The sequence below is a fragment of the Sphaerospermopsis torques-reginae ITEP-024 genome (assembly GCF_019598945.1).
Classification (GTDB): Bacteria; Cyanobacteriota; Cyanobacteriia; order Cyanobacteriales; family Nostocaceae; genus Sphaerospermopsis.
In genome coordinates this window covers 57,672-115,342 of sequence record NZ_CP080598.1, presented here as the reverse complement: position 1 = coordinate 115,342, position 57,671 = coordinate 57,672, and the positions used below count along the sequence as shown (strand labels likewise).

At 36.5% G+C, this 57,671-nt stretch carries 23 protein-coding genes and 2 pseudogenes (2 of these 25 cut by a window edge); 5 read left to right on the top strand and 20 right to left on the bottom strand.

Going from position 1 to position 57,671, the window contains the following annotated elements:
• Positions 1-1,011, top strand: the 3' portion of a protein-coding gene (gor, locus tag K2F26_RS00330) for a glutathione-disulfide reductase (RefSeq protein WP_220609914.1). 342 nt of this gene lie to the left of the window's left edge; 1,011 of the gene's 1,353 nt are visible here — the last part of the coding sequence; its start codon lies beyond the left edge, outside the window; the stop codon is at positions 1,009-1,011.
• A gap of 76 nt (positions 1,012-1,087) precedes the next feature.
• Positions 1,088-2,968, top strand: coding sequence for an ABC transporter ATP-binding protein (locus tag K2F26_RS00325; protein WP_220609913.1), 1,881 nt, complete (start codon positions 1,088-1,090; stop codon positions 2,966-2,968).
• A gap of 83 nt (positions 2,969-3,051) precedes the next feature.
• Here the strand turns inward: K2F26_RS00325 and K2F26_RS00320 are convergent, their stop codons facing one another.
• The 19 genes and pseudogenes from K2F26_RS00320 to K2F26_RS00235 form a co-directional block, all read right to left on the bottom strand.
• The gene (locus tag K2F26_RS00320) at positions 3,052-3,561 is read right to left on the bottom strand and encodes an ureidoglycolate lyase (protein WP_220609912.1); all 510 of its coding nucleotides are present in this window, start codon (positions 3,559-3,561) and stop codon (positions 3,052-3,054) included.
• A 188-nt stretch (positions 3,562-3,749) separates the two neighbouring features.
• A complete protein-coding gene (locus tag K2F26_RS00315; RefSeq protein WP_220609911.1) occupies positions 3,750-5,414 on the bottom strand; it encodes a GUN4 domain-containing protein in 1,665 nt (554 codons plus the stop codon).
• 111 nt (positions 5,415-5,525) lie between these two features.
• Complete coding sequence (locus K2F26_RS00310; RefSeq protein WP_096571772.1) at positions 5,526-7,325, bottom strand: ABC transporter ATP-binding protein/permease; 1,800 nt, start codon at positions 7,323-7,325, stop codon at positions 5,526-5,528.
• Between the two features lie 24 nt (positions 7,326-7,349).
• Positions 7,350-8,342, bottom strand: a complete 993-nt coding sequence (locus tag K2F26_RS00305; RefSeq protein ID WP_220609910.1) for an MvdD family ATP-grasp ribosomal peptide maturase — start codon at positions 8,340-8,342, stop codon at positions 7,350-7,352.
• A gap of 154 nt (positions 8,343-8,496) precedes the next feature.
• Positions 8,497-9,474, bottom strand: coding sequence for an MvdC family ATP-grasp ribosomal peptide maturase (locus tag K2F26_RS00300; RefSeq protein ID WP_220609909.1), 978 nt, complete (start codon positions 9,472-9,474; stop codon positions 8,497-8,499).
• Between the two features lie 339 nt (positions 9,475-9,813).
• The gene (locus K2F26_RS00295; RefSeq protein WP_220609908.1) at positions 9,814-9,981 is read right to left on the bottom strand and encodes a microviridin/marinostatin family tricyclic proteinase inhibitor; all 168 of its coding nucleotides are present in this window, start codon (positions 9,979-9,981) and stop codon (positions 9,814-9,816) included.
• Positions 9,982-10,870: 889 nt separating this feature from the next.
• Positions 10,871-12,739: pseudogene (locus K2F26_RS00290) on the bottom strand (ABC transporter ATP-binding protein/permease); the annotation flags it as partial.
• Between the two features lie 201 nt (positions 12,740-12,940).
• On the bottom strand, positions 12,941-14,119 hold the full coding sequence (locus K2F26_RS00285) for a hydroxymethylglutaryl-CoA lyase-like TIM-barrel protein (RefSeq protein WP_220609906.1): 1,179 nt from the start codon (positions 14,117-14,119) through the stop codon (positions 12,941-12,943).
• Positions 14,120-14,185: 66 nt separating this feature from the next.
• The gene (locus K2F26_RS00280; protein ID WP_220609905.1) at positions 14,186-18,433 is read right to left on the bottom strand and encodes a non-ribosomal peptide synthetase; all 4,248 of its coding nucleotides are present in this window, start codon (positions 18,431-18,433) and stop codon (positions 14,186-14,188) included.
• Positions 18,430-26,160: a non-ribosomal peptide synthetase gene (locus tag K2F26_RS00275; RefSeq protein ID WP_220609904.1), complete on the bottom strand. Its 7,731-nt coding sequence runs from the start codon at positions 26,158-26,160 to the stop codon at positions 18,430-18,432. The genes K2F26_RS00280 and K2F26_RS00275 overlap by 4 nt, the downstream gene beginning before the upstream one ends.
• A gap of 121 nt (positions 26,161-26,281) precedes the next feature.
• On the bottom strand, positions 26,282-26,662 hold the full coding sequence (locus K2F26_RS00270; protein WP_220609903.1) for a nuclear transport factor 2 family protein: 381 nt from the start codon (positions 26,660-26,662) through the stop codon (positions 26,282-26,284).
• A 79-nt stretch (positions 26,663-26,741) separates the two neighbouring features.
• On the bottom strand, positions 26,742-29,951 hold the full coding sequence (locus tag K2F26_RS00265; protein WP_220609902.1) for a non-ribosomal peptide synthetase: 3,210 nt from the start codon (positions 29,949-29,951) through the stop codon (positions 26,742-26,744).
• Between the two features lie 129 nt (positions 29,952-30,080).
• Complete coding sequence (locus K2F26_RS00260) at positions 30,081-36,719, bottom strand: non-ribosomal peptide synthetase (RefSeq protein ID WP_220609901.1); 6,639 nt, start codon at positions 36,717-36,719, stop codon at positions 30,081-30,083.
• 448 nt (positions 36,720-37,167) lie between these two features.
• A complete protein-coding gene (locus tag K2F26_RS00255) occupies positions 37,168-37,590 on the bottom strand; it encodes a hypothetical protein (RefSeq protein WP_220611717.1) in 423 nt (140 codons plus the stop codon).
• A 336-nt stretch (positions 37,591-37,926) separates the two neighbouring features.
• A complete protein-coding gene (locus K2F26_RS00250) occupies positions 37,927-38,337 on the bottom strand; it encodes a hypothetical protein (protein WP_246605481.1) in 411 nt (136 codons plus the stop codon).
• 183 nt (positions 38,338-38,520) lie between these two features.
• The gene (locus tag K2F26_RS00245) at positions 38,521-39,798 is read right to left on the bottom strand and encodes a 3-isopropylmalate dehydratase large subunit (RefSeq protein WP_246605630.1); all 1,278 of its coding nucleotides are present in this window, start codon (positions 39,796-39,798) and stop codon (positions 38,521-38,523) included.
• Positions 39,799-39,930: 132 nt separating this feature from the next.
• A pseudogene (locus K2F26_RS24495) lies at positions 39,931-40,080 on the bottom strand (3-isopropylmalate dehydratase); the annotation flags it as partial.
• Positions 40,081-40,261: 181 nt separating this feature from the next.
• The gene (locus tag K2F26_RS00240; RefSeq protein WP_220609898.1) at positions 40,262-41,332 is read right to left on the bottom strand and encodes an isocitrate/isopropylmalate dehydrogenase family protein; all 1,071 of its coding nucleotides are present in this window, start codon (positions 41,330-41,332) and stop codon (positions 40,262-40,264) included.
• A gap of 316 nt (positions 41,333-41,648) precedes the next feature.
• Positions 41,649-44,096: a hypothetical protein gene (locus K2F26_RS00235; RefSeq protein ID WP_220609897.1), complete on the bottom strand. Its 2,448-nt coding sequence runs from the start codon at positions 44,094-44,096 to the stop codon at positions 41,649-41,651.
• 562 nt (positions 44,097-44,658) lie between these two features.
• On the opposite strand from K2F26_RS00235, the gene K2F26_RS00230 reads away from it, so the two are divergent.
• Entirely contained in the window at positions 44,659-46,029 is a 1,371-nt protein-coding gene (locus K2F26_RS00230) for an AAA-like domain-containing protein (protein WP_220609896.1), read from the top strand.
• 152 nt (positions 46,030-46,181) lie between these two features.
• Here K2F26_RS00230 and K2F26_RS00225 read toward each other — a convergent pair whose 3' ends face one another.
• Entirely contained in the window at positions 46,182-48,053 is a 1,872-nt protein-coding gene (locus tag K2F26_RS00225) for a patatin-like phospholipase family protein (protein WP_220609895.1), read from the bottom strand.
• A 679-nt stretch (positions 48,054-48,732) separates the two neighbouring features.
• Here K2F26_RS00225 and K2F26_RS00220 point away from each other — a divergent pair.
• On the top strand, positions 48,733-52,962 hold the full coding sequence (locus K2F26_RS00220) for an SDR family NAD(P)-dependent oxidoreductase (RefSeq protein WP_220609894.1): 4,230 nt from the start codon (positions 48,733-48,735) through the stop codon (positions 52,960-52,962).
• Between the two features lies 1 nt (position 52,963).
• Positions 52,964-57,671, top strand: partial view of a non-ribosomal peptide synthetase gene (locus tag K2F26_RS00215; protein ID WP_220609893.1) — the start only. Its footprint extends 7,778 nt past the window's final position; only the first 4,708 of its 12,486 coding nucleotides appear in the window; the start codon lies at positions 52,964-52,966; its stop codon lies off the right edge, out of view.

The following is a 57,671-nucleotide window of genomic DNA, read 5'->3' as shown; positions in this document are numbered from 1 at the left end:
AAATTAGTTGATAATCATACAATTGTAGTAGGTGAAAGAACAGTTACAGCAGATAAAATATTAATTGCTGTGGGTGGAAAGCCAACAAAACCGGATATTCCTGGAATTGAAAATGCTATTACATCTGATGAGATTTTTCACCTGAAAACACAACCAAAAAGAATGGTAATTTTAGGTGGTGGTTATATTGGTTCAGAATTTGCTTGTATCATGAATGGACTGGGAACAGAAGTTACTCAGATCACTCGTGCGGATATGATTTTGCGTGGGTTTGATGATGATTTGCGAAGTGAAATTCAACAAGGAATGATCAACCACGGGGTAAAAATTCTCAATCATACTCAAATAATTGGCTTTGAAAAAGACGCAGAAGGAATCAAAGTCAAAGTTCGCAAAGATGGCGAGTCTGAGGATACTGTTGTTGTGGATGCGGTGAGTTTAGCAGCGTTAGGAAGAAAACCAAATACTCAAAACTTGGGTTTAGAAAATACTAAGATTCAACTGAAAAATGGGGCAATTGTAGTTGATAAATATAGCCGCACAGATGAAGAAAATATTTATGCGGTGGGAGATTGTACGGATAATATTAATTTAACACCTGTGGCAATTAATGAAGGTAGAGCTTTTGCTGATACGGTGTTTCGTGGTAAGTCTCGCACCATGAGTTATGAAAATGTGCCTACTGCTATTTTTACCACACCAGAAGCGGCTACAGTGGGTTTAACTGAAGCCGAAGCGCGAGAAAAATATGGTGATACAGTAAAAATTTATCGCTCTCGTTTCCGTCCCATGTACTATACTTTAGCGGGTAAAGAAGAAAAAACTATGATGAAATTAGTGGTTGATCAAAATACTGATAAGGTATTAGGGGCGCACATGGTAGGTACAAATGCGGCGGAAATTATTCAAGGAGTGGCGATCGCCATTAAAATGGGTGCAACCAAAGCTAACTTTGATGCTACAGTCGGTATTCATCCGAGTTCAGCAGAAGAGTTTGTTACCATGAGATAATGTCAGTTGTCAGTTATCACTGATAACTGATAATTGATAATTGATAATTGATAGCTGATAGCTGATAATTGATAACATGAGCATCTATCCAAATAAAAAGAAATCTCCAGAAAAATCCCGCCAAAATCAAAATGACTGGCGGTTATTTTTGCGTTTATTACCTTATGGTCGCCGTAGCGTGGGTTTATTAGCAGTATCAATGTTTTTGCTCATACCTCTTGGTATTGCTAACTCTGTTCAACCGTTATTAATTGGACAAGCAATATCTTTAATTCGTCAAGAACCCAGTGTTTATGAATTTATCAAAAATCGTTCTTTATATGAAGGTTTAACTATCATTCAAGGATTATTCTTGATTACAATTATTATCAAGTTATTGCTTACAGGATATCAGGGTTATTTAGTACAGAAATTAGGACAGAAAATAACAGCAGAAATTCGTAAAGACTTATTTCATCATGTGACATCATTAGCAGTTAAATATTTTGATCGCACACCTGTAGGTAAACTAATTACTAGAATAACCAGCGATGTTGAAAGTTTAGGAGATGTCTTTGCTACTGGTGCTGTCGGCATTTTTGCTGATTTATTTTCTATGTTGCTAATTATTGGTTTTATGTTTTCTATCCAATGGCAACTAGCGATTCTATTACTACTAATATTGTTACCAATTTCCTGGTTAATTATTTACTTTCAAAAACAATATCGTCAAGCCAACTATAAAACTAGAGAAGAACTATCAAAACTCAATTCCCAACTGCAAGAAAATATTGTTGGTGTAAATGTAGTACAGTTATTTCGCAGAGAAAAATTTAACGCAGAATTATTTAGAGAGACTAATAAAAAATATGTCGCAGAAGTTGATACTAGCATTTGGTATGATTCTTCTGTTTCCGCTACTTTAGAATGGGTTAGTTTAATTGCTATTGCTGGTGTATTGTGGGTAGGTAGTTTATTAATTTTACGGGATAATCTAAGCTTTGGTATTTTATCTGCATTTGTTTTATATGGGCAAAAATTATTTTTTCCTCTGCAAAACTTTGCTGAGAAATTTACAACTATTCAATCTGGTTTTACTGCTATTGAAAGAGTTGTTAATTTGTTAGATGAACCCATAGAAATCAAAGATAAAAGCAATCCCCGATTCTCAATTTTAGATAATCAATTTGGTTATATAGATGAGATAATTAGAGATTTAGAATTACAGAATTTTACCAAATCACCTGAACTGGGAGAAATTAGATTTGAAAATGTTTGGTTTGCTTATAAAGATGATGATTATGTCATTAAAAATTTAGATTTTATCATTCATCCAGGGGAAAAAATCGCTTTAGTCGGACCCACAGGGGCGGGTAAAAGTTCAATTATCCGGCTGTTATGTCGGCTTTATGAACCCACAAAAGGACGTATTTTGATTGATGGTATTGATATTCGGGAAATACCACAAGCAGAACTGCGGCGTTATATGGCGGTAATTTTGCAAGAGGCTTTTTTGTTTGCTGGTGATGTAAAAAGTAATATTACTTTAGGGGATAGTTACACCTTTGAAGAAATTGAACAAGCAGCACAAAAAACGAATGTTGCTGATTTTATTCACCAATTACCTCAAGGATATGATACCCAATTAAGAGAAAGAGGAACAAATATTTCTAGTGGAGAAAAACAGCTTTTAGCCTTTGCGCGGGCTGCTATTCGTAACCCGCAAATTTTGGTATTAGATGAAGCTACAGCTAATTTAGATGTGGGAACAGAAGCGTTAATTCAACAAGCATTAAATCAACTTTTAATCAAACGCACGGCAATTATTATTGCTCACCGTTTGTCAACTATTAGGAATGTAGACCGAATTTTTGTATTGAAGCGGGGAGAATTAATTGAACAAGGAAATCATGAACAATTAATAGCCCAAGGTGGACTTTATTCAACTTTGCATAATTTACAAATGTTGGGAACATAGATGGTAATTGATAATTGATAATTGACAATTTAAGAAGAAAAGAGAAAATTTTTTCTACTGAGGAAATTGTCAATTATCCATTGTTAATTGTCCATTGTTGAAACAATTTCAAATTCTAACTGATGACTTTTGAGAAAATCATGGGTGAAATGATCTACTACATTCGTATCACTTAATTCTAAATTATAAAAGTCTACAAACTGATGCTCAAAATATGGTCCAGCGTGCCAAGTTCCTACTTCTAATTTAATAAAACAATTTCCCGGAATCCGAAAAGCGGCGAGTTTTTCTAATATAGGTTCATTAATTTCATTCTTGGGTGGACAAACTGCCATAAACCAGTCTTTTCCTTCTAAAGAACCTAAACATTGAGTACATTGGGCATGACGGGTAATTTTATGAAACTTTGTTCCTTTATTATGCAAACGCATGATATAAAAACGCGGAATACCGTTTTGTAAGTTTAATTGTGCGTCTTCGGAATCGAAACTTTTACCATCTTTACTTGCACATATTACCTGTCCATAGGGTTGGAAGTTTTCTGGTGTGATCAATTCTGCTTTTAATTGTTTTAATGTTGAAGATGTAGTCATAAAAAATCCTGCAAAAATCCTATTTATGCTATATAAATTCTAGTTTATTTTATGTGAGTGAAGTACACTATGGGCGGGCAGGATACCCACCCCACAAGATTGATAATATATTGGTAAATAATATTAACAGTTACCAGTCTAGTTGATGAGGAATTATTGATTTAGGAATAATCGAACCTTGTTTTTATTTAACAAATTTTGACACGAGAAAAGAATAAGTGCATCTGCCAAATTAACCAAGATTTTACCCGCCAAGCTGCCATTGACTGGTTTTCTGTAGATGATGATGAGGATAATTTGAGGTTGTTTGGTTCATAGTGTAACCATTTAGCTGGTAGGTGTCCCATCGGTGTCATTGGAGATAATTGAAAAGTTAAATCTTCATAATCTAACCATTTTCCATCTTTGCGCCAACCCAGGCGATCGCCTAATTTCTTTTCTGTTTCATAGTCTATTTGACCACCCATTTCACTCCAGATTGTTTGTTGAATTTTAAACCCAAAATAACCATAACTGTATTGTTCCCAAAGTCGGTCAATAATATGCAGGTCTTGACAAGGAAAGTTCTCAATATCTTCTTGATAAACTTCATTCCAGTAATTTTTTTGCATAACTTTAAGCATTAATTTAGCAGTTTCAATATCTGCTTCTTGCCATTTATTTTCTGCCAGCAGATCCCGCAATTTTGTATAGTCAATATTTTGATTTATCAAAAATTCTGGTTGGGAACTAATCTGATTATTAGCTACTTCCATTAATTCTGTCTTTTGAGTCGTAACTAGAGATGATGTAGAGACAAGATTTACTTCTGCTTTGTCTAGAGTTTGGATTTGTTGAGATATTTGTTGAGATATATAATTTGAGATTAAATCAATACCTTGACCCAAGAATAAGCCATTTTCACTGGTATCAAAATTTGGGCTTTGCCAATTTAATAATTGAGATTGAATTAAGACATCTTTTAATCGAGAATTTTTCTCATAACTTTTTACCATAAAATCAAGAAAAGTTTGAGAAAAGGCTTCATTGTCTTCGGTTGTAAATAAATTGGACTGATAATTTAAAATATTTTCCCCTAGATTTTTAATATCTCCCACAGTTGCATAAAAATATTCATCTACTTTCATCACTTCATCTATTAAAGATTGAAAAGGACTAAAATAATCTTGAATAGAATCTTCAAAATTAATGGCATTATGGGCAAGTTTAGCTATTTCTTGACGAATTTTATAAGCTTTTTGTTGATACTCGTAGATTTCTTGATATACTGCTAAATCTTTAACTATTTGTTGTACAATTTGTCTTTGATTCTTAGTGTCTTCTGCCAGTTTACTAATACCTTCACTAATTAATTTAATTTTCTCTAAAGTTAATAAATAAGCATTACTCAAGATGATAACAGCTTTAAAATTTTCTTTTTTCTCCCATCTGAGTTCATTTAAGATCCGCGGATTTTGTTGATTTTTTAGTTCTAATTTACTTCTGGCATCTTCGAGATTTCTGATTTCTAAATATTTTGCTTGAAATAATTTCTTTAAATTATCCATCAACGTTAACAAAAAACCCTGATAACTTTCCTGATAATTTTCCAGAAAATCAATAATCTGATTATAATCTATGATAAATAATTGAATTTCTGCTAAAATTTCCCCTTGAGTAATTGCTGTTTTACGTTTAATTATTCCAGCAATATAATGATAACGAACACCTTCTTTAATTAATTTTTGACGTTCACGAATTTTCTTTTGTAGTGTTTTTACAGCAGGATTTTTTAGAACTGGTAATTGATAGGTTCTTTCATAAATTTTGATGCTTTTATAATTAATAAATTGTTTTGGCTTTTGGGTGAGCATAAGTTTTATTTTCAGTTATTTTCCAAATTTACAGCAGTTTCCAAAGAGATAAATTAGACATTTAGCGGGCAAGATGCCTGTTCCACTTATACAAATTAAATGCACAACAGCTTATCTTGATGAAGTAGTTAGAGAAATTGATTTTTGGCGCTTATAATCTGCAATTGATAAGAGTTGCCAATGATTATTTTCTGTAAGTTCTAGTACCCATTGATGATAAGCAAATAAACTTTCTCGATGTCCCACACTAATAAAAGTTGTGTTTGTAGCTTGTAATTGAGAATATAAATTTTCTTCGTTTTTTAAATCTAAAGCACTGGTCGCTTCATCTAAAATAGTAAAGCTAGGCAAAGAAATTAATAATCTAGCAAAAGCTAAACGTTGCTGTTCTCCTAATGATAAAATATTCTCCCAAGCCACTTCTGTATCAAAACTCTTGACGCGGGTGAGCAGGTTTTGTAAATTCACTTGATGCAGAATTTCTTCTAGTTGGTGATCGCTCATTTCCCGATCTGAATGCGGATAAAGTAGTTGTTGACGTAGAGTTCCTAAAATTATATAAGGACGTTGGGGAAGAAATAACATTTCCTTTAATGCAGGTCTAACTAACCTACCACTTCCTGCATTCCATAAACCTGCGATCGCTCTCAACAAAGAACTTTTACCCCTACCACTAGCACCAACTATTAATAACCCTTCTCCTGGGGGAACAGATAATGATAAATCTTCAACTATCACTTGTTCATAATTGGGTGTTTTTAAAGTAAAATCCTCAAACCCTAGACGGGGTTCTTCTAGGACTTTAATAGTACCAAAAGTACCCAAGTTCTCAGGTTTTTTGCTTACCGATGCTAACGCATCTGAAAATTCCGCTAACCTTTGGACATAACTAGAAAATCTGCCTGAGTTACCAAATTCAGCTATTAATACACCTAAAGCATTGGAAAACATAAAACTACAAAATGTAGCTTGGCTAATTTCTCCATAATTAATCTGATCTTGAATAAATAAAGGTGTCAGAGTAAACATAGAAAATAAACTAATTGCTGACTGATAAGCACTGTTAAAAATATCTTGCCCTCTTTCCCAATTTAGCCTCCGTTCTGAATTTTTCAGCACATTCTCAAATCTACGTTTAATAATATTTAATTCTTCGGTTTCTCCTTGGAAAAAAGCAATTGATTCTGCATGATTTCTCACATGAGTTAGACAATAATTAAAATCGGCTTTAAATGCTAGTTCTTCTCGATTAATTTTCGCTAATTCTTGACTTAAAAAAATCGCCAATATATTACCGACAATTGTATAAACGATGAGATAAATTGCCACTTGTGAAGAAATAGTCCAAAGAATGATTACAGCAGCAATCATATCCATGAATTTTTCTATAAAAGTAGTGGAAAATCTCAACGCATTGATGGTAATAGGTTCAATTTCTTGGGCTATGCGTTGATCTGGATTAGTAATTTTAGACTTAAAATTGATTTTATAATAGGCTTGATTGCTCAAATATTTAGTTAAAATATGATTATTCAACCACTTGTACCAATCCATAGCTATTTTCTTTCTAATATATTTAGAAAATGCTACTAAAAGTACAGTGACAACGATAAATATAACAGATATCCATAATGTACCTAGATACTTTTCTAGGTTTTTCTCTTCAATGACGATATCAAAAACGTAACGATTCCAGAAACTACTAAGACTATTGATACCCACAACGGAAGTGATTAATATCAGCAACAGAATAAACATTCCCCATGAATAAATCACTTCGGAAAATGCTCTTGTTCCTACCTCTGTTGGATACCAATAAGGACCAGCAACTAATTTCAAATCCCGCCAAAGTTGTATAGCAGTGGCAAAAGGATTAAATGGTGTTTGATCAGTAACGCTACGAGTTTGCATAATTTCGATATTTATATCTATTACTTATCTATTACTTTGATTTTTACCAGTTAGAAGAATTTCTGCGATCGCCTGAGAAATGGGGAAATGTGGTGCAAATATTTCTAACCAGAAAAATTCCCCAACTGGATTAATTTCCAGAAAAACATAATCTCCATCAGGTGTAACAATCATATCAATTGCTCCATAGTTTAAACCAAATTCAGCCATCAATTGCAGTAGTTTTTTCTCAACATCTGGCGGTAAATCATAAGCTTGCCAAGCGTCTTTTAATGTTCTTCCTTGTTTACGCCAATCATAAGTAGCTCCTTGAAAACTCTGAGAATTTACTGCTGCTGTAAATACGCGCTGTCCTACAATAGTTATTCGCAACTCTAGCGCCTTGGGTACGTTTTCTTGAAACGTCATCGGACAAAAACGCAGTCCTTCTAGATTCTGCAAATCCTCATCTTTAACTGGACTTGTAAACACAAAATACTGCTCTCCCTGTTCGCCAAAAATAGCAAAGGAAGAAAGCATTTTTGTTACTATACCTTGTTTATGACATTCCGAGGCAAATTGTTTAACTGCTTCTGGATTATTAGTAGTCAGAGTGCGTGGGGTAAGCAGTCCTATTTTTCGTGCTATTTGTAGCTGTAGTTGTTTATGATGAGTTCTTTCTACATTGAACATCAAATCAAAATGAAAGCCAGGAAGACTAGCAATCATAGCTCGAACAGTAGCGCGAGATTCGTTAATTGATGCTTCTCTATATTGCTTGTCCATCGCGTTAGGGATTTTTGCCCCATAGCGCATCCTGCGATACCAAACCGCAGAAACTTCACTCACATCCAGTTGCTTTTCCCCATCAGTGATCATTACCCGTTCTGTATCACCTTGGTAAATATCTAATTTGACTTCTGTAGGATATCTGTCAGTGTCAAACCGAAATGCTGTTTCTCCTTGATCTTCAATTGCTTTGATCACTAAAGGAATACTTTCATTGTCGTTGCTATATGTGACTATTAAAATTGTCATAAATAAAAAATATGTTTTTTATATGTTTTTAATTAAATTAGGAATTATAACCGTAGACAAGGTGTGAGGACATTCACCAAAACTAAAAGTTAGACAATAGAAGGCTGTTAACACTGTCACCTGTCACCTGTTACCTGTCACCTGTCGTTAGTAACTATAAAAGTAGAGTATCAGCGATCGCCTTAGCAATAGGCAAATCCAAATCTTTTTCTAGCATCCCCCATTCACCTATGGGGTTAATTTCTAAAAATACATATTCGCCTGATGGTGTGACGATAAAATCTAACGCTCCAAACAACAGCCCCAATTTATCCATAAAGATTTGCAAAGGACGCAGCACTTGTTCAGGAAGATCATAATGTTGCCATACACCAACATCAACACCAGGTTTACGCCAATCAATTTTAGAATTTTCATAAACGCTGGCATCTAACGCACCGACAAATACCTTACCATTGACATATACTACCCGCAATTCCCACTGTTTAGGAATTTGTTCTTGAAACACCATCGGACAATAACGCAGTGACTCCGCATTTTCCAAGTCTTCCTCCTTAACCACACTGGTATAAAGAAAGAAAGAAGTAGATTCCATAGTCCGGGATAAAGGAGTTAATAGCTTACTCACCATCTTTCCGTTGACTTGATGGAAAAACTCCCTTGCTGACTCAGCTTTGTTAGTAACGAGAGTCTGAGGAATGACAAAACCTACCTCAGTAGCAACCCGCAGTTGGCGCAACTTATCACTGGCAGCATTTATACGTTCTAATTTATCTACCCAATGAGCATTTCGCAAACTATCCCAGAAACCATTCAAGGTTGCTTGTGATTCTCTTATACAAGCTTCTCGAAACTTAGGCGCTAAATCTGCACTTAGTTTTGGTTCCCATATCCGCCGCAGCCACACCGCTTGCACCTGTTTTGTGCTGATAGAATAGCCGCCATAGTCTATAGTGTGATAGCTTTTTTTGTGATCAAAATGTGCTGTTAATTGTACTTCCAGGGGAAACTTATCAGTATCTAAGCGAAATGGTTGCACCCCTTTTTTTAACAATGCTTCAGCCACTCTATCTATTGTGAAAAAATCACCACTGTGGGTAATTAATAAAACAATGTCACGACACAGGTGCATAAAAACTTTTTTAATTGAAATTGGATTAACTATGGTTTGCTAAAAAATTCTTTCCGTTAGGGCTTAGGAGTCAGGATTTAAGAGGTAGAAGGTAAATATTTCTCCTCATCTCTACTGTCACCTGTCACCTGTCACCTGTCACCTGTCACCTGTCACCTGCTATAAATCCCCGATTTCTTGTAGACACCTGTATAGTAGCTGTCCAACGGGTAGAATTCGGGGATATTCAACCAGTAGCGATCGCTTAAATATTCTTGATATCTGGCTATTTATTCAGAAACAAACAGCAGTTTTCAATTTTTTGATGCTGCTATTTCTACAATTTCAGATTTACTATATTTAGCAATCTTCCCAATCAGAAGGCCACTTGAAAGTAAATATTGGAGGAGGTAATGGCTGTTCTTCTGGTTGTGGTGTTGGTGGGTTTTCTGGTGGTTCTTCTTCTGCTGCCAAAAAGCGAGCGAAAAATGGCACTGCTTCAATATTTGTTAATGTTGCTGTTGTCATAATATATTCCTGTTTTCCTGAGAGGAACTTTATGTTAGCCATCAAAGATATATCAGTAAATGATTGTTAAAGCAAGGACATTTAAGATATTTAAGATATTTAAGATATTTAAGTTAAATCTCATGATTAGAAAGCAATGTAAATAAAGCAATGTAAATAAGGTAAAAAGCAAAAGGTTTTGCTCGCGTAGCGTGCCGTAGATAATCCTCCAACTCCCCCATTTTTAAGGGGGATTTAGGGATATCTAAAAGGTCTAAATTTCCTTAACCTAAGATTATTCTGAATATTACGTTTTTTACTTTTAATGTAAGCATTCAGCCGTCAGCTAAGGTTAAGGATTATTTACTTAATTCTCAAAGCGTTCAACTCTTACCCATTTCAAAACTTTTGAATCCTTATTATAGCGGTAGGTAAAACCATTTTTTGCAGTAATAGTTTGACCTTTGCTGGCTTTGCTTCTGACAGTACCCAGTGAATAATCAGTTAGTTCCTGCATTTCTCGATGAGAAATTCCTACAATTTCACCTGTATCTACTGTTGATGTTTCAGGTTGATTTTCAGGTTGATTTTCATGTTCATCATCAGATACAAAATCTATGGTAATTTCTCTATTTTCAGAAGCATCTGTTAATGTTTCTAATTGATTTTCAGGTCGATTTTCAGGTTCATCATCAGATCCAAAATCTATGATAATTTCTGAATTTTCAGAAGCATCTGTTAATATTTCTGCTTGATTTTCAGGTTGATTTTCAGGTTCATCATCAGATCCAAAATCTATGATAATTTCTGAATTTTCAGAAGCATCTGTTAATATTTCTGCTTGATTTTCAGGTTGATTTTCAGGTTCATCATCAGATCCAAAATCTATGGTAATTTCTCTATTTTCAGGAGAAACTGTTAATGTTTCTGGTTGAGTTGCGGGTTTACTATTGGGTACAACTTCTATGGTGATACCAGAATTTTCAGCATAATTATCAGTAGTAAGTTCTTGTGCTTTTTGCTGTCTATAATCCTCAACAGATAGCAGTCGCCAACTAGAATCTTGTGAAAGTTCTAAAACCCATTTATGATAACTAAATAGACTTTCTCGATGTCCTACACTGATATAAGTTGTGTTGCTTTCTTGTAATTGTTGATATAAATTACCTTCATTATTCAAATCTAAAGCACTTGTAGCTTCATCTAAAATAGTAAAGCTAGGACGAGTGACTAATAAACGTGCAAATGCTAAACGTTGTTGTTCTCCCAAAGAAAGGATATTTTCCCAAGGAAGTTCTGTATCAAAATCATCTATTCGACTCGATAAATTTTGCAAATTAACTTGTTTTAAAATTGCTTCCAAGTCGTGATCGCTAATTCCCCGTGTTGTATGGGGATAAAGTAACTGTTCTCGCAAAGTTCCTAAAATAATGTAAGGACGTTGAGGTAAAAATAATACATCTTCTAAAGGAGGTCTGACTACACGACCAGTCCCTGAGTTCCACAAACCAGCGATCGCTCTCAACAGAGAACTTTTACCCCGACCACTTGGACCAACAATTAATAAACCCTCTCCAGGTTGCACACTCAGCGATAATTCCTCAACAATTACCTGTTCATAATTGGGAGTTTGTAAAGTAACATTCTCAAAAGCTAGTCGCTTTTCCTCTTTCGTCTTAATTATACTGACATTTTCCGGTTGTTTTGTAGCAACTGTTAACCCTTCCACAAGTCCAGCTAAACGTTCAATATAACTAGAAAAGCGTCCTGAATTGGCAAATTCTTTGATTAATTCAGCCATTGCTGTGGCGAACAAATTACAAGCTAAAGCAGCTTGGGAAATTTCTCCAAAATCAATTTCTCCTTTAATTTGTAAAGGTCCAAATACTATAAATGGAAATATTTGAATAACAGCTTGATATCCTCGATTAAAAATATCCTGACTTCTTTCCCAATCTATCTTGCGTTTAACACTTTGAACAATCCTATTAAATCTCCGATTAACAATGTTGAACTCCTGTGATTCTCCCTGGAAAAAAGCTATTGATTCCGCATGATTGCGAACATGAGTTAAACTGTAAGTATAATCTGCCGTTGATTCAACTTCTTCTTGTTTAATTTTGTTTAATTCTTGTGCCAAGTAAACAGCAATTAAATTACCAATTACCGTATAACAAACTAAAGCAACTGCTACAAATTCAGATAGCGTCCAGAGAAGTATTAAAAAAGCTGTCATCTCTAGAACTTTCTCTAGCAATGTAGCTGAAAAACTGAGAAAATCTTTAGCTAAAGGCTCAATTTCTTGTGATATTTGTTGATCTGGATTATTAACATCAGATTGAAAATTGAGTTTATAATATGCCCGATTATTGAAATATTTTGATACAATTTGATTATTCAGCCATTGATACCAGTCAAGAGCTATTTTTTTTCTAACAAATTTAGAAATTCCTACTAAAATTGTTACCAAAACCAGGGCAAACCCGTAAAGAAATAATAAATCAGTAAATTTCTTTAAATCTTTTTCTTCAGTAATAACATCCAGTAAATAGCGACTAACAAAGCTATTAAAAACAGTTACACCCACAAGTGCAATAATTAACAAGACTAGGAGAATCAGCATTCCATAAGTGCGAATCACATCTGAAAATGATCTCCCATTTGCATCTGTAGGATACCAGTAAGGTCCGACGACCGTTTGGAAATTTTTCCAAAATTGATTAGTATCTTCGGCAGAATTATTGTTAGCGGATTTATTAATAAAAGTTGTTGCTTGCATCTGGAAAAAATTATTTGAGTTTTTTGAGGCAGATAATAGAGAACAAGAAGGATAATAAATGTATGCGTAATTTGTTGGCGAAAGCCCAGGCTATGCCAGCAAAAATCAAATAACATTCCTGTATTAATACTCAGGATTCAGTTGATCTGATCCTGAGTTTTTAACTATTCGGAAGTCTCAGTTGTCAATTTACAAAATGGACTATTCAAAGATACCATCTTTCCAGAGTTTTAAGACTTCGCTGGCTGTAAAATAGCGTTCTTGTCCTGTAGCCATAGATTTGATGACGGCACGCATTTTCTCATACTTTTGTCTGGATTGAGGGTTTTGCAGTTGTTTTTCAAAGAGATATTGAAAATTACTGACTCCGCTCCATTTACCAAAGACAATATTTACATCGTTGTGGGGAAATATAGCATAGCTCAGGGGATCACGAAACAGAGAGTTGACATGAATACCTGATTGGTGACTTTGTGCAGTTTGAGAATAGGGGTGTGCAGGACTAATCCCCATTTGCTCAATATAATTGGTGACTACCTCAACAGCATCATAGTTTATACCCTCCACTTCAATACCAAAACGGACACGCAACCCATTTAACACTTGCTCTAGAGCAACATTTCCGGCTCGCTCTCCTATACCACAAAATGTTCCTGATACTATAGTCGCCCCTGCTATCACGGACTGGAGAGTATTTTCTAAAGCTAACCCTATGTCATTGTGGTAGTGTACCCCTAATTCTACCCCTGTAGTGGATTGCAATAAATCATTGATCCAGATATAGCTCTTTTCTGGACTCAGAACCCCCACCGTATCACACAGTAGGAAGTGTTCAATATAAGGACCGCATGAACGGATACACTGTACTAAAAAGTCGAAATCTGCTCTAGAAGCATCCTCAGCCGCAAATTCTACTCTTAGTCCTGCAACTTGTGTGGCATAGCGCAGATTTTCCACAATCACATCAAGCGCATCTTGACGAATCTTATTGATGATGTGAGATGGGATATCGTCATCAATGGTTTTGCCTTGGTATTCGCTCATCAAACGGACATGGGGATTGCGTAAAAACAGCAAGCGATCAGAAACAGCATGGAAGAGAATGATCCGCTTAACTCCATAGTTTTTCGCCTGATCAATGAACTCTTTTCCCATCATCGTAGAAGCAGTAATCAGATGAGTTAATCCATCTGATATTAATGTTTTGGCAAGCTCTGATTCTTGCTCACAAACACTCGGCATGATGGCAAATCCACTGACTCCTGTTTGTGCAATCAGATGAGCAAGTTTGTGTTTGGTTGGTAGAGAGAAAAAAATACCAACTTGTTGTTCTCCATCCCGCAGGGTTTCATCAGAAATTTTGATTGGCAGAGTTTTCATTTTTTTATCCCAATTTAAAATGCAAAATTAAAAAAGTCAGGTTGATGATTATGGGTGATTTATTGATTAAATCATCATCAGCCGTAAGTGTGAGGCTAAGGTTTTGACATTCGGTTCATAAAGCATCCGTCCGTGATTTCCAGGTACAGATATTACCTTCACAGGGTTTGTTGTGTAAGCTTGCCATCCCCAGTCCGGTAAATCGTAATTAGAAATAGCTCGGATTTCTTGTAAAACAATGTCATAAACTTCTTCGGCACGGAATAAAACAATGGGCGCAGAAATTTGATGAGAAGGCCGATAATTTGCATAATTAATTGTTAGTTGTTTCATTACCTGCATATTGGTTTTGAGTAAATCAAGGCTGGAGTATTCTGGTAGAACATTCTTTTTATATAAAAACTCTGCTGCTAAATCCCAACGAGCTTGATCATCACTTTGAGCCGCTAAATCAGTGTATTCTAAACCTAAAGAAACTCCCTTGACAGTTTCCGCTCGTTGGAGTAATTGCCAAATCCAATCAATATCTGTTCTCTTAATTAAATATTCAGGGTGAGTAACTAAACCAGCGTCTAAAATAGCCAGTAATTCTACTTTTTTACCTTGTTTTTCCAGTTGACAAGCCATTTCAAAAGCAACGGCACAACCTGATGAATATCCTGCCAGTATATATGGTCCTTGAGGTTGTTTTTGACTTAATAAATCAATTAGTTGACTGCCATGCAGTTCTACTGAATCGGGAACTTTACCAATGCCATTTCTGCCTGGAGTTTCGAGGCTATAAACTGGATGATTTTCTAAGTTGATAGCCAAATCTTGAAAATAGAAACCATGTCCATTTGCTCCTGGTACAACAAACAGAGGATTTGCATTTCCTTGGGGTTGAAATAACAGCACATCAGGATGGGCTTTTTGTACCTCTTTATTACTCTCTTTATTACTAATTTGTTCTGCTAGTTGAGCAATAGTAGGATTTTGAAATAAACTGCTCAAAGTCAATTTTTGCCCAAACATTTCTTGAATATTATTGAGCAATTTTATCACCAATAAAGAATGTCCACCTAAGTCAAAAAAGTTATCATGAATGCCAATTTCTTGATGTTCAAGAACAGTAGACCATAATTGTGCTAATTGTGCTTCAACTTTGTTACGTGGAGCTACATATAAACCAGCAATTCCCACATTAGGAATAGGTAAAGCTTTCTTGTCAATTTTGCCATTGGGAGTTAAAGGTAACTGCTCCAAAACAACAATTTGAGCCGGAATCATGTAATCAGGTAAACTGGATTTGAGATATTTTTTCAAATTACTGCCAAAATCAGGATCAATTCCCGTTACATAAGCAATTAAACTTTGATTACTATCAGTTTGATATAAAGTGACAACAGCTTCTTTAACTAATGGATGCTGTAATAAAAGTGATTCAATTTCACCCAGTTCAATTCTAAAACCCCGTAATTTTACCTGCTCGTCAATGCGCCCCAAATATTCCAAATTGCCATCATCTTTCCATCTTGCTAAATCACCAGTTTTATAAATTCGCTCAACTTCCCCGAATAATTCTACTTCAATAAACTTTTCGGCGGTTAATTCAGGACGATGGAGATAACCCCGCGCTAAACCAACACCAGCAATACACAATTCTCCAGGAATACCAGGAGGTAATGGTTGATTATGTGCATCTAAAATATAGATGCGGAGATTAGATAATGGTTTACCAATAAGTGGTTTTTTACCATTGGGTTGACAAAGAGCGATGCTAGTACAAATTGTAGATTCCGTTGGTCCGTAACCATTAAAAAAACTTCTTCCTTTTGCCCATCGGGTAACTAATTCTTTGGGGCAAACTTCACCACCAGTAATTAAAATTTGCAAATCAGGTAAGGTTGCGTGGGGTAACAAAGATAAAACTGAAGGTGGTAAGGTAACATGAGTAATTTTATATTCAGTTAAAAAGTCAATCAGTTCTTGACTAGGTAACAGATTTTCTTTTTTTGTGAGATATAAACAAGCACCTGCGGAAAGGGTAGGAGCAATTTCCCAAATGGAAGCATCAAAACTGAAATTAGCAAACTGTAGTACACGACTTTGGGGTTGAATTTGCAAAATTTCATCAACTGCCAAAATTAAATTTACCAGTCCACCATGTTCAATCATTACCCCCTTGGGTTTTCCCGTTGAACCAGAAGTATAAATAACATAAGCTAAATTATTGTAATTGACAGTTGATAATTGACAATTGACAATTGGTGATGGGTACTTGTCTAGTTCTTCATCTAAATAAACAAATTCAATAGGATTTGCTAAACTATCTAAAGGTAATTTATCTACTACAAAACTTTGAGTTAATAAAACCGATATTCCCGAATCTTCTAACATCAACTCAATCCGTTCTTGGGGATAATTAGGATCAATCGGTACATAAGCACCACCAGCTTTCATGATACCCAAGAAACCAATGATCATTTCTAAAGAACGTTCCACAGAAATACCAATTAAAGTATCTGGGTGAACTTGATAATTTTCAATTAAATAATCAGCTAATTGCTCGGCTTTTGCATTTAATTGTTGATAAGTTAAAGTGTTTAATTCTTTACTGTTCCCTGTTCCCTGTTCCCTGTTGCCTTGTACATGAGATTCAAAAACTACAGCAATATTATGAGGATTTTTGAGAACTTGTTCTGCAAATAAATCAACAAAAGTTTTATCTTGAAAATAATCGGTTTGAGTTTGATTCGAGCGTTGTAGTTTTAGCAGTTCTTCTCCTGTCATCAAAGGTAGAGTATAAATCGGTTGTTGAGGATGATCAATAATTCCCTTCAGCAGCACTGCAAAATGTTCCGCCATCCGTTGGATAGTACACCGTGCAAATAAGTCTGTAGCATATTCCCAAGAGCAGTTTAATTGGTTGTCAGACTCGGTTATCAACAGCGTTAAATCAAACTTAGCGATCGCACTCTTGACTCCCAACAATTCCATGTCTAACCCAGCTAAATCAAAGTCTGGATTTTGATTATTTTCTAGTGCCAACATTACCTGAAATAAAGGATTATAACTCATACTGCGTTCTGGATGTAATTTTTCTACCAGAACATCAAAGGCAACGTCTTGATGAGCATAAGCATCTAAACAAGTTTGGCGAGTTTGTTGTAAAAACTCAATAAAACTTTGCTCTGGTTTAATTTGCTGACGCATGACCAAAGTATTCACAAAAAAGCCAATTAATCCTTCAGTTTGGCTATGGGTACGGTTAGCAATGGGAGAACCAATACACAAATCATTTTGGCGACTATAACGAGATAGTAAAATACTCAAAGTAGCCAACAAAGTCATATATAAACTTACACCTTGCTGTTGACTAAAAGCATTAACAGCAGTAGTTAATTCTGGTGTAAAAGAATAAATATAGCGATCGCCTTTATAACTTTGTTGTGCTGGACGGGGATAATCTGTTGGTAATTCTAGTAATGGAGAAAAATCACCTAGTTGATTTTTCCAGTAATTAATTTGCTTTTCTAATATCTCCCCTTGTAACCATTGACGTTGCCAAGCTGCATAATCACTGTATTGAATCGGTAAGGGTGCAAGATTTGGGATTTTACCTTGAGAATAAGCAGTATAAGCTTGCTGTAACTCCCGCACAAATACACCCATTGACCAGCCATCACTGATAATGTGGTGCATATTGATCAGCAAAATATATTTCTGATCCTGTAATTGCAGCAGCTTAGTTTTAAACAAAGGTCCAGTATTTAAATCAAATGGTTCTTGTGCATAAGCATCAATTAAATCTTGGATATTTGAGAATTGTAAAAATTTCTCCCCTACTTCTTCCCAGTCCCCAGTCACCAGTCCCCAGTCACCGGTCCCCAGAGCTACTTGCGGTTCTCCTGCCACCGTAGGAAAATACATCCTCAGACTCTCATGGCGATTCAATAAATAAGCCAAACTAGAGCGCAGAGCATCAATATTCAGATCGCCGTTTAATTGGAGAGCGATCGGCATATTATAAGCCGCTGATGACCCTTGGAGTTGCGCCAATAGCCAGAGGCGTTGTTGAGCAAAGGACAGCAGCTTGGGAGAGTCAGGACTTAATTTAGGAATAGACTGTGTAGCAACAACTTGTTTTTTAGCAGCTTTCAAAAATGCGAGAATATCTGCTTTATTGTTTTGAATTTCCTGCTTGAGTTCCGCCGTTAGGGCATTTTTGCTAGTACGAATCCGTAATTTATCATCTTCTGCCCAAATTCGGCAGCCCATATTTTGCAAACGAAGCATTAATGAAACTACTTGTTGATTTTGTGTCATGGTCATAGTTCAATTTCCTCTTCGTCTGAGTTTAAAGGCTGTACATCTGCTGTTGCGGAATTAACCCAAAGGCAGCTATCCAAATAATTTGCTAAGTCAATCAAGGTGGGAGTTTCAAATACTTGACGCAGTGGTAATTCTACTTTGAAAGTGTCGCGGATGCGATAACACAGTTGGGTTGCTAATAATGAATGTCCTCCCAAGTTAAAGAAATTATCTTGTCTGCCTATGACTTCATATTTCAGCAGTTTTGCCCATATTTGTGCCAGGGATTTTTCTGTCTCTGTTACAGGAACTTCAATATCTGTAGATACAACTGTTTTACCTACTTCAGTTAAGGCTTTACGGTTTACTTTGCCATTTGGTGTGAGTGGTAGTTTTTCTAAGACTATAAAATGGCTGGGAATCATATACTCTGGCAAAGTTTGACTTAGAAAATCTCGCCATTCTTCTAATACATTTGGATCAATTTGAGTAATGGTATATTGCAAAGGTTGATTGGCGTAATGTTGCCAAGGTTTCATCCGCCAATTTTCCCATTGGTTAAATCTGGGTATTGTCTCTCTCCCTGGTATATTCCTTTGCAGAACCACATCGTAAAAAGCAAAACCTGTAGAACTATATTGAATAAAAGGTGTATAAGGTAAATCTCTTGTGCAAGTGCGGAAAGCTTCGGGTTCTATACCTGATGAACTTTGAGAAATTATTGCTTTTAAATCTTTAACAGTTCCTGCTAATTGGGGAATTGTTTCTAACAACTTCATTTCTGAAGTTAACCGAGCATTGGGAATATTTTTAATGCTCAATACATCAGGTTGCCCAGTTGTTAAAATTTGTTTGATTCTGTCTAAATTTAGTTGTTGTTCTTGCCAATCTAACAATTGGGGTTTTGTAGTGACAGCAGGATCTAACCCATCCAAATATAAAACCACATCATAACGAAAACGGTTCATTTCCGTCAGATTTTCACCCCGTTTCAGTTCAATTTTTACGTGAGTAATGCGAGGAAATCTTTGTTTGAGAGCGATAAAGAAATCAGGATCAATCAGCAATTCTGCTTCATTGCGAATGCTGGTTTGAATTTGTTGGCGTAATTCCTGAATTGATAAGTTATCAGGGGCGCGATGAAATTGAGTTGCGGTATGGAAAGCTTCTAATAAATGGAGATTTCGCACATCGCCAATAAAGATTTTTCCTTGATAGCTGACAGTGTTGATCGCTCCTTCAATGACTGTTAACAGGTAATCTAAAGAAGGAAAATATTGAATGACAGAGTTGAAAATTACTAAGTCATAAGCATTGGTTTGAGTGCTATCAAATTCGTGAGCCGTTCTATTTTTTAAAGTAACTTTTTTCTCAAGAGACTGTTGTTGTAAATGTTGTTCAATATATTGCAATCCACCTGCTGAAAAATCTGTAGCCAAATAATGTTGACAATGGGGGGCAATTTTAAACAATAACATCCCTGTTCCGCAACCAATTTCCCATACTTTTTGGGGTGCAAATTCGAGAATTTGGTTAACAGTTGTATCTCGCCATTCTTGCATCGCTGATGGGTGAATTGGTTCACCTGTATAGCTATCCTGCCAACCTGCTATATTCAGAGTCGGATCATCGGTTGGGGTTGATGATTGAGAATAGCTATTGTTAAAAACTGATGCCCATAATTCTACTTGTTCGCTTGGGCTGGTGTTGTTTGTGTTTGTGGGAACAATATAAGCTACTAAACGTTGATCAAATTCTTTATCTTCCCGCAATAAAACAACTGCTTCTTGAATTTGAGGATGTTTGACTAAGGCGGTTTCAATTTCACTTAATTCAATTCTAAAACCACGCAGTTTAACTTGATGATCGATCCTGCCTAAATATTGCAGATTACCATCAGATAGCCATCGGGCTAAATCACCAGTTTTATAAATTCGCTCCTGTTTACCGAATAATTCTATTTCTATGAATTTTTCGGCGGTAGTTTCAGGACAATGTAAATAACTTTGTGCTAAACCTGTACCTGCAATGCAAAGTTCTCCAGGAATACCAGGGGGCAGGGGTTGATTATATTGATCTAAAATATAGATGCGAGTATTGGCGATCGCCTTACCTATAGTTGGTTCATTCTCAGCATTTTTGGCAACTTTGGTAAATGTTGAGTAAGTTGTATCCTCAGAAGGTCCGTAGAGATTATAAATTTCTTTGATCAATGTGGTTTGATATAAACCCTGTACCAAACTATTTTTTAATGTTTCTCCAGCTAAATTCATCACCTGCACAGTGGAGGGAATAGCATTCATATTTAGCATTTCCGCCGCCGCACTGGGTACTGTATTAATCAAAGTTATGGGTATAGGACTTTGATGTGCTTGCTCAATGTAGATGGCATTTTCTACTAAAATCACACTACCACCTTGAGTCAAGGGAACAAAAATTTCAAAAATTGAGAGATCAAAACAAATAGAAGTTGATGCTAAGACACCTGCAAGTTGTTCTGCATTAAAGACCGAATGCGCCCATTTAACAAAGGCCACAGCACTAGAATGGGCGATCGCTACTCCTTTCGGTTTTCCTGTAGAACCAGAGGTATAAATAACATAAGCTAAATCATGGCTATTGGTAATTGGTAATTGGTAATTAAAAACCTCCCCACTCCCAACTCCCGACTCCTGACTTCCTTGCTCTAGTTCATCTAAAAATACTAATTGAGTAGTATTTTTCAAGTGTTCTAAAGGAAGTTGTTTTTGTAGAGATTTGGTTGTGAGTAATATAGCAGCATTACTATCTTCTAATATTAAATTAATACGTTCTTGGGGATAACTCGGATCAATTGGGACATAAGCTCCACCTGCTTTGAGGATAGCAAAGATCCCAATCAGCATTTCTAAAGACCGTTCAACACAAATACCAATTAAAGTATTAGGTTGAATTTGGTGATTTTGAATTAAATAATTAGATATTTTTTGGGCTAATTGATTAGCTTTTTGATTCAGTTGTGCATAAGTCAAACTTTGATTTGCAAACACCACTGCAATTTGATCAGGGGTTTTTTCTACCTGTTGTGCAAACAGAGTCATCAGAGTATGATTTTGAGGATAATCTGCGTCTGTTTGATTCCAAATTTGTAGCTGTTGAATTTCTGCTGGAGTGATGATGGGTAGCTGATAAATTGGCTGTTGGGGATTTTCAGTAATTGCTGTCAGCAAAACTTCAAAATGTCCCGCCATGCGTTTAATAGTTTCTTCTGTAAATAAATCGGTAGCATATCCCCACATACAGTCTAATTGACCATCTCTATCCCAAAGATCAAGAGTCAAATCAAATTTAGCAAAGGGATAGTTTTGTTTAAATTCTTGAATCTCTAACCCTGTTAAATTCACATACTTTCCTGCACCTTCCATGTTTTGCAATACTATCATCACTTGGAATAAAGGATTATAACTGAGGGTGCGTTCTGGTTGCAGTTTTTCTACCAGATATTCAAAGGGAATGTCTTGATGGGCATAAGCTTCTAAACAAGTTTGGCGAGTTTGTTGGAGTAGGTGAATAAATCCTTGCTCTGACTGAATTTTGCTCCGCAATACTAAGGTATTGACAAAAAAGCCGATTAATCCTTCTATATCTCGATGGGTGCGGTTAGCAATTACAGTACCCACACATAAATCTTCTGCACGACTGTAACGGGATAGTAAAATATTAAAACTAGCCAACATGGTCATAAACAAACTTACCCCATGTTGTTGACTAAGAACTTTTAATTTGTGTGTTAGTTCCTTGCTCAAACGATGTTTATATCCCTTACCCTGATAACTTTGTTGTGCGGGACGGGGATAATCTGTAGGTAATTCTAGTAAGCTGGGTGCATCAGCTAGTTGTTGTTGCCAGTAATTTTCCTGATTTCTTAAAGTTTCCCCTTGTAACCAATTGCGCTGCCAAGCTGCAAAATCGCTATACTGAATCGGCAACGGTGACAAGTTTGGTATAGAACCCGCAGTATATGCAGCATAAGCTTGTTCCCATTCTCGCTTAAATACACCTATGGACCAGCCATCACTGATAATGTGGTGCATATTAATCAGCAGGACATTTTTTTGCTCGCTCAGTTGCAGTAGTTTAGTTTTAAACAGAGGACCAGTATTTAAATCAAAGGGTTCTTGAGCATGACTATCAGCTAACTTGCGTACATCCTCTGCTTGCGTCTTGGGGTCGAGTGTTTGCAAGTCAGCAATTTCCAGAACTTCTATATCGTTTAATCTGGTGATTAATACTTGCGGTTCTCCCTTGAAGCCAGGAAAATAAGAGCGTAAACTTGTATGCCGTTCTAATAAATAAGTTAAACTTTGCCGCAGAGCATTGACATTGAGATTACCGTCAATTTGGAATGCGATCGGCATATTATAGGTAGAAGAAGTTCCTTGACCTTCCAACTGGGCTAAAAACCAAAGTCGTGATTGGGCAAAAGATAGGGTTTTTGGTTCATGGTCTGGTTGAGGTGCGATCGCAGGTAAAATGACACTCTTAGATGCTTTATCAATTTCCCGCGCTAACTCAGATAAAATACTTTGTTCAAATACCTTACGGACAGGTATTTCTACCTGAAAACCGTCACGAATGCGGGTAATTAATTGTGTTGCTAATAAAGAATTTCCACCCAACTCAAAAAAGTTATCACTACGACTAATAGACTTAACTTTTAACAAACCTTGCCATAAACTAGCTAATATTTCTTCTGTTGGAGTTGCTGGTATTTCCACATCAGCAGCAGTTGTTGTGTTTGGTGCTGGTAATGCACGACGGTTTATTTTCCCATTAGCAGTCAGAGGCAAGTTTTCCAAAACCATAATCTGGCTGGGAACCATATAATTTGGCAAGTTATTTTTGAGGTATTCTCTCACTTCAACCGCCAAATTCGCGGTTTTTTCTGACTCTGTAATATAGGCAATTAACCGGGGATTGTTGTCAGTTTCATATAAAATCACCACAGCTTCTTTAACTGATGGATGTTGTAATAATAGTGATTCTATTTCACCCAGTTCAATTCTAAAACCCCGTAATTTTACTTGTTCATCAATGCGACCCAAATATTCTAAATAGCCTTGATTATTCCATTTAGCTAAATCACCGGTTTTATAAATCCGTTCAGATTTACCAAATAACTTAATATCAATGAATTTTGTAGCTGTTAAATCAGGACGATTAAGATAACCCCGCGCTAAACCTACTCCCGCAATACATAATTCCCCTGGTATTCCTGGGGGCAATGGTTGATGATTAGCATCTAAAATATAAATACGGATATTAGGTAATGGTTTACCAATTGGTGGTTTTTCGCCATTGGGTTGACAAAGATAAATAGCAGCCGTTACTGTAGATTCTGTAGGACCATAGCAATTATATAAATATTGTTCTGTTCCCCATTGACTTACTAATTCAGCCGCACAAGCCTCACCACCAACAGTCAGACATTGTAAATCTGGGAAATTTGTTTTTGGTAAAACAGATAAAGCTGAAGGTGATAAAAACCCATGAGTAATTTTGTGTTCAATTAAAAATTCAACTAAACTTTCACCAGGCAATAAAGTATCTTTATGACCTAAATATAAACAAGCACCTGCTGATAAAGCAGTCGCAATTTCACCAATAGATAAATCAAAACTAAAAGAACCGAATTGTAGTAAACGACTTTCATTTTTAACTTGGAATTTTTCACCCCAAGCTAAAGCTAAATTAACAATTGCTTGATGTTCAATCATTACTCCTTTGGGTTTACCTGTTGAACCAGAGGTATAAATTACATAAGCTAAATTATTGTAATTGACAGTTGACAATTGACAATTGACAATGGGTGATGGGTATTTGTCTCTTTCTTCATCTAAATAAACAACTTTAACAGTATTTTCTAAACTATCTAAAGGTAATTTATCTACTAAACAACTTTGAGTTAATAAAACCGATATTCCAGAATCTGCTAACATCAACTCAATTCGTTCTTGGGGATAGTTGGGATCAATGGGTACATAAGCACCACCAGCTTTCAGAATCCCTAAAATACCAACAATCATTTCCAAAGAACGTTCCACAGAAATACCAATTAAGGTATCTGGTTGAATTTGGTAATTTTCAATTAAATAATTAGCTAGTTGGTTTGCTTTTGCATTTAACTGTTGATAAGTTAGACTTTCAGATGCAAAAACTACAGCTAACTTATCAGGATTTTTGATAACTTGTTCTGCAAATAAGTCAACAAAAGTTTTATCTTGAGGATATTCTGTTTCTGTTTGATTCCATGTTTGTAGTTGCTGAATTTCATCTTGAGTCAGCAAAGATAGAGTATTAATTGATTGATGGGGATTATCAATAATTTGCTTTAGCAGAACCTCAAAATGGCGCACCATCCTTTGAATAGTTGTATCTGCAAACAAATCAGTTGCATATTCCCATTCTCCGGTTAAACCTTGGGGAGTTTCCCGGAAGATTAGTGATAAATCAAAAAATGTTGTGGTGTTTTCCCACTCAAAGCGGGTGAGAGTTAAATCAGGAATTTCTAGTTTCTCTGGAGTTCCAGCTTGCAAACCAAAAGCAACTTGAAAGAGGGGATGATGAGCAAGCGATCGCTCTAATCCTAATTCATCAACTAATTTTTCAAAGGGTAAATCTTGATGATCATAAGCATCTAAAGTTGCTTGTTTTACCCGTTGCAGTAATTCTGAAAAAGTGGGATTTCCTTGTAAGTTGGTACGCAAAGCCAGAGTATTGACAAAAAAGCCAATTAAGGGTTCTATTTCTTTGCGGTTACGATTGGCGATCGCAGAACCAACTACAATATCATCTTGTCTACTATAACGAGACAATAACAGCGTAAATACTGCCAGCAAAGTCATAAACAAAGTCGTTCCTGACTCCTGACTTAACCGCTTTAATTTTTGTGTTAAATCTAGATCAATTTGTATAAATTCACTACGTCCGCGAAAACTTTGGACTGATGGACGGGGATAATCTGTAGGTAGTTCTAATAATGGGTTAATTTTTGCTAATTGTTGTTGCCAGTAATTGAGTTGTTTATTTAAAGTTTCTCCTTGTAAATATGATCTTTGCCAGTGAGCAAAATCAGCATATTGTAAAGATAATGGCGCTAAATAAGAAGATTCCCCACTACAAAAAGCGGTGTAAAGAGTGAATAATTCTCGGCGGAAAATATCCATTGACCAACCATCACAAACTATGTGATGAATCACCAATAATAGCAAATGAGATTGATCAGCTAGTTGCAGTAATTTTACTCGCAATAAAGGAGCTTTTGATAAATCAAATGGTTGTTGTAATTCTGCTGTTGCTAAATGTTTAGCTTTGCTGAATTTGTCTTTTTCTGGTACTTGTCGCCAGTCTAGGACTTCTATTTTTAATTCAGGTTGGGTGTGAATTATCTGTATGGGTGATTCATTAACAATAGAGAAGCTAGTGCGTAATATTTCATGGCGTTGGATAATTTCTAAAATGGCTTTTTCTAAAGCATTAATATTTAAAATACCGCTAATCTGCCAGAAAAATGGCACATTATAAACACCATTTTCTCCTTCTAGTTGGTCAATAAACCACAGTCTTTGTTGAGCAAAGGAGAGGGGAAGGGGTTTTTCCCGTGATACTGGTTTGAGGAGTGGGATTTGTTGTTGCTTTTTGAGTTTTTGTAAAACTAATGCTCGTTTTTCTGGTGATAATTTTTCAAGTTGTTTTAGTAAGTCGCTCATTTTTGTGTTAATTTATTTTTTATAGAACCACAGAGGCACAGAGAACACAGAGAAAGAAGAAATTTTACAATCAGTCAATTATTAGAGGTAGCTATATCAGAGATTTTGTTGATTTTGTTAATTATACTGCTGGTCTAAAGAAGTAGCTGCGTCGAGTTTTAAATTTGCCATTGTCAAAGGAATAAACATCAGCAAAGCCTTCATTAATGGGAGAGCCATTTTTATGGATACCAATAAATTTGCCCCAGCAAGCACCATGATTATTGTCAACCGCAATATGTTCAAGGTAATGTTTACCAGAGGCAATGATTCTCTCATATTGATAAAAATTTAGCAGTTTATCAAGTCCAATAAAAGGCTGATAACCTGGACGTTCATAGATGATATTTTCGTCAAAGCAATTTTTGAGTAAATTCCAATCAGAGGAATCAACAGCAGAAAATAAAGTAACTATCAATTCCTTTTTGGCGGCAATATTTGATAAGGTAATAGTGTTTGACATATTCTTATTCCTGGTAATTTTGCATTTGCTTAAATCAAATCGCCACAATTGTTTATTAAAACTGATTATTAAAACATTATTAAAACATTAGTTGCTGTGTCACCTCCTCTTCTGATAGTTGATCTACTTCTGCTAAAATCCTTGCCAGTTCATCATTTTCTGCTTGCTCAATTTGTTGTTCAGTAACTTTTTGGGCAAGTTCGGCAATGGTGGGATTTTCAAATAAATAACGCAGAGGAAAATCTAAAGAAAAAACTTCTCTTAAACGAGAAATTGCTTGAGTAGCAAGTAGGGAATGTCCTCCTAATTCAAAAAAGTTATCATGGATTCCTACTTGTTTTAAGTTCAAAACTTCTGTCCAAATAGCTGCTAATTCTTGTTCTGTATCGGTGCTAGGTGGAACAAAATTAACTTCTAAATTTCTTTGCGTATGATCGGGAATTGGCAAAGCACGGCGATTGATTTTACCATTAGGAGTTAATGGTAAATTATCTAAAAATACAAAAGCAGCAGGAATCATGTAATCTGGCAGTTTTGATTTAAGGAAGTTTCTCAAACTGCTGGGAGTTGCTACATTATCCTGTGCTACTAAATAAGCTACTAATAATTTCTTTCCTGGTTCATCTTCTCGCGCAATTACTACAACTTGTTGAATATCAGGATGTTGATTTAAAACTGCTTCTATTTCTGCTAATTCAATTCTAAAACCACGCAGTTTTACTTGTGTGTCAATTCTTCCAATAAATTCTATATTTCCATTAGGTAAACTCCGAACTAAATCTCCTGTTTTGTAAAGGGTATCTCCCTCCATAAAGGGATTAGAAATAAATCTTTCTCTAGTTAATTTTGGTTGATTTAAGTAACCTCTAGCAACACTCGCACCACCTATATATAATTCACCTGCGACACCAATAGGAACTCTATGTAAATGAGTATCTAATATATAAACTGTTCTGTCTCCAATGGGTTTACCAATGGGAAGGGAATTAATATTTTCCGCTAGTTTTTCAGGAATGGGATAACAACAGGTAAATACTGTACATTCTGAAGGTCCATAACCATTGATGATTTTGGTTTCTGGTAATAGTGCTAAAGCACGACGTACATGATTTATAGACAAAGATTCTCCGCCAATAAGCAGTTGTTTAATGCCTAATAAACCTTGTGGCATTGTATCAATTATGAGATTGAATAAAGCAGAAGTTAACCAAAGAGTATTAACTTTTTGTTCTTGAATTATTTGGGTTAATTGTTCTGCTGTAGGAATTTTTTCTGGATAAAGTACACAACGTCCACCATAAAGCAATGGTGGCCACATTTCTAAGGTGAGTCCATCCCAAGAAACAGATGAATGTTGTAGCCAAATCTGGTTTTCATCAAGGTGAATATAATCAACCCCAAACATAAAACCTATAAAGCTACGATGGGGAACTTCTGTTCCTTTTGGTGTTCCTGTTGAACCTGATGTATAAATAATATAAGCTAAATTTTCTGGAGTAACTTCACAGGGTAAATTGTCTGTTGAATATTGGGCGATAATTTCCCCATCTGTATCAAGATTCACCACCATTTGCTGATTTCGTGGGAGTCTATTTTGTAGATGAGTTTGTGTTAGTAAGATGGGTGTTTGTACATCTTCCAACATTAAAGCTAGTCTTTCTGTAGGATAAGCTGGATCTAATGGTACATAAGCCCCTCCAGCTTTGAGAATGGCAAGTATTCCGATTACCATTTCTGGGGAACGTTCAACACAAATTCCTACCCTAGTTTCTGGTTTAACTCCTAATGATTTTAAATAATTTGCTAATTGATTAGCACGGTTATTTAATTCCCGATAAGTTAAGTTTTCTTGTTTATAAACAACTGCAATCTTATCAGGTGTTTTCTGTACTTGTTCTTCAAATAAAACATGAAGACATTGATAATTAATATTTTCTTGATTTTGATGATTCTCTAAAAGTATTAATTCTTGTTCTTCCTCGGCACTGAGTAAAGATATTTGTGAAATATTCTGTTGTAGGTTTTCCGAAAATCTTGTGAGCAATGTTTGGAAACTACCAATCATGCGGACTAATGTTTGTTCATCAAAGCAGCTAGTATCATAAACAAATCTACCTCCTAATTGTGAACCAGGATTAATGACTATTGTTAATGGGTAGTTTGTTCTTTCAAAACAACTGAGATGACTAATTTCTAATGTTTTTTGTGTGTCTTGTTTACTGGAATCTACAGGATAATTTTCAAAGACTAACAGACTTTCAAATAATGGCATTCCGGGAAGAATATCACTTACTTGTTGAATTTCTGCCAGGGGAAAATAACTATATTGTTCTTGTTCTATTGCTTGAGTTTGTAATTCTTGCAGCCAAGATAATATTTGTTTTTGATTATCAATTTTTACACGGGTGGGAATGGTGTTAATTAATAATCCCACCATTGATTCTATATTTTCTATTACAGGTTGACGACCGGATACAGTTGCCCCAAAAACTACATCTTTTTCGCCACTGTAGCGGGAAATTAATAAACTCCATGCTCCCTGGACTAAATTATTTAATGTTAAATGATGTTGTCGTGCCGCATTTTGCAATTTTTCAGTTACCTTTTCCGATAATTGAAAACGTTTTTCTTGATATATTCCTTGTCCTTTCTTACCAGTTAAAATAGTAGGTGTTTGCAAACCTTGTAGTGTTTGTTGCCAAAATTGTTTAGCTTTTTCAATATCCTGTTCTTGTAACCATTCAATATATTCTTTATAAGGTCGAACGGGTGACAATCTTAAATATTCACCCCGTTGATTTGCTTCATATAAAGCTAAAACTTCTTTGAGAACAATTTGCATTGACCAACCATCAAATAATATATGGTGATGACTCCAAATAAATTGATAGGTATTGTCAGTTAATTGAATGATGGTAAAACGCATTAAAGGAGCTTGATTTAAATCAAATCCCTTTTGGCGATCGCTCACCAAAAAATCCTCTAATTGCTGTTTTTGTTCATCACTTTTTAAATGTCGCCAATCCAATTTTTCCCAGGGAAGATCCACTTGCTTACTCACCATTTGCAAGGGTTTTTCTATTTCTTCCCAGAAAAAAGCACTGCGTAATATTGAATGTCTGGCTACAACTTGTTCCCATGCTTTTTGGAATGCAGAAAAATTCAATTCCCCAGAGAGGATGCAAAGTAACTGCTCAAAATAAACTTCTGATTCTGGTGCATAAAGGGTATGAAACAACATCCCTTGTTGCATGGGTGAAAGTTCATAAAGGTCTTCGATACTTTGCATACAATTTCCTCTTGGGGATAGGTGACAGGTTACAGGTTACAGGTGACAGGTGACAGTGAAAGAAGGACAGGTGATGGGTGATAGGTAACAGGATGAGACTTAACCAATTACCAATTACCCATTACCTATTTACTTCTTCTTGTTGAGTTTTGCTAGAAATTTATCTAGCTGTTGCTGATTGAGTTTAGCGGCTGAAAAATCAGATGGTGTATAGCTTTGCTCGTCTTTTGATTGACAGTGATCTATGAGGGTTGTTAATGCTTCCATGAATCCTGAAGCTAACCTTTCAATAGTTTCTACTTTGTGAATTTTATCACTATATGCCCAAGTCATTTCTAGTTTTCCAGCCCGAATAAAACCGCTAATTCCTAATAGGTGACTACGACGATTTAATCCACTTTGTTCTGATTTAAATTCTTTAGCTTCACCTAAAACTGATGATGCTTTCAGAACTTGATCAAATTGTCCCAGGTAGTTAAAACTAACTTGCGCTGATGGGAAGGAAGCTAATTTTTCGCGGATGCTGGTGTCTGTGTTTAAATATCTCAAGACACCATAACCTATACCCCGGTTGGGAATGCTTCTCAGTTGTTCTTTCACTGATTTTAAAGCTTCCCCTGGTTGGTTTTCTTTGATTTCTAAACCCACAGGGAATAATGTGGTAAACCAACCTACAGTTCTTGAAAGGTCTACATCTTCAAATAAGTCTTCCCTTCCATGTCCTTCTAAATCAATTAGTAAATAATTTTCTCCTGTCCATTGGGTAAAACTCTGTACTAAAGCTGTTAATAAAACATCATTAATTTGGGTATTGTAAGCAGCAGGTACATCTTGTAACAGGGCGCGGGTTTGTTCTTCATTTAACGCCAGTGATACAGATGCAGTTGAGGCTAGAGTATTATTTTCTTCAGCCCCAGAATAGTCTACTGGTAAAGGTTTATTGGCAATATTAGATTGATTTACCCAGTAATCTAACTCTTTCACAGCTTGGTTTTGAGCGTATTCTGTTAAGCGATCGCTCCAATATTTCCAAGATGTTGTTTTCTCTGGTAATTTTATCGTCTGACCCCGGCTTATTTGTTGGTAAGCTGTGGCTAAATCTTCCAATAAAATCCGCCAAGAAACTCCATCAACTGCTAAGTGATGAATGACCAAAAGTAAACAACTGGGGCGATCTTTGCCTAATTGAAATAATGCAAATTTGGCAATTTCTCCCTTCGCTAAATCCAAACTAGCTTGCAGTTCTGTATCCTTAGCTTTGATCGCTGTTTCCTGTTCTGCTGCTGACAGAAGCGATAAATCAAAGATGCTTAATGGTACTGTTTCTTTGACATCGGTTTGGATTTGTTGCCAGTTTTCCTCATCCTGGACAAATTGCAATCGCAAAGCATCATGTTGTCCCAAAAGTTTTTGTACCACTTCCTGCAATAATTCAGGTTGCAAATCAGCAGGAACTTCTAACAATGCTGACTGGTTAAAGTAATTGATTTCTGGTAATTTCTGTTCAAAAAACCATTTTTGAATCGGTGTTAAACCAACTTTACCAGTTACTAAACCTTGTTCGGCGTTGATTTGGCGAGTCATACCCGCTACTGTCGCTAACTCAGCAATAGTTTGATACCTAAATAACTGTTTAGCAGCAATTTGAATACCCGCCTGATTCGCTTTAGAAACTAGCTGAATACTCAGAATTGAATCTCCACCCAATTCAAAATAATTATCGTGAATGCCAACATTTTCTATTCTCAGCACTTCTGACCAAATCGCCACTAATTTCTCTTCTATTAATGTGCGTGGTGCTGCAAATTTATCTTCATCACTGCGAGAAAAATCCGGTGTTGGTAAAGCCCGATAATCTACCTTTTGGTTAGAGGTCATGGGTATGCTATCTAACACCATGAACGCGCTCGGAACCATGAAATTTGGTAATTTCTGTTTGAGAAACTGGCGCAGTTCATCCACGCTATGTGGAAAACCTAACCCCCTAGCCCCCTTTCCTACAAGGGAAGGGGGAATTTCTGAAGCCTCTCTCCTTGTAGGGGAGAGGTTTGGAGAGGGGTTTTGGGGTACGAAATAAGCCACCAGTCGCTTTTGTCCGGTAGTTTCTTGATGGGCAATGACAACAGCTTGAGACACTTGGGGATGTTGTCTTAATACTGTCTCAATTTCTCCCAACTCAATGCGGAAACCGCGAATTTTTACCTGATTGTCAACCCGTCCCAGGTATTCTAAACTACCATCTCTGCGTAATTTGACTAAATCCCCGGTTTTATATAGGCGATTCCCTTCTGTGTTCTCAATAAATTTCTCGGCTGTGAGTTCTGGACGTTGCCAATATCCTCTAGCCAGTCCTGCTCCCCCAATGTGTAGTTCTCCGGGAACTCCTATAGGTACAGGTTGCTGATATTGATCTAAAACGTAAACTTGGGCATTACTAATGGGTTTACCAATACTCACAGAAGTATTGCTTGGGGTGAGGCGCTCTAAGGTGGTGACTACTGTGGCTTCTGTGGGTCCGTAGCTGTTAAATAATTGGGGTGCTGGGGAAAGATGCGCTGTGCAATTATGCCAATGTTGCACTTTTTCTAGGTGAACTTCTTCCCCACCAATAATTACAGTTCTCAAACTTCCAGGAATGGGTGAGTTTTGGGGTTGCAGTTCTGTTACTAATTGATGCCAGTATGCTGTGGGTAAGTCCAAAACTGTTAACTGCCATTTTTGACAACACCGCCAAAAATCATCGCTGGAGTTGAGCATTTCTTCAGTGCGTAACACCAAGGTTGCACCAACAGCAAGACAGGGGAAGATTTCTTCTATGGATGTATCAAAACAAACAGAGGCAAATTGTAGAACCTGATCTTGAGCATTGATACCATACTCATCAATGGCAGTGGTGACAAAGTTCAACATTGAACGATGTTCAATCATTACACCCTTGGGTTTACCCGTAGAACCGGAGGTATAAATAATATAAGCTAGGTTATGGAGTTGAACGTCACTAACTGGGTTGGCTGGACTTTGGGTAGCGATTTTTGTCCAATCTGTATCTAAACAAATGGTTTGTCTGCTATAACCTGTTAGTTTTTCCTGGAATCTATTTTGTGTGAGTAAAATACCGAGTTGGGTATCTGCGATAATCTCAGATATACGTTCTTGGGGATAAGCAGGATCAATGGGAACGTAAGCACCACCGGCTTTGAGAATACCCAATAAACCAGCAATCATTTCTAGGGAACGATCAACACAGATACCTACCAAGGTTTCTGGTTTAACTCCTAAACTTTGCAGATAGTGGGCAATTTTGTTAGCGCGATCGCTCAATTCTCGGTAAGTTAATTTTTTACCGTCCTGTTCTACAGCGATCGCATCCGGTGTTAATTCTACTTGCAGTTCAAATACCTTATGGATACACTGACTCTGTGTAGTTTCCCTCTCTGTTTGATTCCATTCCCCTAATAATTTTTGTTGTGATGCGGTAATTAGAGGTATTTGGCCAATTCGTTGATCTGGGTTCGCTACCATCTCAATTAATACCTGTTCATACTGCTCTAGCATCGCTTCCATGCTTTCAGCATCAAACAAGTCGCTGTTATATTCCAAATCCAAGGTAATTCCTTTTGCTCCCGTTTTCGCACCGTGCTGGACGCTTTGTTCAAACCGGGGGATAACTAAGAAATCAAGATCAAACTTGGCAGATTTGTTATTAGCTGGTTCATGCAAAGTGAAGTCAAAGCCAGGGAATTTTAAATAAGGTTTGGCAGAGTTATGGAAACTAAACATCACCTGAAATAGCGGATTATGACTCAGGTTGCGAACTGGTTTCACCGCTTCTACCACTTTATCAAAGGGTACATCTTCGTTAGCATAAGCTTCCATTGTCATTTGACGCACCCGATCAAGTAATTCCCGCACTGTGGGATTTCCTGAAACGTCGGTACGTAAAACCAAATTATTCACAACCATACCCATGATCTTTTCAATCTGGTGCATCCGGCGATTAGCAACCGCAGAACCGATAAAAATATCATCTTGTCCAATGTAGCGGTGCAACTGGATGATGAAAGCTTCCAACATCGTCATAAATAAGGTTGCACCTTGCTGATGACTGAAAGCTCTCAGGGATTCGCATAAATCAACGGGTAATTCCCTCCTGGCGTGTTCGCCATTATAGGTTTGCTCTTTGGGACGTGGGCGATCGTAAGGTAATTCCAACAACGGAGGCATCCCTGCTAACTGTTGTTGCCAATACACTAACTGCGCTTGAGCTTCTGGAGTTTTCGCCCATTCACGCTGCCAAGTAGCAAAGTCAGCAAACTGGTAACTTAATTCCGGTAATGGGGAAGGTTTACCCGCCCAGAAAGCTTCATACAGTGCTACCAACTCACTTAAAAAGACGTTAAATGACCAGCCATCATGGGCCATGTGATGCTCCACATGGGTCAATATATAATCCTGGTCGCTTAACTGAAATACCGCCCATTGCACTATGGGTAGTTGGGTGAGGTCCAGGTGTGTGAGAAGTTCTGCCTCTACTAACTTTTGTGCCTCTATTTGTCGCTCCGGTTCAGGAATGTCACGCAGATCAACGACTCTAAAAGCGGCTCCTGGATTTGGGTGAATTACTTGATACAGTCTACCATTCACCTCTTGATAAGTTGTCCTGAAGATTTCATGCCGTCTGACAATCTCATCTAGAGAACGTTTTAGAGCTTCAAAATCCAGTTTGCCTCTAATGTCCATTGTGGCCTGGAATTGGTAGGCGCTGTTTTCTGGTGCTAATTTATGGACAAAGTAAATGCGCTCTTGGGAAAAGGAAACTGGTACAAGTCCTTCATGGGCAATGTGTTGAATGGTGGGGCGTTCCCATTGGGTTTGTTCACCACCTTGGGCAATGAGTTGAGCTACAGCAGCTATGGTGGGGTTAGCAAATACTTGAGCAAAAGATATATTTACCCCGAACATTTCCCGCGCCCTAGAAATCATTTGCGTCACAATCAGGGAGTGACCACCCAAACAGAAAAAGTTATCATTGACTCCCACTACATCCAGTCCTAATAACTCAGTCCAGAGAGTTGCTAACTGTTCTTCAACAGAGTTACGGGGTGCAACAAAAGCTGCTTCTAAATCAGGGCGTGTCCGAGCAGGGGCTGGCAAACTACGACGATCAACTTTACCATTGGGGGTCAAGGGTAAGGAGTCCAGCACCATCCAAGCGGCTGGAATCATGTAAGCGGGTAGCTTGTCTTCGAGGAAGTTTTTTAAGGTTGTGGCGGTGACAGGGGATTTTTGCTCGGATACAACATAAGCAACTAACCGTTTATCACCAGGAACATCTTCCCGGACAATTACTACTGCTTGTTGTATGTCTGGGTGTTGACTTAAAGCTGCTTCAACTTCTCCTAGTTCAATCCGAAAACCGCGAATTTTGACTTGGTTATCAACTCGCCCCACAAATTCAATATTACCGTCTGGTAAATAACGCGCCAAATCCCCCGTTTTATACAATTTTGGATTTTGGATTTTAGATTTTGGATTAGGAAACGGATGAGAAATAAATCTTTCTGCTGTTAACTCTGGACGGTTGAGATAGCCTCGCGCTAAACCATCTCCACCAATATAAATTTCCCCTGGAGTACCTACGGGAACAGGTTGTAGTTGCTCGTTAAGTATATATATTTGTGTATTAGATATGGGGCGACCAATGGGTAATGTTGTGCTACCTTCTGGTACATCTTCTACTGGATAAAAACAGGAGTATGTTGTACTTTCAGTCGGTCCATAAACGTGCAATAAATTCTGGGGTGCGCCATTTGTCAGAACTGCTCTGACTGTTTTCGGATCTACAGCTTCACCACCAAATAATAAGTATCGCAGGTCTTTAAATGCTTGAGGAACAATGTTAGCTAATTGATTAAATAAGGCAGTGGTTAAAAATAAGATATTAATTCTTTGTTCACTGATGTAGTCGGCAAAGTCTAGGGGTGAAAGGAGAACGTTTTGCGGTACACCGACTAAGGTAGCTCCATGTAATAGAGAACCCCAAATTTCAAAGGTGGCTGCATCAAATGAAGTATTGGAAGCTTGGGCAGTGCGGTCAGTGGTTGTAAACTGTACATAATTGGTATTACATACTAAGCGATTTACTGCCCGATGGGGTACAGCAACTCCTTTTGGTGTGCCTGTAGAACCAGATGTATAAATTACATAAGCGAGGTTTTCTGCTGTGACATTGCTGGTAGGATTTTCCGAATTTTGGCTATCAATTAATTCCCAATCTTGATCCAAACAAACTGTTTTTACACCACTTTCAGCAAAGTTTTCCACATACTTTTGCTGAGTTAATAATACTTGTACTTGGGAATCTGAGAGCATGAAAGATATCCGCTCTTTGGGATAGGTGGGATCTAGTGGTAGGTAAGCTGCACCTGCTTTGAGAATACCCAGTAAACCAACGATCATTTCTAGGGAACGTTCGACAGAAATCCCTACTAAAACTTCTGTTCCTACACCTAAAGATTGTAAATAATGAGCTACTTTATTAGCTTGGTGATTCAACTCTTGATAAGTAAGTTTTTGACCATTAAAAACAGCAGCAATATTATCTGGGGTTTTTTCCACTTGTGCTGCAAATAATTCATGTATGCACAAATGCTGAGGATAATCTACCGTGGTATTATTCCATTCCACCAATATTTGCTGTTTTTCTTGCTCAGTTAAACCGGGCAAATTCTCCAGATTATCAGTTGAGTTAATCACCATTTCCTCCATGATTTCTGTATATAAATTGATAGTTTTATTCAGGTAATAACAAATGATTATTTGTTGTTTTGATGATTTTTATTATCTTCATGATTGGCTATCATGTTGAGATTTTCTCAAAAACATGACTGTTTTGATTGTTAGATTTGGGAGCATCCCAACTTTGGAAAAATAAACGCCGCTACACCAACAACCCTCTGAAACCCTCTTACCTTTGTGTACTTTGCGTCCTTTGCGGTTCAATCAAAAAAAATAAACTTACACATTTGGTATGCTCCCTTAGATTTGATTTTTAGAGAAATGGCCTTTGAGGTATTAATAAGGTATAATCGAACTCAGAGGCCATTTTTATATTATCTCTAATTTTGGTGAGATTGTTTTTACCAAGGTAGAAATTTAAAACACACCTTTATTTAGTGGCATTTATTTAAGAATGTCACCAAATTTCAGGATTAAATTATGCTTCTACTGCTACTTCTTCATCTTCGTCCACAATTTCTACTGTTCTTGGTTCTTCCACGACTTCTGCTTCTGTCGCTGTATTAGGTTCTGATTCTACGTGACTTATCAATTTGGTTTTTAGCTCGTCGGAAATGGGTAAATCATTGATTTCTTTGACGAGCGCTCTGACAGATTCGTTTTTAGTCCGTTCTGAATAAACTGCTTTGAGAATAGCTTCAATTCCATAAGCGCCTACTGTATCTCCTACAACCCCTACGAGACCAAGTAAACCTATACCACCTACGATACCAAATGGTCCTCCTGCTGCTGTGAGTGCTGCAACAATGGCAGCATTACTACCTGCTGATGCAACTGCTAAAACTACAAGAATTATGCCAGGAAGACCTAGTCCAGCTAGTTTTTTTGCGATTTCGTCCATGTTCATCACTTAATATCCTCTAATATTGTTGGTTAATTGTTGGTTAATTGCTAGTGAAAATTTGCTTGGTGGTATGAGATGGAAGTCTCTATAGTTCAAGAAGTTATTGCCGTATCTAGACTAAGAGAAGATAAATTTCTCTTGAGAGCCAATCTAGCTAGTTTTTTAACATTCTCTTTCCTATTCAACCTCAATCTATACAACTCGTCAATTCAATAAATTGATCAGGAAACACTAAAAAACACTAAAAATCATTAATTGTATCATGGCCAACAATTTGCTGATGAATTGAAAGCTAAAATATGATGTTGATATGTAATGATATAACCCTTTATTTTAATTAATAACATGACCGTTTTCTATTTTCACGCATGATATATTTACAGTTCTTAAAGATGGTAAATATTTTTTATTTTCTGATTTTAGATGATTTTGCAACTTTAGTTTTAGTTCTTGGCAAATTGGTAAATCTTGAATTTCGTAGAACAGCGATCGCAAAGTTTCGGTTTTGCTACGTTCTGAATAAACGGCTTTGATCATAGCTTCAATTCCATAATCTGTAACCATATCACCTATAACTTTTACCAAACCCAGTAACCCTATTCCGCCAACTATACCAAAAGGTCCCCCCGCTGCTGTCAGCACAGAAACAATAGCAGCATTACTACCTGCTGATGCGACTGCTAAAATCAAAAGAATGATTCCCGGAAGACCTAAACCGGCAAGTCTTTTAATAATTTCATCCACTGTACTCACCTAATATTTTGATATTGTTGTTTTCAATTTTCTGAGTTTTATGAAATTGGAGTTATTGTAGATACACAAACAGATTTGATACTTGTTCTAATTTTAAGTTAGATACAATTTACCCCCTTTATTCAATCTGTATCCAGCAATTTAATTTTTCATCATATTTTTTTCAATCAAGAATTAATCAAGAACATGACTAATTTTGCCTTTTATCGCGGAAATGGCCACCGTTCTGGGTGAGGCTAAATAATTTTTGCCTGTGGGATCACCACTGCGTCCTTTAAAATTGCGATTGGTTGCATAAACCCCCGTTTCTTCTTTGTTTAAAACGCCCATTCCAGAATTAATACAAGCACCACAACCTGATTTGAGAATCTTTGCTCCTGCTTGGTTAAAAATGTCCATATATCCTAATGCTTCTGCTTTTTCCCGAATTTCTACGGAAGCAGGAACAATAAACAAGTTTACACCATCCGCGACTCGATGATTCTGTAAAACTTCGGCTGCTTGGGCTAAGTCGTATAATTTACCTCCTGTACAAGAACCAATAAAAGCTTTGGTAATAGGGGTTTCTTCTAGCTGACTGATAGGTACTACTTGATCTGGTTTGGGAGGACGGGCTACTTGCGGCTCTAGATTACTGAGGTCAAATTTATACACTTTTTCATATTCAGCATCAGCATCGCCAACAAATTCTTCAAATTCTTGATCAGAGCGACTTCTAACATAGTCGCGGGTTGTGTCATCGGGAACAATTAAGCCACAGATTGCTCCACACTCAATGGCCATATTAGCAAGGGTTAGGCGTTCATCATAAGGCATTTGTTCGAGTATTGATCCTCTAAATTCCATGACCTTGCTTGTACCACCAGCACAGCCGATTTGTCCCAGGATAAACAAGATAATATCCTTAGCACTGATATGGGGGGGTAGAGTTCCAGATAAATCGAATACCAATGTGGGGGGGACGCGAATCCACATATCCCCCATAGCATATATATTTGCCATGTCTGTAGTCCCCACACCAGTAGAAAAAGCTCCTAATGCTCCGTAAGTACAGGTATGGGAGTCTGTACCGGCAATGATCATTCCTGGGCGGACAAATCCTTTTTCTGGGAGTAAAACGTGACAGATACCAGCAGCTTCACCGGGAGAAACAATATCAAATAAATGACATCCTTGCTCTTGGGCAAAGTCTAGCATTTCCTGATACATGACATTGGCTTTTTGATCATTGCGAATGTCATTAACTTGGATAAAATGATCTGCTACTAATACTACCCGTTGAGCATCCCACAGTTTTGCTTCTTGTCCGTAATGTTTATAAAATGTTGTGGCTACAGGTCCTGCTACCGCATCATGGGATAAAGCTAAGTCAACTTGAGCAAAAACCACTTCTCCAGGACGGACATAAGCATTACCCGAAGCTTTAGCAAGAAGTTTTTCTACTAACGTCATGGGTCGTTGGGGAGTGACACTTTTGGGAATGGTAATTTTTCCCTGACGACGCTGATGATTAAATGGTATGAGTCCACCTGCTTGGGCGATCGCATCAACTACAGGATTCTCTTGTTGTTCCTCTAAAATTTCTAAATTTAAGCCAATATTGATACTATTGCGATAAAAAATTTCTGCAAATGATTTGGCCTGAATTTTTTCAATTCCCGCAGCTTTCAAAGCAACAGGGGCAATTTCTCGACTAGAACCACAGCCAAAATTTTGCCCAGCGACAATTACATTATATTTTAATAACTCTCCTACTCCTATCAAATGTTCTAAAGCATATTGTTTTAAAATATCAGGATCATAAGTTGTGGCTCGATTGGCAGGAATAATATCATCTGTATTAATATCATCCCCTAAATATAAAACTTTGTTATTTACTTCTTTATTTATAAGACTCATGCAGCACCTCAATTTCTCAATTTTGTTCTAGCTTGTGTAAATTATAAATTTCTTCTAGTAAAAGCTGTATTAATTGTTCGGTATTGACTAATATTTCTTCTCCTTGAGGAGATAAATCCGCCGTCCGATATCCTTGAGCTAAAACTCGATCTTGTGCTGCCATAATTCTTTGGGCGGCTCTTTTTTCCCCCCACTGCTCTAGCATTAAAACACAAGCTCCAATAGTTCCCAAAGGATTAGCAATTCCTTTCCCTGCTATATCTGGTGCAGTACCGTGAATTGCTTCGTATAGTCCAAATCCATCGGCATTGAGACTGGCTGATCCTAATAAACCTAGAGAACCAACTAATGCTCCGCCAATATCGCTAAGAATATCTCCAAACAAATTGCTGGCCAAAATTACATCAAATCTCTGGGGATTCATCACCATTTGCATGGCTAAATTATCCACTAACATTGGTTCGACCACAACATCAGGAAATGCGGTTGCTTCTTCTTGCACTAAACGAGTCCAAGGCAAATTAGGTAAGGCATTTTCTTTATGAGCTACTGTTAGTTTTCCTCGACGTTGTTGGGCTTTTTGCAAGGCTTGACGAGCAATTCGTCGTATTTCATGATCGTAATAGAGCATGGTGTGGTAGCCATAAGCTCCTTTTTCATCTGAACCACGTGCAGCAGAGCCAAAATAAATTCCACTGACTAATTCTCGAATTACGAGTATATCCAGTCCTTTAATTTTCTCTGGACGTAAGCTAGATTTATGCACCAAACTATCAACAATCGTAATGGGACGTAGATTGCAAAAAAAGTCATAATGTTTTCGCAATTCTAGCAGTCCACCTTGGGTAACTGCACCAAAGACAATTCCATCAGATCCATTACATAGTTCTATCGTAGTTTGGGGAAAGTAACTACCAAATTTTTCTAAGGCGGTTTTACCCAGCCAGCCATAATCTACCTGTAAGGCAAATCCTTCCAGTTTAGCTACTTGCTGCAAAACTTTTAAGGAAGCTTCTACAACCTCTGGACCAATTCCTTCACCTGGAATAGCAACAATGCGATAAGACTGATTGCTTAATGACCTCATTTTTCCTTATTTTTTAGTTGATGAGGATTCATCACTGCTGAAATTTTCAACGCTTAACTCCTCCCCAATAACAACACTGGCTACATCATGTTTGATAAAATTTGAGAAGATATGTGTACAATGGTTCACACTAATTCACTCCTCTTTTTTCCCAGATTTTTCCTGAGAATGCAAGGACAGTTAAGACAGTTAAGATTATTTATAATCAATTACAAAAATTAATGCTATTATTATAAAATAATTTTATATGGAACTCCCATTTGATTTTTGAAAGCTTGCGTGATAGCAGGGTTATAAACGCTCCAAACCCCTTTAATTAATTCTTGACATTAACAGACATTCCTAAAATCTTGATATTACCATTGTTTTGACTGATTTTCACTGATGTTAGTTCTTGGTTTAACAAATAAAATCTGCCCATGATACTCACTGAATTATAACGACCATTCTTAGATTTTTTAAGTATTAATGTGGCTTTTTTCTGATTCTTCATGCCTTTGAGGATGAGAATATCCCCAAAATTAAAGCTACCCGATGCAGTTAATTTTTCACTATTTACTTTGGCGTTAATGTTGGCAATATTATAACCCAAAAAATTGAGATTACCTACAATACTAGCTGAATTATTGATATTTCCCTGATTGTCTTTACCAAGGGTAACTGTAGCACCATTGAAGGCTAAAATGCCGAAATCAAAATCATTTTTTGCTTTCAATCCTCTTTCATTCAGGATGATACCTAACTCAGTGAATTTTTTACCTAAAATAGTTATATTCCCTAAACCAGAAACTTTTCTCTTGGTTAAGTCAACTTTCAATTTGGGAACATTCAATTTCAAAATATTCACTAAATTCAAAAATACATCTTTGATGAAAACATCTTGAACGTTAAATAATAATTTACCCTTACCTAATGCTTGATTAAAGGCGGTAATATCTGCTTCACCTGTGGCAATTTGTTGATTTAAATTTACTGTTAACAGGGGAATATTGAGATTTAAAAAACCAAGTAAATTGATTTCCAGATTGTTTATGTTAATACTAGTTTGATTAATATCAAATGTAATACCTGCTAGGGTATTACCTAAGAGGGAAATTTTTCCAAAACCACTACCACAGCCAGTTTTGATATCTATAATTAAATCATTAACATCAAGACTTATCAGATTAGCTAAATTTAAATCAAAGTTTTTAAAGATCGCATTTGTAGCAGTAATTTTAAATTCTACATTGGCAATTTCGTTACCAAGTAATTCTACATAACCATCTCCCTGAAGATACTGTTCTGTAGGTGTGACTTTTAAGGCTAAATCTAAACTATCATCATCTGCTCCTTTGATTTTGGCAAATCCTAAATCTATTTCAAAAACTTTTAACGAACCACTAATATTATTTAAACTTGTGTTACCTTGCAGGAGTAAAATCGCTTCATGACCCCAAGCGTTAATTTTACCATTAATTTCTAATCCTTCTGATATGGGTTGTCCTGCAATGATTGTAGGAAAGGGAACATATTTAATCAATGGGTTGCGTTTTCCGTCTGCATCTGCATCAACTGATTCAATCTGCAAATTATCTAAGGTTTCTAATAATGACAATGCTTTGTTAACTAAATCTGTGGAAAATCCTGCTTGTTTTTCAATAAAAGAGGTAACTGGACCTTGCCACAAATCTATTAAACTAACGGGTTGATTGACAGTTAAAACTAATGCTAATCTTTGAGGATCATTAGTATCTATCAGAAATGCTACTTCTATGTCTATTTCTTCCCATCTTAAATCACCAATGAATCCGAAATTATCAAAGTAAGGTGGTAAATATGTTCCCCCTCCTTGGAATCTGAGATTACGTAGTTCTGTTCCATTCAATCCATAGGGATTATGCCAGGTTTTTTCACCTTGTTGACAAAAATATGCTGTTAAAGATTCAGGTTCGAGGGAGAGATTACCGGCAAGAAATAGTTTAGGTTCATCTTCTTGACTGGGATCATAACCTTGAAGAGTTAAATTTCCCGTTAATCCGAATCTTGGTTGTAAATCAGGATCAATATTTAATTCGAGTAGTAAGTTATTAAAATCAGCTTGCAATGGTGGTTGATAAAATAAGTTTCTTTGTCCTGTAATATGACTTATTAAACATATTTTTCCTGTGGAATTGATGCTAATTAATCCTGCTAAATCTCTAATTTCTAAATATTCGTATATAAATTTACTTAGATTTTTGGAAATGGTTTGTAAATTAATATTTCCAATAAAATTCAATCCTTTGTTTAAGTTAATATTACCTAATTCTTTATGAAGGTAATTATGATTATTATTAGATATGATTAACTCTGCTTCGTCTAAGTTTAAATTACTGATGATCGGAACTGCATTTGTCAGTTTACTAAAACTAAATTCATGATTTAATTGATATTTTAAAATAGGATTTTTACTAAACACTAATTCTATATTTTGATTATTTAGTAGTCCTTGTAAGTAAATTTCTATGTTTTGAGCATTTTTATATATTTTACATTTTGGGTTAATTATAATAATTTCATGTCCACCAAATACTTGTGTAATAATTCTCTCGAAGATCACATTTATGTATTCGACTTGACTATGAATGTCAAAAATTTTATTTAAATCTATCTGTACATCATCATCAAAATCTATGTAAGTATCTGAATTTGGTGTAAACAATTTTACATTATCTAAAGCTTCTAGTTTTAATTTGATATCTTCAGGTAAGATAATGGTTGCTAAATCAAGACTATTAGACATAAGTTAAGGTATATGGAGATTAAAGCTAGTGAATATTACTGTATTTTACCATAGTTCAGTTATGATTGATGTGGAATTTACTGAATAGAGAGTTTTACATTTTTCAGAATTTTCTCGCTTTTCATCATCAAATAGAAATACTAGGATTGAATTTAGACAGGAATTACACAACTGACATTGGGATATGTGCTTCAACTTTAATACATACGTTAATTTATGTATGACTATTATGATTTGCGATAAAACATATTTACTTGGGGTAGGGGCTGAGAAATCAGAAAATTTGGGGATGATAGATAGATCAAACTATTACCTATTCCCTCTTTCCAGGGGAATAATTTTCAGAGCATTTCCGAAATATGGTAATTTCATATTACAAATATCTATGGAGTAATTTTTTACTATACAGGACTTACGCAAAACAGAATGAACGTAGGGGTAATTCATGAATTACCCCTACGGAAAAATCAGGTTTTTAGTCTTATCTTGCGTAAGTCCTACTATAAATTGTTAAAAACTTTAAACTTATAAAATTTAACCAACTTAGTCAATTTTTTGGATTATGGTTTTAAAAGAAAATAAAGCAACAAGGAGACGCGGTGTCCTTTTATCTCCTCAAGGACTACAACGCTTACAAGATGCTATATCATCTTGGGAAATTACAGAAAACCAAGGCCAACGCCTCTCTTTAGAGGATTTATCATACCAAACCAAGCTTTCTACTAAAACTCTCAGTCGCTTATGGTCAACTAATAAAGGTGTAGACCAAAAAACTTTAAAATTATGCTTTAACACTTTCAATTTAGAACTTAATGAAGAAGATTACATCTTCCTAAAGGAAGATAATGAAACGAAAATATTAGATTGTTTATCAGAGAGTATCTGTTTACGAACAGAAAATCCGTCTTTATGGTCATATCCTGATGGACCAATACCGTTAGATTCTCCCTTATATATTGAGCGTCAACCGATAGAAGAATTAATTTATCGAGAGGTGACTCAACCAGGTTGTTTAATTAAAGTTCTCGCTCCTGGACAGATGGGTAAAACTTCTTTGATACTACGTATTTTGGCTTTTGCAGATGTACAAGGATATCACACTGTAAATTTAAGTTTTTCCCAGATAGATGCTGATTGTTTAACTGACTTAAATAAGTTTTTACGTTCTTTTTGTAGCCAAATTGCTATCAAACTGGGTATAGCTCCCAATCTTAATGAGCATTGGAATGAAGATGTGGGTTATAAGTTAATCTGTAGTCTTTACTTCCAACATTATATTCTCAAGCAGATCAATAATCCTCTAGTTTTAGTATTAAGTGAAGTTGAAAGATTTTTTGAATATCCTCAAGTTGCTCAGGAATTTTTTGCTTTGTTGCGTAGTTGGTATGAAGAATCACGACAAAATAATTTATGGAAAAATTTGAGGTTAGTAGTTGCTTATTCAACAGAACAGTATCTTTGTTTAGATATTAATTACTCTCTGTTTAATATTGGACTACCTGTCCTTTTACATGAATTTACTCAGCAACAGGTAGAAGAATTAGCTAGGCGATATGGGTTAAGGTGGAGTGCTGGTAAGGAGTCGGCACAATTGATATCTCTTATTGGTGGTCATCCAGCACTGACACAACTTACTTTGTATTATCTTCACTCTGGGGCTATGAGTTTACCAGATTTGATCAAAGAGGCGATCGCCAATGGTGGAATTTATCGCTATCACTTGCAGAACCATTGGGTAAAGCTGTTAACTAATCCTGGTTTAATTAGGACATATACTGAAGTTGTTACTGCTAAAGAAAGTCTGGTTATTGATCCTATCCATGCTTATAAACTGGAAAGTTTAGGATTAATTACCTTTGATGGCGATCGCGTATTACCCCGTTACCAACTTTATAAGGCTTATTTTACCAAGCAACTATCTATTGTTTGTTAGTCACCCATTGCACCAGCAGTTAGTTTACTCTCAGAGGATGTCTGAAAACTTTTTCGTATTTGCATAAAACACTTGTATATCCCCCTTTATTCCCTTAAAAAGGGGGACTTTGATTAATTTTTCGGGGGAATCTGGATAAAACCTGATACTTCTCAGACATCCTCTAACAACAAACTACACAATTCATCTATTGTTTTACTATTTTGATTAATCATCTGCTGGGCGGCTATTTTTAGCTCACGAATATTGCGTAAAGTTGTCTTATCTATTTCTTCTAGTTCTGTATCTAAAAATGTTTGAAACCGATAATAAGAACTTGTAGTTTCTGGATTCTTAGATGCAAACAACCCTTCTAATTCTCCAGCCACAACTTCACTACTACCATCAAACATAATATTTAAAAGTGGTCTTCCCCATTGCAAAACTCCCCAATTTTTGACTTCATTATAAGGATAAACACTTGTTAGTGAACCTGTACCCAATGAAACCATTAAGATATCTTTTGTATTCAAAACCCTATTTGCCTCTCGTTTACTACTAATTTTTGCTTCAGAAATAGCTAACTGGGCTGGATTATTCGCAAAAACTCCCCCATCTACTAAAGTATAAAAACCATTATTATTGTGATCAGTGGTAATGCGATGGGGAGGAAAATAAGTAGGAGTAGCACTGGTGGCTAATGCTGCATCTAAAAGCGAAAATCCTGCACATAAATTGCGAGATCTTTGAGATTCTATCTGTTGTTTTTCCCGTTTGTTAGTAAACAATATGGGTATTCTTTGCTCAATATCATAACTGGTGACAAAAACTTCTTTGAGATTATTTTCTATCAGACTATCACCAAAATATTGTTTGAGCATTTCTACTCTGCTGGTAGAAGCATATTTGGGCTGTAAAAATATATCTTCTAAAGGTCCAAGTATTTTTTGAAATAATGGCTCATAAAATATTTCCACTCCATACTCAATAAATAGTTCTGAGAGATCCGCAGCAGTATATTCAGCTTGGGTTAATTTATCAGCATTTTCTGTATCTAATCGGGGTTTAGTTAATCCCAGGGCTAAAATCCCTCCAGTGGAAGTACCAGCAATTAAATCAAATAAACTAAATATCGGTTTTTGCGTGCGCTTTTCAATTTCTGCTAATAAAAGTGCAGGAATCATGCCACGAATACCACCACCATCAATGGCAAGTATTTTATATTTTTTCCGGTCTGTTTGATTGATATCTTCTGCTAATTGTTCTTGAGATAATGTAGGTGATGCTTGGATATTAAAAGTTGCTTCTGGTTGGTTGGTTGTGGTTTCTTCCTCCGCAGATAATTCTCCCAGAAATGTAATTTGTGTTAAATTCCAACTAGGATTACCATACAAATTTCCTTGATAAGTATTTGCAGTTTGATTGTTGACAATTGTTCCTTCCCCTTCATCTAATTTCCAATAAGCAACTAATCCTTCTTCATCCCCAACTATTAGCCCAGAACGAAGGTTCTGAATTTGTTCCTGATTAAATGCATAATTCCATACACTAATATGGGCTAATTGTCCTGAAAAATATATATTATTGTGTAAAGTTCCTCCCAGAGTGATCGGACTTGTGGCTTTATTTAAAGTAGAACCTGTAAAATATTCTATGTATTGATTATGATCAAGATATACGGTAATATCACCTTGATTGAAAACAACAGCGAAAAAGTGCCATTCTCCAGTGGTTAATTCTCCATTACCCAGAGTTTTGATGAATTTGCTAAATTTTTCATCAATGTAAATATCTAAATTTCCTGTAGGACTAACACCAACTTCAAAATTATCACTGTATCTGTCTGAAGAACGGGCAAAAAAGACATTTCTTGTTCCATAAGTAGTAGCTTCTTTGGTAAGATGATGGGGATTAATCCATCCTGAAACTGTAAAACCTGAAATACCCTCAGACAAAACTGGATCAGGATCATTTCTGCCAAAATCTATGTAATCATGTTGGCCATCAAAGGTTAAAACCCATTGTTCAATTACTTTGTTTTCCACGGAATTTTTATCTCCAGTTATTTAGGTTAAAAATGGTAAATAGTTAACATTTGATCAGAGTTTTTATCTCGAATTAGTAATAGTACAGAAGGAGTACAGAGAATATAACTTGCCATGATTTTTTTATTAAAATACTTATAGGACTGATCTGGCTATTTATTTACATAAATTTACAGTATTATACAAATCCCACGTCTTGACGCTACTCTCTTGAATCTCTGGCATAACTAACTAAACAAACTACGTCTTAACTAAATATTAAAACATGATTAAATTTGGCTATTCTCGGCAATTGCTCCAATTCTAATTGATAGTATAACATTTTGAATGAGAGTGTAAATAGACTAAATTGTGGGTGTCAATCCCTGTAGACAAAATAAATTCAGATAATGAATTAAAATAATTAATTATTTACTTCTGAAAAGTTAAAATTATTTTATGATTCTACTGGGATGTTCTAGTTAACAGTCTTAACTGTCTGCTTAAATGTTTAAAATGTTCTTGCAGTTGACCGCTAAACCTGAGATCATATTGCTGTTTAGTAAGTATAAATTTTACAAACCAATTAGAAAGCAATAACATAAGTTAAAATAAATGAACACTCTACCTTATAATCGGCATTGATTCAAAAAAAATAATTAGTAGCAGATTAAATCTTAATAAAGGACATATAAAGATAATGCAGTTAGATCACCATAGTCAAGTTTTAGCAACTTCAACAAACAAAAATTTTGCATACCAACAAGAAATAGAAATTGCTATTCGGTCGAGTTTGACTGTAGATGATTGTGTAGTTATCAAAAAACAAACAAAAAAGCTAAAGGAGGAATTAGTAGCGTATATAGTTCCATCGGGTTTGTTTGCACCAGAACAAATTTTAGCTCATCTGCAAACAATTCTCCCCAACGAATTAATACCCACAGCATTTGTACCCATATCTACCATACCCCTAACAGATTTAGGGCAGATAGATGAAATTGCTTTAGCTAGTTTAGAAGTAATTGACTCTGACGTAATGCAAAATTTAGAAAAGCAAATAGAGTCATTGTCAAAAATTGAGCGGGTGGCGGTAGTTGTTGAACCTGTGGTTAAAAATATTCCCCCTTTACATTTAGAAGATTTGTTGACAGAGACTGCAACAAACTTTGATGACAAAAACCAAGAAGAAATACCACTAACTACACATAGTCAGAAAATAGAAGACAAAAAACTATCCTCATCAAAAAAGTTAGCCATTAGTCACGGTGAACCACTACCATACTTTCCAGACGCGCCTAAAAATTTAGTAGAAGTATTACAAAAAGCCGCCGAAAATTCCCCCAAAAGTATTATCTATATCAAATCTGATGGTAGTGAAAAAATTCAATCTTACAGAGAATTATGGCAAGATGCCCAACGAATTGTAGCAGGATTAAGAAAAATAGGACTCAAGCCTCAAGACAAAGTAATTTTTCAACTAGAAGATAATCAAGATTTTATCTCTGCTTTTTGGGGTTGTGTGCTGGGTGGTTTTGTTCCAGTACCAGTATCCATTGCTCCCATTTATGAACCAGGTAATAATACAGCCAGCAAATTACAAAATACTTGGCAGATGTTAGAGAAACCCTTGGTACTAACCAATGGTTCTTTAGCTGGGGATATTGATAGTTTTGCCAGAGTTTTAAACTTAGAAAACTTTAAAATTGCCACCGTTGATCAATTGCGTCAATGTGAATCAGATGGTGAATCAAATGTAAAATTACATCCTAGTCAACCAGAAGATTTAGCAATTTTGCTTTTGACTTCTGGCAGTACGGGAATGCCCAAAGCCGTAATGCAGACTCACAGTAGCTTGATAGCACGTTGTGCTGGTACTACCGTGATGAATGCTTATACAAGAGAAGATATCACATTAAATTGGTTTTCCCTAGACCATGTTGTGGGAATAATTATGTTCCATTTACGTGATGTTTATGTTGGTTGTCAACAAATTCATGCGAACTCTGAATTAGTTTTACAAAAACCGACAAGATGGCTAGATTGGATTACTCATTATCAAGTTACCGTGACCTGGGGTCCTAATTTTGCTTATGGCTTAATCAATGAGCAACTAGAAAAGAACAAAAATATCCCAACACCAACTTGGAATTTATCTTCACTTCGATTAATTCATAATGGGGGTGAACTCATAGTTGCCAAAACAGCAAGAAAATTTTTGCAGCTAGTTCAGTTATATCACCTACCAGCTACCGCAATGCACCCAGGCTGGGGAATGTCTGAAACATCTTCTGGTGTCGTATTTGCCGATAGTTTTTTACTAGATTCAACTACAGATGATGATAAATTTGTAGAATTGGGTTCACCTATTCCTGGATTTTCTATGCGAATAGTAGATAACGAAAATCAGGTAGTTGAAGAAAATACCATTGGTAGCTTACAAGTCAAAGGTGCATCTGTTACTATCGGGTACTATCAAAATCCACAAGCAAATCAAGAAGTTTTTACATCTGATGGTTGGTTTAATACAGGAGATTTAGGATTTTTAGATCAAGGACGTTTAACCATTACTGGCAGAATCAAAGATGTAATTATTATTAATGGATTAAATTACTATTGTCATGAAATAGAAGCTGCTGTTGAAGAAATTACAGGAGTAGAAGTTTCCTATACAGGTGCTTGTGCAGTCAGACAACCAGGAAGCAATACTGACAAATTAGCCATATTTTTCCATACTGCTTTTGATGATAATCAAAGTTTATTAACTCTCCTCAAGGAAATTCGCGCTTGTATTGTAAACAAGCTGAGAATAAATCCTGATTATTTAATTCCCGTAGATAAAGAGATTATTCCTAAAACCGCTATTGGCAAAATTCAACGCTCTCAACTTAGCCAACGTTTCCAAACAGGTGAATTTCAATCAATCATTAAACGAATTGATATATTATTAGGCAATTCCAACACCATTCCCAATTGGTTTTACCGTCAAGTATGGAAACCTAAATCTCCCATTAATATTAATTCCTCTTTAAACATTACTAATACAACTTTAGTATTTCTCGATGCTTATGGATTCGGTGACTATTTATGTCAAAAATTAGCAGAAAATAAACTGACCTATATTACCGTTGCACCTGGAGAAGAATTTCAAAAAATCAATCATTCCCATTATGTAATTAATCAAGAAACAGCCAAAGATTATCAACGTTTAATTGCATCCCTAGCAGCAGATAAAATCATTATTGGGCAGATTCTGCATCTTTGGACTTACGACAAGTATCAAGAAATTAACAGTATTAATAGCTTGGAAAAAGCCCAATCACAGGGAATATATAGTTTATTATTCCTAGTACAAGCCTTAGAAAAAAATCAAGGCTTTGAGCAAACTATTCAATTATTATTTATTTCCTCTCATCTCCAAGCTATTGCGTCAGATGATCCTGTAGCTTATGAAAAATCAACAGTATTAGGATTATTAAAAACAATTCCTCAAGAACTACCCCAAATAAACTGTCGCCATATAGATTTACCCTTTGCTGAAGTTGAAAAAAATGGGGTTTTAATTCTCCAAGAAATGCAAATATCCTCAAAAGAACGAGAAATAGCATACAGAAATGGACAACGTTTAATTTCTCGCTTAGAACAAGTTAACTTTTCCAGCAACCCTCAATCATCAATTACCTTCAAACAAGGAGGAACATATTTAATCACTGGGGGACTTGGTGGTATAGGTATTGAAATTGCCCGGTATTTGTTAAAACATTACCAAGCTAAATTATTATTAGTTGGGAGAACTCCTTTAACTTCAGAAAAACACATCCAACTCTATCAAGAATTAGCACAACTTGGGGGCGAAGTAATTTATGAGTCCGTTGATATTTGTGACTTAAAACAGTTGCAAATAGTAGTAGAAAAAGCTCAATTTACATGGGGTACAAATCTTGATGGAATATTGCATTTAGCGGGAACTTTTCACGAACAACAGGTACTAGCAGAAACCCAGGAAAACTTAGCCTCAATTCTACGTCCCAAATTATTGGGTACTTGGGTATTACATCAATTAGCAAAAGAAAATCAGGCAAGTATTTTTATTAACTTTTCTTCAGCACACGGTTTTTTTGGCAGCACTGCTGTGGGTGCTTATGCTGCTGCTAATAGTTTTCTCGATAGTTTTACTCATTACCAAAATTCCCAAAATCAATTAACCAATAAATTAACTAGCTATTGTTTTAGTTGGAGTATGTGGGATAATACAGGAATGAGTGAAGGATATCAGATGAAAAATCTGATCCGTGCCAAAGGTTCTTATATTATGTCAGTCTCCCAAGCAATATCTTCAATGTTTGCGAGCTTACACCATCAACAACATAATTTATTGATAGGTTTAGATGGTAGTAACCAAAATATTCAACGTTGGCAATTATCAAGTTTTAATTTACAGAAATTAACTGCCTATTTCAGAACCAATACTGGGGAGGTTGTTAAATTACCAAGCTTAAAAGTGCAAGATCCTTTTGGCAATATTTGTATTTATGAATCTGTACAACTGCCAGAAATGCCATATCTCAAAAATGGTGAAATAGATCGTGCTAGACTCATTAAAAAAAGTAACAATCAGGATAACAGGGAGCAGATTGAACCACGTAACGATATAGAATTTAAAATTGCCCAATGTTGGCAAAAAGTTTTAAACATACCACTTTTAGGCATTTATGACAACTTTTTTGAATTGGGGGGAAATTCCCTATTAGCTGGTCAAGTAATTGCTCAGTTACGGGAAGATTTTTCTCTAGAATTGTCTCTCCAGCGTTTGTTGCAAGCGCCTACTATTGCTGGTTTAGCTCAGACAATAGAAGCAATTCAAACAGTAACTCAAAGTCAAAATAATTTGACTGAAACACTTGAAGAAGAATACGAAGAGGATTTTTTATAAAATGGCTATATTTGAATTTTTATCTTTTCTCAATAGTTTAGATATCAAAATTTGGCTTGAGGACGGTCAGTTACGTTTTCGCGCTCCTAAAGGAGCAATGACGGAAGAACTAAAGCAGCAAATGAAAGAGCGAAAAGCAGAAATTATTGCTTTTTTGCAAGAAGCACAAACAGCTACACAAATAACTTCTTTATCCTTAGTTCCCGTTGCCAGAGATAAGGATTTACCTTTATCTTTTGCCCAACAAAGAATGTGGTTTCTGTCTCAATTGGATGGAGAAAGCACATCTTATAATGAAAGTTTCCAACTGAGAATTGTTGGTAAACTTTCTGTGACTGCTTTAGAACAAAGTATCAATGAAATTATCCGCCGTCATGAAGCTTTAAGAACTAACTTTCCTACGGTAGAGGGTGTACCCTTTCAGGTAATTAGACCTAATTTAACTCTCGACATTCCTGTGATAGATGTGCAGGACTTCACAGAAATTGCTGTACAAGAAATTATCAATCAAGAGGTTAATAAATCTTTTGATTTAGGCACAGAACCTTTAATACGAGTTACTTTACTACAGCAAGCACAAGAATCCTATCTATTAATTATCACCATGCACCACATCATTATAGATGGTTGGTCAATGGGGATATTTTTCAAAGAACTAGAAGCACTTTATCCAGCGTTTATTCAAGGAAAAGGAAGTCCTTTAACAGAGTTAACAATACAATACCCTGATTTTGCTCTTTGGCAACGGGAATGGTTAACTAAAGAAGTTCAAGACAAACAACTGGAATACTGGAAACAACAGTTAGCCGACGCACCTCCTTTGTTGGAGTTACCAACAGATTATCCCCGTCCCCCAGAACAAACTTTTGCAGGTGCTACTGTAGAATTTAATATTAATGCAGATTTAACATCTCAACTTGTCAACCTCAGTCAAAAGTCGGGTGTAACTTTGTTTATGACCCTGTTAACAGCTTTTGCTGTGGTACTGCATCGTTACAGTGGTCAGGATGATATTTGTATTGGTTCACCTTTTGCTAACCGCAATCGCCGAGAAATTGATACATTAATTGGCTTTTTTGTCAATACCTTGGTTTTGCGTACCCAGTTGGCAGGTAATCCTAGTTTCTCCCAGTTATTAGAAAAAGTCCGTTCTGTGGTTTGGGATGCCCACGCACACCAGGATATACCATTTGAACAAGTGGTAGAAGCATTAAAACCGGAACGTTCTCTGGGTTATAACCCACTGTTTCAGGTGTTATTTGTGTTGGAAAACTTCTCCTTGGATACTTTAGAGTTACCTGGTATTAGTCTGACTCCAGAGATTATAGATAGGGGTACTGCAAAGTTTGATTTAAGTCTCTCGATCTGGCAGACACAAAAGGGATTAATCGGATCTTGGGAATATAACAGCGATATTTTGGCTGCGGATACCATTGCCAGGATGATCAGCCATTTTCAGACTTTGTTAGCAGCAATAGTCAAAGACCCCCATCAGAACGTGCGGGAATTACCTTTATTAACTGCGCCAGAACGGTATCAATTGTTAGTAGAGTGGAATGATACTCAGGCTGATTATGCTGTTGATAAATGTATCCATCAGTTATTTGAGGAGCAGGTGGAAAAAACACCGGATGCTGTGGCTGTGGTGTTTGACAATCAGCAATTAACTTATCAGCAATTGAATAGTCAGGCTAATCAGTTAGCATATTATTTACAATCTTTCGGTATAAAACCAGATACACTGGTGGGGATTTGTGTAGAGCGATCGCTGGAAATGGTGATCGGAGTTTTGGGTATTCTTAAAGCTGGTGGTGCATATCTACCATTAGATTCAGAGTATCCCCAAGACCGCTTGAGTTTTATGTTAGAAGATGCTCAAGTTTCCGTACTGCTGACACAAAAACATTTAATTGAGAGATTGCCTCAACATCAAGCCAAGCTGGTTTGTGTAGATGAAATCTGGGAAAAAATCGCCCAAAACCATCAAAATAACCCCAGCAGTGAAGTTAAAGCTTGTCATTTAGCTAACTTAATTTATACTTCTGGTTCAACTGGTAAACCAAAAGGTGTAATGGTTGAACACAAAGGACTGTGTAACCTTGCTCAAGCCCAAATTCAAACTTTTGGTATAAACTCTGATAGTCGAGTTCTCCAGTTTGCTTCCTTTAGTTTTGATGCTTCCATCTCAGAAATATTGATGGCTTTGGGTTCTGGTGCAGCTTTATACCTGGGTACAAAAGATGCGCTGATGCCAGGAAAGGCATTAATTGAGAAATTACACCATTGTGGCATTACCCATATTACCCTACCACCATCGGCATTAGCAGTTATGCCCGTGGAAGAACTGCCAGCACTACAAGCTATTATTGTGGCTGGAGAAGCTTGTGCGGTGGAATTAATGAAACAATGGTCTGTAGGGAGAAATTTCTTTAACGCCTACGGACCAACAGAAGCTAGTGTATGTGCGACCATTGCTAAATGTAGTGATCAAGACGAGAAAATAACCATTGGTAGAGCGATCGCCAACGTAGAAATATACATTTTAGATAAGTATTTACAACCAGTACCTGTAGGTGTGCCTGGAGAATTACATATAGGTGGTATTGGGTTAGCCAGAGGATATCTAAACCGCCCTGAGTTAACAGCAGAAAGATTTATTAAATTGGACATTTGGCAGGAAGAAAAAAATCATCCCACCCAGTCCCCAGTCCCCAGTCCCCAGTCCCTCACCCTTTATAAAACTGGTGATTTAGCGCGTTATTTACCAGATGGTAATATTGAATACTTAGGGCGGATTGATAATCAAGTAAAAATTCGGGGCTTCCGCATCGAGTTGGGAGAAATAGAAGCCGCACTGAGCCAACATGAAGATGTGCAGATATGCTCTGTAATTGTCCGCGAAGACAATCCTGGAGATAAACGCTTAGTTGCTTATGTAGTCGGAAATCCACAACATCCGCCGACCATTAGCCAGTTACGCTCTTTCCTGTCTAGCAAACTGCCACAATACATGATGCCTCATGCTTTTGTGATGTTAGAATCTTTACCTCTGACTCCCAACGGCAAAGTAGACCGTCGCGCTTTACCAGCACCAGATTCCCGTGCGGGACTGGAAGTAAGTTTTGTGCTGCCACGTAATCAAACTGAACAAATATTAGCGCAGATTTGGGCAGAAGTGCTGAGAGTCAAGCAAGTAGGAATTTACGATAACTTCTTTGAACTCGGTGGAGATTCCATTCTTAGTATCCAAATTCTCGCTAAAGCCAAACAAGCGGGACTGCAACTAACACTTAAACAACTATTTGCGAATCAAACCATTGCCCAATTAGCAGCAGTAGCAGGTACAGTCAAGACTATAGAAGTCAAACAAGAAGTAGTCACCGGGGCATTACCGCTAACACCCATTCAACACTGGTTTTTTGAGAAAAATCTCCCAGAAGCACACCATTTTAATCAAGCATTTGTACTTTCAGTTCCCTGTGATCTCAAACTAGAGCTATTAAAGCAAGTATTCCAGCAATTGCTAGTACATCATGATGCTTTGCGCTTACGGTTTACCCAGTCTGAGTCTACTTGGCAACAGATTTACTCTGCTCCCAATGATCATCTTGCTTTCTCTGAGATAGACTTATCAGCAATTCCAGAAAGTGAACAACCAGCAGCTATTGAAGCTCAAGGAAATTTATTACAGGCGAGTTTAGATCCCACCGCAAATCTAGTGCAAGTTGCCTTTTTCCATCTGGGCGTGGAAAAAAGGGCGCGATTACTGATCATTATCCATCACTTGGCTATTGATGGTGTTTCTTGGCGGATTTTATTAGAAGATTTACAAACTGCTTACCAGCAACTTGAACAAGGTAAAACCATTCAACTTCCTGCCAAAACCACTGCTTTTAAAGATTGGTCTGAGCAATTAACAACTTATGCCCAATCACAAACCCTCAAATCTGAAGCAGCTTATTGGTTGAATGAAACTCGCGCCACAGTTCCTTCCATCCCCGTGGACTATACAAAAGGGGTAAATACTGTTGCCGCAGCTAGTACAGTATTATTGTCTTTGAGTGAGGCAGAAACTCATGCCTTACTGCACGATGTACCAAAAGCTTACAACACTCAAATTAATGATGTCCTACTGACCGCCTTGGCGTTAGTTTTGAGCAAATGGACTAACTCTAAAAATGTCCTGTTCAACTTAGAAGGTCATGGACGGGAAGATATAGTTGATGGTGTAGATTTATCACGTACCATTGGTTGGTTTACAACTATCTTTCCTGTAGTGGTAGCACTCCCAGCTACAGACAATTTAGGGGATGCTTTTCTGGGGGATGCTTTAAAATCTGTTAAAGAAAAACTGCGGGCTATTCCCAATAAAGGCATTGGTTATGGACTATTGCGCTATTTGATCCAAGATCCAGAAATTGCTACTCAACTAAAGACATTACCACAAGCCGAAATCAGTTTTAACTACTTAGGTCAATTTGATCAACAGGTCAATACCACTTCTTGGATGCAGCCAGCTAGTGAGTCTGCGGGAAAAATGCACGGGTTACAAAACAACCGCGCTTATGTGCTAGAAATTGACAGCATTATTGCCGAAGACCAGCTACGAATAGAGTGGACGTACAGTACAAATCTCCATCAACGCGCCACTATCGAAAATCTGGCACAAGAATTTATTAAGACCTTACAGGATCTCATTGCCCATTGTG

What these genes read in the sequence shown, in the direction of transcription:
- K2F26_RS00325 (WP_220609913.1), top strand. Translation starts at nt 1,088, where the DNA reads ATGAGCATCTATCCAAATAAAAAGAAATCTCCAGAAAAATCCCGCCAA.
- K2F26_RS00320 (WP_220609912.1), bottom strand. Translation starts at nt 3,561, where the DNA reads ATGACTACATCTTCAACATTAAAACAATTAAAAGCAGAATTGATCACA.
- K2F26_RS00315 (WP_220609911.1), bottom strand. Translation starts at nt 5,414, where the DNA reads ATGCTCACCCAAAAGCCAAAACAATTTATTAATTATAAAAGCATCAAA.
- K2F26_RS00310 (WP_096571772.1), bottom strand. Translation starts at nt 7,325, where the DNA reads ATGCAAACTCGTAGCGTTACTGATCAAACACCATTTAATCCTTTTGCC.
- K2F26_RS00305 (WP_220609910.1), bottom strand. Translation starts at nt 8,342, where the DNA reads ATGACAATTTTAATAGTCACATATAGCAACGACAATGAAAGTATTCCT.
- K2F26_RS00300 (WP_220609909.1), bottom strand. Translation starts at nt 9,474, where the DNA reads ATGCACCTGTGTCGTGACATTGTTTTATTAATTACCCACAGTGGTGAT.
- K2F26_RS00295 (WP_220609908.1), bottom strand. Translation starts at nt 9,981, where the DNA reads ATGACAACAGCAACATTAACAAATATTGAAGCAGTGCCATTTTTCGCT.
- K2F26_RS00285 (WP_220609906.1), bottom strand. Translation starts at nt 14,119, where the DNA reads ATGAAAACTCTGCCAATCAAAATTTCTGATGAAACCCTGCGGGATGGA.
- K2F26_RS00280 (WP_220609905.1), bottom strand. Translation starts at nt 18,433, where the DNA reads ATGACCATGACACAAAATCAACAAGTAGTTTCATTAATGCTTCGTTTG.
- K2F26_RS00275 (WP_220609904.1), bottom strand. Translation starts at nt 26,160, where the DNA reads ATGAGCGACTTACTAAAACAACTTGAAAAATTATCACCAGAAAAACGA.
- K2F26_RS00270 (WP_220609903.1), bottom strand. Translation starts at nt 26,662, where the DNA reads ATGTCAAACACTATTACCTTATCAAATATTGCCGCCAAAAAGGAATTG.
- K2F26_RS00265 (WP_220609902.1), bottom strand. Translation starts at nt 29,951, where the DNA reads ATGCAAAGTATCGAAGACCTTTATGAACTTTCACCCATGCAACAAGGG.
- K2F26_RS00260 (WP_220609901.1), bottom strand. Translation starts at nt 36,719, where the DNA reads ATGGAGGAAATGGTGATTAACTCAACTGATAATCTGGAGAATTTGCCC.
- K2F26_RS00255 (WP_220611717.1), bottom strand. Translation starts at nt 37,590, where the DNA reads ATGGACGAAATCGCAAAAAAACTAGCTGGACTAGGTCTTCCTGGCATA.
- K2F26_RS00245 (WP_246605630.1), bottom strand. Translation starts at nt 39,798, where the DNA reads ATGACGTTAGTAGAAAAACTTCTTGCTAAAGCTTCGGGTAATGCTTAT.
- K2F26_RS00240 (WP_220609898.1), bottom strand. Translation starts at nt 41,332, where the DNA reads ATGAGGTCATTAAGCAATCAGTCTTATCGCATTGTTGCTATTCCAGGT.
- K2F26_RS00235 (WP_220609897.1), bottom strand. Translation starts at nt 44,096, where the DNA reads ATGTCTAATAGTCTTGATTTAGCAACCATTATCTTACCTGAAGATATC.
- K2F26_RS00230 (WP_220609896.1), top strand. Translation starts at nt 44,659, where the DNA reads ATGGTTTTAAAAGAAAATAAAGCAACAAGGAGACGCGGTGTCCTTTTA.
- K2F26_RS00220 (WP_220609894.1), top strand. Translation starts at nt 48,733, where the DNA reads ATGCAGTTAGATCACCATAGTCAAGTTTTAGCAACTTCAACAAACAAA.